Origin of the sequence: Nocardioides rubriscoriae (genome assembly GCF_008087085.1) — a bacterium.
GTDB lineage: Bacteria > Actinomycetota > Actinomycetes > Propionibacteriales > Nocardioidaceae > Nocardioides > Nocardioides rubriscoriae.
Genome location: NZ_VIYJ01000007.1, coordinates 1 through 55,033, shown reverse-complemented (window position 1 = coordinate 55,033; position 55,033 = coordinate 1). Strand labels below are relative to the sequence as shown.

Annotated in this window: 60 protein-coding genes and 1 riboswitch (1 of these 61 cut by a window edge); of the genes, 31 read left to right on the top strand and 29 right to left on the bottom strand. The window is 71.9% G+C overall.

Translation table 11 applies throughout. From position 1 onward, the window contains the following. The 3 genes in view from FZC61_RS13090 to FZC61_RS13080 are tightly spaced (at most 29 nt apart) and all read right to left on the bottom strand, a layout consistent with a single transcriptional unit that may run on beyond the window. Positions 1-38: the 5' portion of a hypothetical protein gene (locus FZC61_RS13090; protein WP_148614638.1), read on the bottom strand. 442 nt of this gene lie to the left of the window's left edge; only the first 38 of its 480 coding nucleotides appear in the window; it begins with the start codon at positions 36-38; its stop codon lies beyond the left edge, outside the window. Beyond that, the gene (locus FZC61_RS13085) at positions 31-1,242 is read right to left on the bottom strand and encodes an ArsA family ATPase (protein WP_148614637.1); all 1,212 of its coding nucleotides are present in this window, start codon (positions 1,240-1,242) and stop codon (positions 31-33) included. Before FZC61_RS13085 ends, FZC61_RS13090 begins: the two co-directional genes overlap by 8 nt. A gap of 29 nt (positions 1,243-1,271) precedes the next feature. After that, complete coding sequence (locus FZC61_RS13080; protein ID WP_148614636.1) at positions 1,272-1,721, bottom strand: SRPBCC family protein; 450 nt, start codon at positions 1,719-1,721, stop codon at positions 1,272-1,274. A 107-nt stretch (positions 1,722-1,828) separates the two neighbouring features. Between FZC61_RS13080 and FZC61_RS13075 the strand changes: the two genes are divergently transcribed. From FZC61_RS13075 to FZC61_RS13030, 10 genes are all read left to right on the top strand, one after another. Next, positions 1,829-3,676: an AMP-dependent synthetase/ligase gene (locus FZC61_RS13075; protein WP_148614635.1), complete on the top strand. Its 1,848-nt coding sequence runs from the start codon at positions 1,829-1,831 to the stop codon at positions 3,674-3,676. 241 nt (positions 3,677-3,917) lie between these two features. Next, complete coding sequence (cpaB, locus tag FZC61_RS13070) at positions 3,918-4,760, top strand: Flp pilus assembly protein CpaB (RefSeq protein ID WP_148614634.1); 843 nt, start codon at positions 3,918-3,920, stop codon at positions 4,758-4,760. Positions 4,761-4,766: 6 nt separating this feature from the next. After that, positions 4,767-5,978, top strand: coding sequence for a CpaE/TadZ family protein (locus FZC61_RS13065; protein WP_148614633.1), 1,212 nt, complete (start codon positions 4,767-4,769; stop codon positions 5,976-5,978). Further along, a complete protein-coding gene (locus tag FZC61_RS13060; RefSeq protein ID WP_246142673.1) occupies positions 5,975-7,624 on the top strand; it encodes a TadA family conjugal transfer-associated ATPase in 1,650 nt (549 codons plus the stop codon). The genes FZC61_RS13065 and FZC61_RS13060 overlap by 4 nt, the downstream gene beginning before the upstream one ends. Before the next feature lie 5 nt (positions 7,625-7,629). Continuing rightward, the gene (locus tag FZC61_RS13055; RefSeq protein WP_148614632.1) at positions 7,630-9,564 is read left to right on the top strand and encodes a type II secretion system F family protein; all 1,935 of its coding nucleotides are present in this window, start codon (positions 7,630-7,632) and stop codon (positions 9,562-9,564) included. Positions 9,565-9,566: 2 nt separating this feature from the next. Next, entirely contained in the window at positions 9,567-10,496 is a 930-nt protein-coding gene (locus FZC61_RS13050; RefSeq protein ID WP_148614631.1) for a type II secretion system F family protein, read from the top strand. Positions 10,497-10,500: 4 nt separating this feature from the next. Further along, a complete protein-coding gene (locus FZC61_RS13045; RefSeq protein ID WP_148614630.1) occupies positions 10,501-12,015 on the top strand; it encodes a sensor histidine kinase in 1,515 nt (504 codons plus the stop codon). 54 nt (positions 12,016-12,069) lie between these two features. Next, positions 12,070-12,723, top strand: a complete 654-nt coding sequence (locus FZC61_RS13040) for a response regulator (protein ID WP_148614629.1) — start codon at positions 12,070-12,072, stop codon at positions 12,721-12,723. Between the two features lie 241 nt (positions 12,724-12,964). Next, positions 12,965-13,171 (top strand): Flp family type IVb pilin, encoded by a 207-nt coding sequence (locus tag FZC61_RS13035; RefSeq protein ID WP_148614628.1) that lies wholly within the window; start codon positions 12,965-12,967, stop codon positions 13,169-13,171. Between the two features lie 191 nt (positions 13,172-13,362). Next, a complete protein-coding gene (locus tag FZC61_RS13030; RefSeq protein ID WP_211357240.1) occupies positions 13,363-13,566 on the top strand; it encodes a Flp family type IVb pilin in 204 nt (67 codons plus the stop codon). Between the two features lie 82 nt (positions 13,567-13,648). On the opposite strand, the gene FZC61_RS13025 is transcribed toward FZC61_RS13030, so the two are convergent. From FZC61_RS13025 to FZC61_RS13010, 4 genes are all read right to left on the bottom strand, one after another. Then, positions 13,649-14,884, bottom strand: a complete 1,236-nt coding sequence (locus tag FZC61_RS13025) for a M48 family metallopeptidase (RefSeq protein WP_148614627.1) — start codon at positions 14,882-14,884, stop codon at positions 13,649-13,651. After that, the gene (locus FZC61_RS13020) at positions 14,881-16,113 is read right to left on the bottom strand and encodes a hypothetical protein (protein WP_148614626.1); all 1,233 of its coding nucleotides are present in this window, start codon (positions 16,111-16,113) and stop codon (positions 14,881-14,883) included. The genes FZC61_RS13025 and FZC61_RS13020 overlap by 4 nt, the downstream gene beginning before the upstream one ends. Before the next feature lie 56 nt (positions 16,114-16,169). Beyond that, on the bottom strand, positions 16,170-17,147 hold the full coding sequence (locus FZC61_RS13015; protein ID WP_246142672.1) for a C40 family peptidase: 978 nt from the start codon (positions 17,145-17,147) through the stop codon (positions 16,170-16,172). Between the two features lie 29 nt (positions 17,148-17,176). Next, positions 17,177-17,338, bottom strand: a riboswitch (cyclic di-AMP (ydaO/yuaA leader). Between the two features lie 150 nt (positions 17,339-17,488). Beyond that, positions 17,489-17,704, bottom strand: coding sequence for a hypothetical protein (locus FZC61_RS13010; RefSeq protein WP_148614624.1), 216 nt, complete (start codon positions 17,702-17,704; stop codon positions 17,489-17,491). Positions 17,705-17,829: 125 nt separating this feature from the next. Between FZC61_RS13010 and FZC61_RS13005 the strand changes: the two genes are divergently transcribed. Next, positions 17,830-19,584, top strand: coding sequence for a DEDD exonuclease domain-containing protein (locus FZC61_RS13005; RefSeq protein WP_148614623.1), 1,755 nt, complete (start codon positions 17,830-17,832; stop codon positions 19,582-19,584). Positions 19,585-19,593: 9 nt separating this feature from the next. Continuing rightward, positions 19,594-19,872 carry an Lrp/AsnC family transcriptional regulator gene (locus FZC61_RS13000; RefSeq protein ID WP_148614622.1) on the top strand — a complete coding sequence of 93 codons (279 nt, stop codon included), beginning with the start codon at positions 19,594-19,596 and terminating at the stop codon, positions 19,870-19,872. 15 nt (positions 19,873-19,887) lie between these two features. Here FZC61_RS13000 and FZC61_RS12995 read toward each other — a convergent pair whose 3' ends face one another. Genes FZC61_RS12995 through FZC61_RS12985 form a run of 3 tightly spaced genes read right to left on the bottom strand, consistent with a single transcriptional unit; the run spans position 19,888 to position 22,897 of the window. Continuing rightward, positions 19,888-20,634: a class I SAM-dependent methyltransferase gene (locus tag FZC61_RS12995; protein WP_148614621.1), complete on the bottom strand. Its 747-nt coding sequence runs from the start codon at positions 20,632-20,634 to the stop codon at positions 19,888-19,890. Then, the gene (locus FZC61_RS12990) at positions 20,631-21,422 is read right to left on the bottom strand and encodes a glycosyltransferase (RefSeq protein WP_148614620.1); all 792 of its coding nucleotides are present in this window, start codon (positions 21,420-21,422) and stop codon (positions 20,631-20,633) included. The genes FZC61_RS12995 and FZC61_RS12990 overlap by 4 nt, the downstream gene beginning before the upstream one ends. Before the next feature lie 29 nt (positions 21,423-21,451). Further along, positions 21,452-22,897 (bottom strand): DUF2142 domain-containing protein, encoded by a 1,446-nt coding sequence (locus FZC61_RS12985; protein WP_170286103.1) that lies wholly within the window; start codon positions 22,895-22,897, stop codon positions 21,452-21,454. 185 nt (positions 22,898-23,082) lie between these two features. Here FZC61_RS12985 and FZC61_RS12980 point away from each other — a divergent pair, with 185 nt between their 5' ends. Genes FZC61_RS12980 through FZC61_RS12970 form a run of 3 tightly spaced genes read left to right on the top strand, consistent with a single transcriptional unit; the run spans position 23,083 to position 24,810 of the window. Next, on the top strand, positions 23,083-23,787 hold the full coding sequence (locus FZC61_RS12980) for a glycosyltransferase family 2 protein (RefSeq protein WP_148614618.1): 705 nt from the start codon (positions 23,083-23,085) through the stop codon (positions 23,785-23,787). Positions 23,788-23,794: 7 nt separating this feature from the next. Further along, positions 23,795-24,148 carry a DUF2304 domain-containing protein gene (locus FZC61_RS12975; protein WP_148614617.1) on the top strand — a complete coding sequence of 118 codons (354 nt, stop codon included), beginning with the start codon at positions 23,795-23,797 and terminating at the stop codon, positions 24,146-24,148. Positions 24,149-24,198: 50 nt separating this feature from the next. Continuing rightward, positions 24,199-24,810, top strand: coding sequence for a YgjV family protein (locus FZC61_RS12970; protein ID WP_148614616.1), 612 nt, complete (start codon positions 24,199-24,201; stop codon positions 24,808-24,810). Positions 24,811-24,831: 21 nt separating this feature from the next. Here the strand turns inward: FZC61_RS12970 and trpD are convergent, their stop codons facing one another. Genes trpD through FZC61_RS12955 form a run of 3 tightly spaced genes read right to left on the bottom strand, consistent with a single transcriptional unit; the run spans position 24,832 to position 27,302 of the window. After that, complete coding sequence (gene trpD, locus FZC61_RS12965; RefSeq protein WP_148614615.1) at positions 24,832-25,857, bottom strand: anthranilate phosphoribosyltransferase; 1,026 nt, start codon at positions 25,855-25,857, stop codon at positions 24,832-24,834. 52 nt (positions 25,858-25,909) lie between these two features. Further along, complete coding sequence (locus FZC61_RS12960) at positions 25,910-26,347, bottom strand: Rv3143 family two-component system response regulator (protein WP_211357239.1); 438 nt, start codon at positions 26,345-26,347, stop codon at positions 25,910-25,912. Position 26,348: 1 nt separating this feature from the next. Beyond that, positions 26,349-27,302: a cytochrome c oxidase assembly protein gene (locus FZC61_RS12955; protein ID WP_246142671.1), complete on the bottom strand. Its 954-nt coding sequence runs from the start codon at positions 27,300-27,302 to the stop codon at positions 26,349-26,351. A gap of 74 nt (positions 27,303-27,376) precedes the next feature. On the opposite strand from FZC61_RS12955, the gene ctaE reads away from it, so the two are divergent. The 5 genes from ctaE (at position 27,377) to FZC61_RS12930 (ending at position 33,188) form a co-directional block, all read left to right on the top strand. After that, a complete protein-coding gene (ctaE, locus tag FZC61_RS12950) occupies positions 27,377-28,015 on the top strand; it encodes an aa3-type cytochrome oxidase subunit III (RefSeq protein ID WP_148614613.1) in 639 nt (212 codons plus the stop codon). A 45-nt stretch (positions 28,016-28,060) separates the two neighbouring features. Continuing rightward, positions 28,061-28,999, top strand: coding sequence for a cytochrome bc1 complex diheme cytochrome c subunit (gene qcrC, locus FZC61_RS12945; protein WP_246142670.1), 939 nt, complete (start codon positions 28,061-28,063; stop codon positions 28,997-28,999). Then, positions 28,996-30,063 carry a cytochrome bc1 complex Rieske iron-sulfur subunit gene (gene qcrA / locus FZC61_RS12940; protein WP_148614612.1) on the top strand — a complete coding sequence of 356 codons (1,068 nt, stop codon included), beginning with the start codon at positions 28,996-28,998 and terminating at the stop codon, positions 30,061-30,063. The genes qcrC and qcrA overlap by 4 nt, the downstream gene beginning before the upstream one ends. Beyond that, positions 30,060-31,811, top strand: a complete 1,752-nt coding sequence (gene qcrB / locus FZC61_RS12935; RefSeq protein ID WP_148614611.1) for a cytochrome bc1 complex cytochrome b subunit — start codon at positions 30,060-30,062, stop codon at positions 31,809-31,811. The genes qcrA and qcrB overlap by 4 nt, the downstream gene beginning before the upstream one ends. Positions 31,812-31,952: 141 nt before the next feature. Next, positions 31,953-33,188 (top strand): outer membrane protein assembly factor BamB family protein, encoded by a 1,236-nt coding sequence (locus FZC61_RS12930; protein ID WP_148614610.1) that lies wholly within the window; start codon positions 31,953-31,955, stop codon positions 33,186-33,188. Between the two features lies 1 nt (position 33,189). On the opposite strand, the gene FZC61_RS12925 is transcribed toward FZC61_RS12930, so the two are convergent. The 4 genes from FZC61_RS12925 to ctaC form a co-directional block, all read right to left on the bottom strand. Beyond that, complete coding sequence (locus FZC61_RS12925; protein ID WP_148614609.1) at positions 33,190-34,446, bottom strand: L,D-transpeptidase; 1,257 nt, start codon at positions 34,444-34,446, stop codon at positions 33,190-33,192. An 83-nt stretch (positions 34,447-34,529) separates the two neighbouring features. Continuing rightward, positions 34,530-34,946, bottom strand: a complete 417-nt coding sequence (locus FZC61_RS12920; protein WP_148614608.1) for a cytochrome c oxidase subunit 4 — start codon at positions 34,944-34,946, stop codon at positions 34,530-34,532. Beyond that, positions 34,943-36,724, bottom strand: a complete 1,782-nt coding sequence (ctaD, locus tag FZC61_RS12915; protein ID WP_148614607.1) for an aa3-type cytochrome oxidase subunit I — start codon at positions 36,722-36,724, stop codon at positions 34,943-34,945. Before ctaD ends, FZC61_RS12920 begins: the two co-directional genes overlap by 4 nt. Next, positions 36,721-37,584, bottom strand: coding sequence for an aa3-type cytochrome oxidase subunit II (gene ctaC, locus FZC61_RS12910; protein WP_484214014.1), 864 nt, complete (start codon positions 37,582-37,584; stop codon positions 36,721-36,723). The genes ctaD and ctaC overlap by 4 nt, the downstream gene beginning before the upstream one ends. 123 nt (positions 37,585-37,707) lie before the next feature. Here ctaC and FZC61_RS12905 point away from each other — a divergent pair, with 123 nt between their 5' ends. After that, on the top strand, positions 37,708-38,826 hold the full coding sequence (locus FZC61_RS12905; RefSeq protein ID WP_246142669.1) for a cysteine desulfurase family protein: 1,119 nt from the start codon (positions 37,708-37,710) through the stop codon (positions 38,824-38,826). Continuing rightward, positions 38,823-39,047, top strand: coding sequence for a sulfurtransferase TusA family protein (locus tag FZC61_RS23690; protein WP_246142668.1), 225 nt, complete (start codon positions 38,823-38,825; stop codon positions 39,045-39,047). The genes FZC61_RS12905 and FZC61_RS23690 overlap by 4 nt, the downstream gene beginning before the upstream one ends. A gap of 31 nt (positions 39,048-39,078) precedes the next feature. On the opposite strand, the gene FZC61_RS12895 is transcribed toward FZC61_RS23690, so the two are convergent. Further along, complete coding sequence (locus FZC61_RS12895) at positions 39,079-40,053, bottom strand: carbohydrate kinase family protein (protein WP_148614605.1); 975 nt, start codon at positions 40,051-40,053, stop codon at positions 39,079-39,081. Between the two features lie 63 nt (positions 40,054-40,116). Between FZC61_RS12895 and FZC61_RS12890 the strand changes: the two genes are divergently transcribed. Next, positions 40,117-40,332 carry a hypothetical protein gene (locus FZC61_RS12890; protein WP_148614604.1) on the top strand — a complete coding sequence of 72 codons (216 nt, stop codon included), beginning with the start codon at positions 40,117-40,119 and terminating at the stop codon, positions 40,330-40,332. Between the two features lie 78 nt (positions 40,333-40,410). On the opposite strand, the gene erpA is transcribed toward FZC61_RS12890, so the two are convergent. After that, the gene (gene erpA / locus FZC61_RS12885) at positions 40,411-40,770 is read right to left on the bottom strand and encodes an iron-sulfur cluster insertion protein ErpA (RefSeq protein ID WP_148614603.1); all 360 of its coding nucleotides are present in this window, start codon (positions 40,768-40,770) and stop codon (positions 40,411-40,413) included. An 83-nt stretch (positions 40,771-40,853) separates the two neighbouring features. Next, positions 40,854-41,939 carry a glycerate kinase family protein gene (locus FZC61_RS12880; RefSeq protein WP_148614602.1) on the bottom strand — a complete coding sequence of 362 codons (1,086 nt, stop codon included), beginning with the start codon at positions 41,937-41,939 and terminating at the stop codon, positions 40,854-40,856. 55 nt (positions 41,940-41,994) lie between these two features. Here FZC61_RS12880 and FZC61_RS12875 point away from each other — a divergent pair, with 55 nt between their 5' ends. Further along, on the top strand, positions 41,995-42,885 hold the full coding sequence (locus tag FZC61_RS12875; protein ID WP_148614601.1) for a GNAT family N-acetyltransferase: 891 nt from the start codon (positions 41,995-41,997) through the stop codon (positions 42,883-42,885). A gap of 29 nt (positions 42,886-42,914) precedes the next feature. Beyond that, entirely contained in the window at positions 42,915-44,090 is a 1,176-nt protein-coding gene (gene nadA / locus FZC61_RS12870; protein WP_148614600.1) for a quinolinate synthase NadA, read from the top strand. Between the two features lie 55 nt (positions 44,091-44,145). Here the strand turns inward: nadA and FZC61_RS12865 are convergent, their stop codons facing one another. Beyond that, complete coding sequence (locus FZC61_RS12865) at positions 44,146-45,120, bottom strand: helix-turn-helix transcriptional regulator (RefSeq protein ID WP_148614599.1); 975 nt, start codon at positions 45,118-45,120, stop codon at positions 44,146-44,148. Between the two features lie 62 nt (positions 45,121-45,182). On the opposite strand from FZC61_RS12865, the gene FZC61_RS12860 reads away from it, so the two are divergent. Together FZC61_RS12860 and FZC61_RS12855 are read left to right on the top strand one after the other, a co-directional pair. Next, the gene (locus FZC61_RS12860; RefSeq protein ID WP_148614598.1) at positions 45,183-45,734 is read left to right on the top strand and encodes a DinB family protein; all 552 of its coding nucleotides are present in this window, start codon (positions 45,183-45,185) and stop codon (positions 45,732-45,734) included. After that, a complete protein-coding gene (locus FZC61_RS12855; RefSeq protein WP_148614597.1) occupies positions 45,731-46,168 on the top strand; it encodes a VOC family protein in 438 nt (145 codons plus the stop codon). Before FZC61_RS12860 ends, FZC61_RS12855 begins: the two co-directional genes overlap by 4 nt. A gap of 20 nt (positions 46,169-46,188) precedes the next feature. On the opposite strand, the gene FZC61_RS12850 is transcribed toward FZC61_RS12855, so the two are convergent. The 7 genes from FZC61_RS12850 to FZC61_RS12820 are packed head-to-tail and all read right to left on the bottom strand — an operon-like array spanning position 46,189 to position 51,367. Continuing rightward, positions 46,189-47,340, bottom strand: coding sequence for a sensor histidine kinase (locus FZC61_RS12850; RefSeq protein WP_148614596.1), 1,152 nt, complete (start codon positions 47,338-47,340; stop codon positions 46,189-46,191). A gap of 38 nt (positions 47,341-47,378) precedes the next feature. Further along, positions 47,379-48,209 carry a hypothetical protein gene (locus tag FZC61_RS12845; RefSeq protein WP_148614595.1) on the bottom strand — a complete coding sequence of 277 codons (831 nt, stop codon included), beginning with the start codon at positions 48,207-48,209 and terminating at the stop codon, positions 47,379-47,381. After that, positions 48,206-48,730, bottom strand: coding sequence for a SigE family RNA polymerase sigma factor (locus FZC61_RS12840; protein ID WP_148614594.1), 525 nt, complete (start codon positions 48,728-48,730; stop codon positions 48,206-48,208). The genes FZC61_RS12845 and FZC61_RS12840 overlap by 4 nt, the downstream gene beginning before the upstream one ends. Before the next feature lie 54 nt (positions 48,731-48,784). After that, the gene (gene pspAB, locus FZC61_RS12835; RefSeq protein ID WP_148614593.1) at positions 48,785-49,378 is read right to left on the bottom strand and encodes a PspA-associated protein PspAB; all 594 of its coding nucleotides are present in this window, start codon (positions 49,376-49,378) and stop codon (positions 48,785-48,787) included. Further along, positions 49,378-50,280 (bottom strand): zinc metalloprotease HtpX, encoded by a 903-nt coding sequence (gene htpX / locus FZC61_RS12830; RefSeq protein ID WP_148614592.1) that lies wholly within the window; start codon positions 50,278-50,280, stop codon positions 49,378-49,380. The genes pspAB and htpX overlap by 1 nt, the downstream gene beginning before the upstream one ends. A 23-nt stretch (positions 50,281-50,303) precedes the next feature. Continuing rightward, a complete protein-coding gene (gene pspAA / locus FZC61_RS12825; protein WP_148614877.1) occupies positions 50,304-50,582 on the bottom strand; it encodes a PspA-associated protein PspAA in 279 nt (92 codons plus the stop codon). A gap of 17 nt (positions 50,583-50,599) precedes the next feature. Beyond that, on the bottom strand, positions 50,600-51,367 hold the full coding sequence (locus FZC61_RS12820) for a PspA/IM30 family protein (protein ID WP_148614591.1): 768 nt from the start codon (positions 51,365-51,367) through the stop codon (positions 50,600-50,602). A gap of 83 nt (positions 51,368-51,450) precedes the next feature. On the opposite strand from FZC61_RS12820, the gene FZC61_RS12815 reads away from it, so the two are divergent. Further along, entirely contained in the window at positions 51,451-51,999 is a 549-nt protein-coding gene (locus FZC61_RS12815) for a DUF3043 domain-containing protein (protein ID WP_148614590.1), read from the top strand. A 58-nt stretch (positions 52,000-52,057) separates the two neighbouring features. On the opposite strand, the gene FZC61_RS12810 is transcribed toward FZC61_RS12815, so the two are convergent. Continuing rightward, complete coding sequence (locus tag FZC61_RS12810) at positions 52,058-53,068, bottom strand: aldo/keto reductase family protein (RefSeq protein WP_148614589.1); 1,011 nt, start codon at positions 53,066-53,068, stop codon at positions 52,058-52,060. Between the two features lie 45 nt (positions 53,069-53,113). Between FZC61_RS12810 and FZC61_RS12805 the strand changes: the two genes are divergently transcribed. The 3 genes from FZC61_RS12805 to FZC61_RS12795 are packed head-to-tail and all read left to right on the top strand — an operon-like array spanning position 53,114 to position 54,648. Next, positions 53,114-53,659, top strand: a complete 546-nt coding sequence (locus tag FZC61_RS12805; protein ID WP_148614588.1) for a GNAT family N-acetyltransferase — start codon at positions 53,114-53,116, stop codon at positions 53,657-53,659. 12 nt (positions 53,660-53,671) lie between these two features. Beyond that, positions 53,672-54,349, top strand: a complete 678-nt coding sequence (locus FZC61_RS12800; RefSeq protein ID WP_148614587.1) for an AzlC family ABC transporter permease — start codon at positions 53,672-53,674, stop codon at positions 54,347-54,349. Then, positions 54,346-54,648, top strand: a complete 303-nt coding sequence (locus tag FZC61_RS12795) for an AzlD domain-containing protein (protein WP_148614586.1) — start codon at positions 54,346-54,348, stop codon at positions 54,646-54,648. The genes FZC61_RS12800 and FZC61_RS12795 overlap by 4 nt, the downstream gene beginning before the upstream one ends. The last annotated feature ends 385 nt before the right edge of the window (positions 54,649-55,033 follow it).

Genomic DNA, 55,033 nt, shown 5'->3' with positions numbered 1-55,033 from the left:
GGCGGGCCGGGCGGGCCGGGATCGTGCGGATCACTCACGTCGTCTCCCCTGTCCGGCGCCTGCGGCGGCCCCGTGGTCGGCCGGCTCGCGGAAGCGCACCCTCAGCTCACCCTCCTCCACCCTCGCACCCGCGACCTGCAGCCGGGCCAGGCCCGCCGGCAGGGTGAGCAGACGCCGGTAGGAGCCGACCGTGACGACGAGCTCGTCGTGGTGGCGGGCGAGGTCGACCTCGTCGCGGCGTACGCCGGGCAGGGCCAGGTGCAGCACGGCCCCCTCGGTGGTGCGGGTGACCCGGAACGGGCCGGTGCCGGTCGGCGCGGCGAGCGGGTCCGCCCCGGCGTACAGGTCGGTGGCCAGCGCGGCCAGGTCCGCGACCCCGACCGGCTCGGTCGCGCGGTACTCGGAGCGCCAGATCGGCAGCCCGGCGAAGGACTCCTCGACCTCGGCGAGCACCGCGTCCTGGGCCATCACCCAGCCCGCACGCCAGTCGTCGGCGTCCTCGGCGGGGAAGACCCGGTTGGCGACGACGCCGTCGACGCGGTAGCCGAAGAGCGACAGGCTGGTGTGGCTGCGACGCGCCTCGGCGAGCACCACCTGCTCGGGGGTCATCACGATCCGGACGCTGGCCGAGGGGCCCGACAGCAGCGTGTGCACCTCGCCGAGCTCGGCGTGGAGCCGCTCGACGGCGTCGAACACGGTGCCGCGGGGCATCGGGACGCCGGCGGCGCGCGACAGCACGGGACGCAGGGCCTTCATGACGCGCTGCTGGGTCGGGAAGACGCGCTGCATGTACCACCCGAGGGCCTCGGGGAGGGCGAGCAGGCGCAGGGTCTCGGCCGTGGGGGCGCAGTCGACGACGATCACGTCCCACTCGTCGCTCAACGCCTGCAGTCGCAGCTCGAGCAGGGCGAGGACCTCCTCGGCGCCCGGGATGACCGTGAGCTCCTCGGCCGCCACGGGGTCGACGCCGGCCACGTCGAGCACCGACAGCAGGTAGCCCTGGACCTCGGCCCACGACTGCTCGAAGCGCAGCTGCGCGTCGACCTGCTGCACGAAGAGCCGCTCGGCGACCTGGGTGGGCTCCGGACCGACCCGGGCCCCGAAGGCGTCGCCGAGCGAGTGGGCCGCGTCGGTGGAGAGCACCAGCGTGCGGTGGCCGGCGGCTGCGGCGAGCGCAGCGGTGCCGGCGGCGACGGTGGACTTGCCGACGCCACCCTTGCCGGTGAACAGGATGATGCGCACGAGTGAGGACCCGATCGGGGACCGGGCGGTCAGCCCAGCGACTCGACGCGCTGCTTGAGGCCCTTCAACGCGGTGTCGATGAGGATCTTCTCGCCCTTGCGCTTGATCATGCCGATCATCGGGATCGACACGTCGAGGGCGAGCCGGTAGGTGACCTCGGTGCGGTCGCCGCCGAGGGGCTTGAGCACGTAGGCGCCGTCGAGGGCCTTGAGCATCTTGCCCTCGACGAGGGTCCAGGTCACCTGGTGGTCGCCGTGCCACACGTAGGCGAGGGTGTACTCGTCCTTGACCGGCGCGACGTCGAGGGTGAAGAACACCTCGCGGGCACGGTCCTGGTGCTCGCCGACGTAGGACGCGCGCACCTCGGCGACCTTCACACCCTTGGCCCACACGGGGTAGGCGGCGAAATCGGCGATCACGGCCATCACGGCGGACGGTGCGGCGTCGACCACGATCGACGAGGTGGTCTGCTCGGGCATGGTGACCTCTCTCGACGTGTGACCTGGGCTCGGTGGAGGCTACCGGATGCGTGCAGTACGGCGACCGGCGCGGCACCGGAGGTGTCGCGGGGTGCACAATCGGCCCCGTGCGTGAGTACTCGACACCCCTGACCGTCGACGTCCCCACCACCGGCAACCTCACCGACGACGTCGTCCGCAACGCCGTGGAGGCCCCCGCCGCCGTCGTGCTGTCGCGCCGCGTCACGGGCCCCGACGGCACGACCACGTGGGACGACGTCACCGCCCAGGAGTTCCTCGACCAGGTGCGCGCGGTCGCCAAGGGCCTCGTGGCCGCCGGCGTCGAGGCCGGCGACCGGGTCGCGCTGATCTCCCGCACCCGCTGGGAGTGGACGCTGCTCGACTACGCCATCTGGTGCGCGGGCGCGGTGACCGTGCCCGTCTACGAGACCTCGTCGGCCGAGCAGCTCGAGTGGATCCTGCGCGACTCCGCGGCGACCGCGGTCCTGGCCGAGGGCCGCGACCACCTGGCCCGGATCACCTCCGTGCGCGCCGGCCTCGACGCGCTGCACCACGTGTGGACCATCGACACCGACGCGGGCCACGGCGCCGTCGACGTGCTCACCCGGCTCGGCGCCGACGTGCCCGACGACGACCTCGAGACCCGTCGCACCGCCGTGGGCCCCGAGGACCTGGCGACCCTCATCTACACGTCGGGCACGACCGGACGCCCCAAGGGCTGCATGCTCACGCACGGCAACTTCCTCACCGAGATCGGGGTCACCGTCCACGAGCTCGACGAGCTCTTCACCCCCGGCGCCGACGGCGAGCAGCCCGCCACGCTGCTGTTCCTGCCCCTGGCCCACGTCTTCGCCCGGGTGATCCAGATCGGCGCCGTCCGCTCCCGGGTCCGGCTGGGCCACAGCAGCGACGTGCGCCACCTGGCGGCCACCCTGCAGGAGTTCCGGCCTACCTTCGTGCTCGCGGTGCCGCGGGTCTTCGAGAAGATCTTCAACACCGCCTCCCAGCGGGCCACGGCCGACGGCCGCGGCAAGATCTTCGACCGCGCCGCCGAGACGGCGATCGCCTGGTCGCGCGGACTCGACGGACCCAAGGGCCGCGCCTCGCTCGCCGTCCGCGCCCGCCACACGGCCTTCGACCGGCTGGTCTACGGCGCGCTGCGCGACGCGCTCGGGGGTGCCTGCACCCACGCCGTGTCCGGCGGCGCTCCCCTGGGGGAGCGGCTCGGCCACTTCTACCGCGGCATCGGGCTGACGGTGCTGGAGGGCTACGGCCTGACCGAGACCACCGCCGCGGTGACCGTCAACCTGCCCGGGGCGCTGCGGGTCGGCACCGTCGGGCGCCCGTTGCCCGGCACCGCGGTCCGCGTCGCCGACGACGGCGAGCTGCTGTTCCGCGGCGGCCAGGTCTTCCACGGCTATTGGAACGACGAGCAGGCCACGGCCGAGGCGCTCGAGGCCGACGGCTGGTTCCACACCGGCGACGTCGGCGAGGTCGACGACGAGGGCTTCGTACGCATCACCGGCCGCAAGAAGGAGATCCTGGTGACCGCCGGCGGCAAGAACGTCGCCCCCGCCGTCCTGGAGGACCGCCTGCGCGCCCACGCCCTGGTCAGCCAGGCCCTGGTGGTCGGCGACCGCCAGCCGTTCATCGCCGCGCTGATCACCCTCGACGCCGACGCGCTGCCGCTGTGGGCCGACGCCCACGGCAAGAGCAGCGGACGCCGGTCGGCGACCCCGGCCGCCCTCGCCGACGACCCCGACCTGCTCGCCGAGATCCAGCGCGCGGTCGACGACGCCAACGCGGCGGTGTCCAAGGCCGAGTCGATCCGCAAGTTCCGGGTGCTGACCACCGACTGGTCCGAGGAGGACGGGCAGCTGACCCCGAGCCTCAAGCTGCGCCGCAACGTCGTCACGCGCGAGCACAAGGACGAGATCGCCGCCCTTTACCTCTGAGCCGTATCTCTGGACCCGCAGTGGGTACGGCGCCCCTCGACGTCGTCAACTCTGGGCAACACCGTGGTGGCGGACGCGGCTGCGAGCGGGCCGGGTCGGCCACGGCTAGGGGTCAGGACCGACTCCGTCGTAATTGTCCCGATTCACCTACGGCGCCGTCATGGAGCCCTAAAGTGACCACACAGAACGAGGGACCTGGCCGCACCTCCGCGCGCCCGGTCGAGGGAAAGGCTCTGGGTCGGTGGACCGTCGCAAGATTCTCCTGGTGGTGGCCGTGCTCGTCGCCGCGCTCGGCGCAGGGCTCGTCTTCGCCTACGCACAGGGCGCCGAGGACCGCGCTGCCGACAAGCAGCGCACCGTCCCGGTCCTGGTGGCCACGCAGGACATCCTTCCCGGGGAGTCCGCCGCCGCCGCGGCCGACGCCGGCAAGCTGCTGTCCGAGCAGGTCCCCGAGAGCCAGGTCCTCGCCGGGTCGACCAACAACGGCCGCGACTTCGCCGACGCGATCGCCTTGACCACCATCTACGCCGGGGAGCAGCTGCTGACCCAGAAGTTCGGGACCATCGACGACATCGAGGGCACCCCGACCCTGCCGCTGCCCGAGGGCAAGACCGCCATCACGCTGCAGCTGACCGACGCCGGCCGCGTCGGGTCGTTCACCCAGCCCGGGTCCCACGTCGCGGTCTACTTCACCCCGGTGATCCCCGAGTCCGCCCAGCCGGACACCCCGGACAACGCGGCCGTGATCGTGCCGGCCTGCGTCATCGAGGACGACCTGCTGGTCCTCGGCGTCGGTTCGCAGACCGTCAGCTCCACCCCGGTCGCCGACGGCGCGACCGCGCCGAGCGACACCGTGCCGGTCACCCTGCTGACGGTCGCCGTCGACTCCGAGCAGGCCTCGACGCTGATCGGCTTCCAGACCGCCGGCGACGGGGGCGACGGCACCGGCCAGAAGGTCACCTTGACCTTCGCCCTGCGCAACGACTCGAGCGACGTGCGCAACACCAAGGTGTGCGCCGCCTACATCAAGTCCTTCCAGCAGCAGCTCGAGCTCGCCGCTCCGGGCCGCAACGCGAACGGCTGACCCCGCGTGCCCGTCCTCGTCGAGCCCGACGCCCCTACTGTGACCTCGCTGCTGAAGGCCATGCCCTCCGGGGCCCACGGGGTCAACACCCCTGACCGGATGATGGCCTGGCTCGACCAGCACCCCGACGAGTACGTCGTCGTGCTCGGACCCGACGTCGCCCTCGACGTGGCCCTCGGCATCTGCGAGGACCTGCGCACGTCCCGTCCCACCGTGAGCGTGGTGCTGGTCGTCCGCACCCTCGACACCCCGACGCTCACCCAGGCGATGAAGTCCGGGGCCCGCGACGTGATCCAGAGCGACGACGTGGCCGCGGTCGGGACCGCCATCCGGCACGCCCACGAGCTCTACGAGGCCCTGCGCGGACCCGCGGGCGCCCTGCACGTCGGTCGGGTGGTCACCGTGTTCTCCCCCAAGGGAGGCGTCGGCAAGACCACGATGGCCGTCAACCTCGCCCTCGCGCTGACCGCCGGGGGCGCCCGCAAGGTCTGCCTGGTCGACCTCGACCTGGCGTTCGGCGACGTGGCCATCACGATGCAGCTCTTCCCGACCCACTCGATCGAGCAGGCCGTCGGCGCCGAGGACTCCCTCGACCTGACGATGCTCGACGGGCTGCTGACCCGCCACCAGGACTCCCTCATGATCCTGGCGGCCCCCCCGCACCCCGACGTCCGCGAACGCATCACCCCGGTCCTGGTCTCACGGATCCTCCGCACGCTCAAGGAGGGCTTCGACTTCGTCGTGGTCGACACCGCACCGAGCTTCGACGACCAGGTCCTGACCGCGCTCGACGAGACCGACGAGTGCGTGGTCGTGGCGACCCTCGACGTCCCCACGCTCAAGAACGTCAAGGTGGCGCTCGAGACCCTCGAGATGCTCGACATCGCCAGCGGCCACCGCCACCTGGTGCTCAACCGGGCCGACGACGCCGTCGGCATCAGCGCCGACAAGGTCGAGGCCATCCTCGGGATGCCGGTGTCCACCCAGATCGCCACGTCCCTCGACATCGCCGCAGCGACCAACGCCGGCAGCCCGATCGTGGTCCACGATCCCCGCCACGCGGGCAGCGAGGCGATCCGGGCCCTCGCGCGGGTCCTGACCGGCGAGCCGGTCGCCGCGCCCACGCCGCTGCACGGCGAGGTCCACCGGGCCGGCGGCTCCGAGGACGCCGCCAAGCAGCGCAGCCTGTTTCGACGTCGGAAGGGAGTCGCGTCGTGAGCACGCTCTCCGAGCGCCTGGCCGCGGCTCGTCGCGCGGCCGACGCGCAGGACGCCGAGAGGCGTGAGACCCAGCAGGCCCAGCAGGACGACCCGGCCCAGCCGGTCCAGCCGGCCCAGCCGGCCCAGCAGGTCCCGACGGCGCCCGACGCGGTGCGGACCGATCCCCTGTCGGACCCCCTGTTCGATCCCCTCGACGCCCCCGGGACCGTGGTGGCGTCCGCCCCCCCGGCCCGTCGTCCGGCGGCCCCGGCGCCGGCGCCGTCCCCCGCGCCCACCGCGGCCACGGCGCCCGGGCTGGTCAAGCCCTCGGCCTCGCGCGCCACCGTCGCACCCCGGACCGAGGCGCGTCGCACCCTGGCGTCGGGCCAGGCCGACCGGCTCGACGAGCTCAAGAGCAGCGTCCACGTCGAGCTGCTGAAGCAGCTGGGTCCCCACCTCTACGACGCCGACATGGACCAGAACGAGCTCGACCAGCGGGTGCGTGCCGTGCTGTCCGACGTGCTCGGGTCGCAGGACCGTCCCCTGAGCACGAGCGACCGCGCGCGGGTCACCCAGGAGATCAGCGACGACATCCTCGGCTACGGCCCGATCGAGCCCTACCTGCGCGACCCCGACGTGTCCGAGGTGATGGTCAACAGCCACGCGCAGATCTACCTCGAGAAGCAGGGCAGGCTCGTGGCGGCCGAGACGTCGTTCACCGACGAGGCCCACCTGCGTCGCATCATCGACAAGATCGTGTCGCGCATCGGTCGCCGCGTCGACGAGGCGAGCCCGATGGTCGACGCCCGGCTCCCCGACGGCAGCCGCGTCAACGCCGTCATCCCGCCGCTGGCGATCGACGGCTCGTCGCTGACCATCCGCAAGTTCTCCGCCGACCCGCTCACGATCAACGACCTGATCAACTTCGGTTCGCTGAGCCCGCAGACCGCCGACTTCCTCGAGGCGTGCGTGCGCGGTCGTCTCAACATCATCGTCGCCGGCGGCACCGGCTCCGGCAAGACCACGACCCTCAACGTGCTGTCGTCGTTCATCCCCTCCGACGAGCGGATCGTGACGATCGAGGACGCCGCCGAGCTGCAGCTCAAGCAGGACCACGTCGTCCGGCTGGAGTCACGGCCCTCCAACATCGAGGGCAAGGGCGCGGTGACGATCCGCGACCTGGTCCGCAACAGCCTGCGGATGCGTCCCGACCGCATCATCGTCGGCGAGGTCCGCGACGCCTCGGCCCTCGACATGCTCCAGGCGATGAACACCGGTCACGACGGCTCGATCTGCACGCTGCACTCCAACAGCCCACGCGACGCCCTGTCGCGCATGGAGACGATGGTGCTGATGGCGGGGATGGACCTCCCGATCCGGGCGATCCGCGAGCAGATCGCCTCCGCGGTCGACCTCGTGGTCCACCAGACCCGTTTCAAGGACGGCAGCCGTCGCATCACCCACATCACCGAGGTCGAGCGGATGGAGGGCGACGTCATCACCATGCAGGACGTGTTCGTCTTCGACACCCGGCCCGGCTTCGACGCCGACGGGCGCACCCTGGGCCGGATGCGCCCGACCGGGCTGCGGCCGAAGTTCCTCGAGAAGATGGCCGAGGTCAACGTGCACGTCGACCCGATCATCTTCGCCTCGGACCGCAGGTGAGCCACGTGGTCGCCCGGACCGCCTGCCGGCGCCTGCTCGCCGCGGCCGCCACCGGTGTCCTGGTCCTGCTGGGCGCCTGCGCGCCGGCGCTCGCCGCCGACGGCGACGGTTCGATCGTCAGCCTCGAGCGCACCGGCTCCGGACTCGAGGTGAGCGTCGACGTCCCGGCCGACGCCGACGTCGACCTCGGCGCGGTCAGCGCGAGCGTCGACGGCACGCCGTACGCCGCCACCGCGGCCCGCATCGCCGACGGCACGAGCCGCGTGCAGCGCACCACGGTGCTGGCCATCGACACCAGCAACTCCATGGCCGGCGCCCGCTTCGCCGCGGCCAAGCTCGCGGCCACGACGTTCCTCGACAACGTGCCCGACGACGTCGCGGTCGGCATCGTCACCTTCGACTCCGACGTGCAGACCGAGCTCGAGCCGACGACCGACCGCGAGGTCGCCCGCTCGGTGGTCGAGGGGCTCACCCTGAGCCGGCAGACCCTGCTCTACGACGGCGTCGTCCAGGCCGTCGACCTCACCGGCACCGAGGGACAACGCACCGTCCTCGTGCTGTCCGACGGGGCCGACACGAGTCGGACCGCCCTCACCGACGTCACGGCGGCCATCGACGACTCGCAGGGCGTCGTGGTCGACGTCGTGGCGCTCGAGCAGTCGGGTCGTGCCCTGCGGGCCCTCGACGAGATCACCGGTGACACCGGTCGGCTGATCCCCTCCGACAGCGCGGCCCTGGCCGCCACGTTCTCCGCCGAGGCCGACGTGCTGGCGCGCCAGGTCGCCGTCAGCATCGACGTGCCGTCCGACGTCGCCGACGGCCAGGTCTCGGTCCGCGTCGTGCTGCCGTCCCCGACAGGAGACGTCGTCGCCGAGTCGACCTTCACCGCGGTCGCCGACGACACCTCGGTCTCCGACGCGCTGACGTCGATCCCCCAGGTCCCCGGCCCGTCGGCCTCCGCCGGCACCCCCGAGTGGCTGGTCTACGTCGGGGTCGGGGTCTTCGGGCTCGGGCTCCTGGTCGCCCTGCTGATGCTCGCGCCGGCCAAGCCCGTGGCGATGAGCGCCGAGGAGCGGGTCTCGTCCTACACCCTGAGCACCTACGGCCCCGGGCCCACCAAGGAGCAGCCCGAGATCGACCTGCGCGAGCAGGCCAGCGACGCGATCGCCGGCCTCCTGGACCGCAACGAGGGACTCGACGCCCGTATCTCCGCGCGCCTCGAGGCCGCCGGCAGCGAGCTGAAGTCCTCCGAGTGGCTCCTGGTGCACGCCGGCGTCTTCGTCATGGTCTCGCTCGTGGGCCTGCTCCTGGGGCGGGCCAACGTCGTCGTCGGCCTGATCTTCATGGGTCTCGGGCTCGTCGGTCCTTGGGTCTACCTCGGGATCCGCGCCACGCGACGCCGCAAGGCCTTCGACGCGCTCCTGCCCGAGACCCTGCAGCTCATGGCCGGCTCGCTGTCGGCCGGCCTGTCGCTGATGCAGTCGGTCGACACGATCGTGCGTGAGGGGTCCGAGCCCATCCAGTCGGCCTTTCGGCGGGTGCTCGTCGAGACCCGGATCGGCGTCCCCCTCGAGGACGCCCTCGACAGCGTCGCCGACCGCTTCGACAGCCGTGACTTCCGTTGGGTCGTCATGGCCATCAAGATCCAGCGCCAGGTCGGCGGCAACCTCGCCGAGCTCCTCAACACCGTCGCCGCCACGATGCGCGAGCGGGAGTACATGCGGCGCCAGGTCGCTGCGCTGTCGGCCGAGGGCAAGCTCTCCGCGATCGTGCTCGGCTCCCTGCCGCCGGTGTTCCTGCTCTACCTGCTCGTCGCGCAGCGCGACTACGTCACGGTCCTGTTCACCGACCCCCGCGGCATCATCATGATCGTCGGGGCCGCGCTGTGGCTCGGGGTCGGGGTCTTCTGGATGAGCAAGCTGGTCAAGGTGGAGGTCTGAGCATGGTGCTCCTCTTCGTGCTGGGTGTCGTCCTGGTGCTCTTCGCGATCGTCCTGGTGTCGATGGCCTTCACCGCCGGGGGCTCCCAGGCCGGCGTCAACCGCTCGCTGGCCGTGCTCGAGGCGATGACGACCGCACCTGTCGAGCTGACCCAGGAGCTGGAGCGACCGTTCGACGAGCGGGTGCTCAAGCCGCTACAGCAGCGCCTGCTCGCGGTGGGTCGCCGGCTGACGGGCGCCGACTCCTCCGATCGGCTGCAGCGCAGGCTCGACTACGCCGGCAACCCGCGCGACTGGAACGCCGACCGGGTCGTGTCGGTGAAGGTCCTCGCCGCGATCGCGCTGACCGCGGTCGGCTTCGCCTTGGGGCTGGTGCTCGGCGCCGACGCGCCGATCCTGGTGCTGATGACCCTCGGAGGGCTCGTGCTCGGGTTCTTCACGCCCGACCTCTACCTCTACCAGACGGCCTACAACCGTTCCGAGAAGCTGTCGCGCGAGCTGCCCGACGCGATCGACCTGCTCACCATCTCCGTCGAGTCGGGGCTGGGTTTCGACGCCGCCTGCCAGCAGGTCTCCCGCAACACCGAGGGCCCGCTGTCGGAGGAGTTCGCCCGGATGCTGGCCGAGATGCAGATCGGCCAGACCCGGTCGGCCGCCCTGCGCGGCATGGCCGACCGCACCAACGTGCCGGACGTGAAGTCGTTCGTCGGCGCGATGGTGCAGGCCGACGCGTTCGGCATCCCGATCGCCGGGGTGCTGCGGGTGCAGTCCAGCGAGATGCGCGTCAAGCGCCGGCAGCGGGCCGAGACCAAGGCCCAGCAGGTCCCGGTCAAGATCACCGTCCCGCTGATCTTCTGCATCCTGCCCTGCCTGTTCGTCGCCGTGATGGGCCCGGCCGCGCTCCAGATCATCGACAACATCGGTGGTCGATAGGTCCATGACCGGTCTGCGGACCCAACGCATCACCGTCGGCGCCAGGCTCTTCGCCCTCGTCGCGCTCAGTGGTCCCATCCTGTGGGACCACAACCGCACCGCGATGGTCGCCCTGGCCGGCGTCGCCGGTGTCTGGCTGGTCGCCAGCCTCGTCGAGCGCCAACAGCTCTTCGTGCGGGAGGCGCCGGTCGTCGAGGCCGCGCTCACCGGCCTCGTGTGCGGGCTGACCCTGGGCGACGACCAGACGGTGTTCCTGGCCCTGTGCGTGCCGCCGTTCGTCGCTGCGGTGACCCGGGGCCTGATGGGCACCCTGCTCGCGATCAGTGCCGAGCTCGTGACCGTCGTCGGTCTGGCGCTGCTGATCGCGGGACGCATCTCCGCCGAGCAGAGCTTCACCATCTTCACCTGGACGATGGCGGGCCTGGGCCTGGGCATGATCGGCAGCTTCGTCCACGCCAACCTCGAGCTGGAGGTCGACGAGCTCGCGCCGTACCTCGACGCCCAGCGCCTCATCCGGCAGCTCCTCGACCTGTCCGACGACCTGAGCTCGGGTCTCGACGTCACCGCCCTGGCCGGGTCCGTGGTCAGCGACGTCGGCGACCAGATCCCCACGGTCGGGCTCGCGGTCTACGTCCCCCGCGGTGAGGTCCTGATGCCGCTGGTGACGCGCAGCGTCGACGGGCAGAGCACCCTCGAGGACGCCGAGGAGCTCGCGGTCGAGTCCTGGGCCCGCTCCGAGCCGATCGTGCACGACCTCGCGTTCGCGTTCCCCGTCGGCGACTCCGTGGTGGTCGCCGGGCGGCTGTCCCCCTCGGCCGACCTCGACGTCATCGAGGTCGAGCGCACCATCCTGCGGCTGCCGGAGGCGCTGCGCGCGAAGTCGGTCCAGCTCGACACCGCGATGCTCTTCTCCGACTTCCGCGACTCCGCGTCCGCCGACGTCCGCAAGCGCCTGGCTCGCGAGATGCACGACGGTGTCGCCCAGGACATCGCCTCGCTGGGCTACCTCGTCGACGCCCTCGCGGCCCGTCCGGCCGACGAGAAGCAGGCCAAGGCGTTCGCCATGCTGCGCGACCGGATCACCAAGATCGTCGCCGAGGTGAGGCAGTCGGTGCTCACGCTGCGCACCAGCATCGGCGAGTCCGAGACGCTGGGGGTCGCGATCGGTGCGGTGGCGCGCCACCTCAGCGAGTCCTCACGCATCCCCATCCAGGTGACCCTCGACGAGCACTCGACCCGGCTGCGTCCCGAGGTGGAGGCCGAGCTCTTCCGGATCACCCAGGAGGCGATCAACAACGCCATCAAGCACGCCCGGTGCTCCAGCATCGAGGTCAACTGCCAGGTGCACGCACCCGCCGCGCTGATCACCATCGCCGACGACGGCCGCGGCCTGCAGGCGGCCCGCAGCGACTCCCACGGCCTGAAGATCATGCGGGAGCGGGCCCGGCTCATCGGCGCCGACCTGTCCATCACCGACAACCCCGGGGCAGGACTCCTGGTCACCGTGCGCATCGCGTGAGCCCGACCGGGCCCAGGCCTTCCCGACACACCTCAACCCTGGAAGAGTTATTCCATGAGCGATCAACCGATCCGCATCCTGCTCGTCGACGACCACGAGCTGATCCGTAGCGGCCTCGGCGCCGTGATCGACCTCGAGGACGACATGGACGTCGTCGGCACGGCCGCCTCGGTGACCGAGGCCGTCGCCAAGTACGAGGCGCTCGCTCCCGACGTCGTCGTGGCCGACCTGCAGCTGCAGGACGGCACCGGCCTCGACATCGTGCGCACCATCCGCAAGACCAGCAACGAGACCGGCATCATCGTGCTGACGATGCACTCCGGTGACGACCAGATCTTCGCCGCGATGCAGGCCGGCGCCTCGGGCTTCGTCGGCAAGGACGCCCCGTCCTCGGAGGTCATCAAGGCCGCCCGGCACGCGCACGTGTCCCCGCGCGCGTTCGTCTGCACCGGCCTGGTCGGCGCGATGATGCGCCGCGCCTCGGGCGAGTCGACCAACCTCACCGAGCGCGAGCACGACGTCCTGATGCTGCTCGCCGACGGCCTCGGCGCCGCCGCCATCGGCGAGAAGCTCTACCTCAGCGAGTCGACGGCCAAGTCGCACATCGCGCGGATCTACCAGAAGCTCGGCGCCGCCAACCGCGCCCAGGCGCTGGTCACCGCGATGCGCATCGGGCTGCTGTCGAGCATCCAGCCGCACGAGCAGTGAGCAGCCCCTGACGACGGGGCGGCTGCGGTCGGTACGCCCGGAGAGCGGGGATCGGGCCACGTCCGGGTGACCGGTGCCCTAGTCACAAGTGACTAGGGCGGGTCGTGCGTTCTGCTGATGGCCACCTGGCCCGCGCGCCGACACGATGATCATTGCGGTGTCCCGCTCCCCGACCGGCCTCGCTGGTACCCCGGATCCCCGCATCCCTCCCGCCTCCCCCGAAGCTCCCCAGGAGATCCACATGCTCAGCTACGGTCGCATCCTCATCAACGCCCGCCTCGCCAAGATGGACGAGCGCGGCGCCTCCGCCGTCGAGTACGGCCTGCTCGTCGCCGGCATCGCCGCCGTCATCGTCGCCGTGGTCTTCCTCCTCGGCACCCAGATCAAGAACGCCTTCGACGGCACCGCCAACTGCGTGTCCACCAAGGGTCAGGCCACCGGCTGCTGAACCGCCCCAGCCGGCCCGTCGACCGGTCGCGCATCGGAGCCTCCGTCTCCCCTGCCTAGTCATTTCGGACTAGGTGGATCCAGACGATGCGCCGATGCGGTCGGACCGGGCGCGTTCAAGACTGGTCGCGCAACCTCCCCAGCGCACTGCTGTTTGCTCCCTCCCACCAACGCACGACCCAGGAGATCCCCATGCTTGAGTACGGCCGCATCATGATCAACGCCCGCCTCGCCAAGATGGACGAGCGCGGCGCCTCTGCCGTCGAGTACGGCCTGCTCGTCGCCGGCATCGCCGCCGTCATTGTCGCCGTGGTCTTCCTCCTCGGCACCCAAATCAAGAACGCCTTCACCAACACCAACACCTGCATCTCCACCAAGGGCACCACCTGCCCCTAGCCGTGACGGCCGAGAGCGTCCCCGACGCCCGAGGGCGTCGGGGGCCCTCTCGCTGCCGGGCCACCTCACGCAGGACGTGCCCTCATCCAGGTACCGCTCGCACACGGTCGGCGATCGCCACCCGCACGAGGACGCCTGGGTGGCTCGCGAACCACAGCTGTGACAGGGCCGGCGGTGTCGGGTCGGCCAACGAGCGCACCGCCAGCCGGCGCTGCAGCGACACGAACGGGGCCGGGTCGCCCGTGGCTCGCACGGCGTCGACGTCCGCACGGGTCTCGAGCTGGCGGCTGACCGCGTTGTCGAGCGGGAGCACCAGGAAGCTCCCGACGGCCACCAGCGCGAGGCCCAACGGCACGATGCCGGGCTCCCCCGGCCCCGGCGCGCCCCTGCGTCGCGCCGCAGCCAGGACCAGCCCGAGCAGGCCTGTGGCCGCCAGCGCCCCGGCCGCGCCGAGCAGCGTGCCGGTCAGCACGTCGCGGTGTCGGGCGTGGGCGAGCTCGTGCGCGACCACCGACAACGTCTCGGCCCGACTGGCCGAGTCGAGCAGGTTGTCGTAGACGACCACCCGGCGGGTGCTGCCCAGACCGGAGACGTAGGCGTTGAGGGTCGTCGTACGACGTGAGGCGTCGGCGACCAGCACGTCGTCGACGTGCACGCCCTCCTCGTCGGCCAGGCGGAGCACCTGGGTGCGCAGCGGACCGTCGGGGAGGGGCTCGAAGTCGTTGAGTGCCGGCTCGACGAGCAGCGGGTAGGCGAAGGATCCGAGCACGACGAGGGCGGCGAGCAGGCTGCCGCTCACCGCCGGCCACGCCCGAGGCCAGCGCCGGGCGCTTCCCACGACGACCAGGACGGCGACCGAGGTGGAGACGATGGCGACGCCCTGCGTGGTGAGCTGGTCGGTGGCGAACCCCGTCCACGCCTGGCGGCTCAGGCCGCTGTCGAGCCGCAGCCGCTGGAGCGCCACCGCGCACGGCAGGGTGACGAGCCGGCCGAGCAGGACCAGGGCGGCGACCGCGAGCGGGACCTGCACCCACCAGGGCCCGGGGACCCTCTCGACCAGCCGACGCCCGCGCGCGGTCAGCCCGAACCAGCAGGCCACGACGATCGACAGGGCCAGCGACGACCAGCTCCACGTGCGGGCCCAGCGGGAGAACGTCTCGGCCCGCTCGACCTCGTCGGCCGACAGCACCGTCGCCACGGGGGCGGGCGTGACCGGGCCGCCCGGCACGACGTCGCGCGGCACGAGGACCACGACGAGCACGGTCAGCGCGAGCAGCCCCACCACGAGCGTGGCGCGGGCGACCTGCCGCTCGCTCACGCAGCCGCGCCGGGGAGCTGCCTCAGGCGTGTGCGCCAGGCGCGGACCAGGTCGGCCCGCGACCAGTCGAAGTCGCGGCGCAGGGCGCGGTCGAGGGGGGTGCCGTCGCTGACGTCGGCGTAGAACGCCGCGAGGTCGGCCGTGCCCCCGCGCTCGGCGAGGGAGACGCACACCAACCAGGCGGCCTCGTAGACAGCGCCGAGGTGGGGCCCGCGGGTGTCGAACTCGGCGGCGCTCGGCAGGGCGCTGGGAGGTCCGTCGGCGCGGACCTGCGCGGCCACCTGGGCGGCCGTCTTGGTGAGCGGCAGCCGGGTCTCGCGCAGGGCGACGTAGTCGGCGAACCCCTCGGTCAGCCACGTCGGGCCCTGGCTGGACGGCGCGTCGGTCGCGACGTGCGTGGCCTCGTGGGCCAGCACCACCTCGCGTCCGGCGCGGCCGAGTCCACCGAACACGTCGGGGTTGACGAAGATGTGGATGGGGGCGCCGTTCCCGACCGGGCCGCCGGCACCCGTCACGGCCGCGATCTGGGCGTAGTAACCGGGGTCGGTGCCCAGCGCCGCCTCGAGGGCCGCGCCGTCGGCCGGCACCTCGACGACCAGCCGCGGCCGCCAGGAGGTGACCACCTCCGACACCGTGGGGACGGCGGTCTCGGCGAGCCTGACGTAGGCCGCCAGGTCGGTCCCGACCGCGGCGACCACGAGCAGGTCGGCCGAGCGGCTGACCTGCATCGGCCCGCTCATCCAGACCGGTGTGCGTACCGAGGTGTCGCCGCCGCCGATCCCGGCGATGGCCACGCCGGCCGGGGTCGAGCGGAAGCGCATGGACACCTCGGTCGAGGTCGGCTCGCGGTCGAACCCGGCGTAGGCCCAACCCACGTCGACGGTGGCCGCCCAGGTGCCGTCGGCGGACAGGCCCCCGTCATCGTCGATGTAGCGCATCGTGACGTCGCTGAGCCGGGCGGCCGCCGCGACGTCGACCAGGTCGCCCAGACGAGCCGCGGTCGCGCCGTCATCGGGCGCGGCGAGCGCGGTGGCCGATGCCCGGTCGCCGTCGGCGAGCGCCGCGACCAGTCGTTGCAGGCTCTCGGCGGCACCCGTCGGGTCGACGGCGACCAGGGTGGCGGTCGGGATCGGAGCGGTATAGGGCGCGTCCTCGCCGTCACCGGGCAGGACCACCGCCCAGGTGATGACGCCGACGAGCACCACCAGGAGCAGCGAAGGACCGGCCACCCACCACGGGGGTCGGCCGGTCCTCGCCTGTCGGACCTCGGTCAGCGCAGCGCCCGTCAGCCCGGGCGGACGGCGCCGGAGAACGGCATCGAGTAGAGCGGGCTGACCTCGACGCCGGAGCTGGGGTTGGCGGCGTGGACGATCATGCCGTTGCCGATGTACATGCCGACGTGGCTGATCGGGCTGTAGTAGAAGACGAGGTCGCCCGGCTGCAGGGCCGAGGGCGAGATGCGGGTGCCGAGGCCCGACTGGGCACTCGAGGAGTGCGGCAGCGACACGCCGGCCTGGGCCCAGGCCATCATCGTGAGCCCGGAGCAGTCGAAGGCGCTCGGGCCGGCCGCACCGTAGACGTAGGCGTCGCCGACCTGGGCCAGGGCGTACTGGACGGCGGCGGCGGCACGACCGCTGGCCGGCACGTCGACCGGGGTCCGCGGGGTGCTGCTGGCGCTGCGCGAGAGGATCGCGCGGCGCTCCTCCTCCTTGAGGCGGGCCAGGAGGTCCTTGGCGTCGGCGAGCCTGGCGTCGATGGTCGCCTTCTCGTCGGCGAGCTGCCGCTCGAGGTCGGCGACCTGGTCGAGGCGCTTCTCGGTCGCGTCGCGGCGGATGGACAGCGCCTTGAGACCGGTCGAGTAGTCGTCGAACAACCCCTGCTGGAGCTCGCGGTAGGTCGCCACCGTCGAGATGTCGGCGAGGAACGACTCAGGATCGCCCGCGGTGACGACCTGGCTGACGGCGCCGAGGTCGCCGTTGCCGTACTGACGCAGCACGGCACGTCGCGCGTCACGTCGTGCGGCGTCGAGCGACGTCTCGGCCCGGGCCTCGTCGGCCTTGACCGAACCGAGGTCGGCCTTGAGGTCGTCGAGCTGGATCTTGGCGTCGTTGTAGCGCTCGGAGGCCTGCTCGGCCTCGTGGTAGAGCCGATCGACGCGGGCCTGCACGTCCTGGATCTCGGGATCGGCCTGAGCCGGCGAGCTGGACACGAGTCCGAGGCTCGCGGCGAGCGCGATCCCCGAGACCGCGGAGGCGATGCGCATCCGGGGGCTGATCACAGCAGTGGTGGTTCCTTCGCGGTGTCGTACGCCTACCAGGTGAGCTGACGGATTCGGACACGACCTGCCCTACCCCCGCTCCTCACCGTCACGATCGGGCTGCGACGGCACCTCGCGGGAGATTCACCCCAGAAGAGTTGGTTCCCCGGCTCCCCCACCGCAGGCGGTGGCGGACTCAGCGCGGCGTTCGCGCGGGTCCGGGTGGACCCAGGTCCGCGAACGCCTGAGCCGACACGGTAGTGGTCTAGCCGGGGGCCCGCCAAACTTCTGGGAGTTTTCGGGCGTGGTTCGTCTCACACGTCACGCCGACCTCACCCGTATCGCGGTCAGGCCGACTCCACCACCGGACCGGTGACCGGACGGACCAGTCGCAGCGGCGGGACCAGCCCGACGTCGGCCAGGACGTCGAGGGCACGCAGCTCCTCGTCGTCGATGGTCAGGGGCGCCAGCTCGGGAGGCGGGCCGAGCAGCACCGTCACCACGCAGTCGTGGCAGGCCAGACCACGCACCACGCAGGTGTCGCAGTCGATGTGTGTCGTCATGTCCCGAAGGCTGGCACCGACCACCGACAATCCCGGACCGGTCCGGCCACGTCGGTCCGGCCGGAGCGGTCCGGCCCGGGTGTCGTCCCCGGGATTGTCGGTGGACGGGCCTACCGTCCTGGGACATGACCACCACGGCCGGTGCACGCGGCCCGGAGCGGACGCTCTGGGAGTCGCAGCGCAGCTTCGACGAGCTGGGGCGCCCCTTGCGCGACCTCACGTTCTGCGTGGTCGACCTCGAGACCACCGGCGGCTCGGCGCAGGCCGGCTCGATGATCACCGAGGTCGGCGCGGTCAAGGTCCGTGGCGGCGAGGTGCTCGGCGAGTTCCAGACCCTCGTCAACCCCCGCACCGACATCCCGGCGTTCATCGCGGTCCTCACCGGCATCAGCAACTCGATGGTGGCCGACGCCCCGCCGATCGAGTCGGTATTGCCGGCGTTCCTCGAGTTCGCGGCCGGCTGCGTGCTCGTCGCCCACAACGCCCCGTTCGACATCGGTTTCCTGCGTCACTTCGCCGAGCAGCAGCAACGCCCCTGGCCGGCCTTCGAGGTCGTCGACACCGCGGTGCTGGCCCGTCGCGTGATCACCCGCGACGACGCACCCAACTGCAAGCTCTCCTCCCTGGCCCGGGTGTTCCGGTCGTCGACCACGCCCAACCACCGCGCGCTCAGCGACGCCCGCGCGACCGTCGACGTGCTGCACGGCCTGATGGAGCGCATCGGCGCCCAGGGCGTCTCCACGCTCGAGGAGCTGCAGACCTTCTCGTCACGGGTCACCCCCGCCCAGCGCAAGAAGCGCCACCTCGCCGACGGGCTGCCGCACGCCCCCGGCGTCTACCTCTTCCGCGACGACGCCCAGCGGGTCCTCTACGTCGGCACCTCCCGCGACGTCCGCAAGCGGGTGCAGTCCTACTTCACCGCGTCGGAGACCCGGTCCCGGATGGGCGAGATGGTGCGGCTGGCCGCCGAGGTGACCGCGGTCGAGTGCGCGACGCCACTGGAGGCCGAGGTCCGCGAGCTGCGGTTGATCGCCCAGCACAAGCCCACCTACAACCGGCGCTCGAAGTTCCCCGAGAAGACCACCTTCGTCAAGCTCACCCGCGAGCCGTGGCCCCGGCTCTCGCTGGTCACCAAGGTGCTCGACGACGAGGCCGACTACCTCGGCCCCTTCTCGTCACGCGGCAGCGCCGAGAAGTGCCTGGCCGCCCTGCACGACACCTTCCCGGTGCGCCAGTGCGCCGACCGGTTCGGCCGACGCCCCTCCCGCACCGCCTGCGTGTTGGCCGAGCTGGGCCGCTGCCTGTCGCCGTGCGACGGCAGCGTCGACGAGCACACCTACGCCGCGGTGGTCCGCCAGCTGCGCGAGACGTTGCTGCACCGTCCCGACGACGTCGTCGACACGGTCAACGCCCGGATGGCGGCGCTGGCCGCCGAGGAGCGCTTCGAGGAGGCCGGTGTGCACCGCGACCGGCTCGCCTCGTTCGTCCGGGCTGCTGCCCGCACCCAGCGGCTCACCTCGCTCACCCACTGTCCCGAGGTCGTCGCCACCCGCCGCGAGGACGATGGTCGCTGGGCCGTCCACGTGGTCCGCTACGGCCGACTCGCCGCTGCCGGCGTGATGCCCCCGGGAGTCGACGCCCACTCGTACGTCGCGGCTCTGCGCGCCACCGCGGAGACGGTGGCGCCCCCGAGCCGCACGCCCGGCCCTACGCCCGCCGCCACGGCCGAGGAGACCGAGAAGGTGCTGCGGTGGCTGGAGGCGCCCGCCGTGCGGTTGGTCGACATCGACGGCGAGTGGACCTGCCCGGTCGCCGGCGCCACCCGTCAGCTCGCGCGGCATGCCGCCGTCGCCGAGCCCGCAGCCTTCGCCGCGCACTAACGTGTCCCCATGATCACCGCCATCGTGTTCGTCAAGGCCGCGGTCGACCAGATCCCCGAGGTCGCCGAGGCGATCGCGGCGATCGACGGCGTCACGGAGGTCTACTCCGTCACCGGCCAGATCGACCTGATCGCCATGGTCCGCGCACGCCACCACGACGACATCGCCGCCGTCGTGGCCGACCGGCTCAACAAGGTCTCGGGAGTCAAGGAGACCGAGACCCACATCGCGTTCCGGGCATACTCGCGCCACGACCTCGAATCGGCGTTCTCGCTCGGGCTCGACTGAGCGGTCGCGCCGGGCCTACCCGGGCTTCCGCGCGACGACGAGGAGGGCCTTGGAGATGGCCCACAGGGCGGGCACCCGGTCGAGCGCCCTCATCCCCGCGCGGTAGTGCCACGGCGCCCCCGCCACCGTCGCACCGGGGTCGGCCGGTAGGACGAAGTCGTAGTCCCAACCACCGGCTTCCAGGCTGCGGCGCAGCGCCCAGTAGGTGGGGGCGTACGACGCGTCCTCGTAGGACTCCCCCCGTCTCGTGGCACGCAGGTAGAGGTCAGCCCACCGCAGCGGGAGCCAGGCCAGACCGGGCAGCCGGTAGTGGGCCTCGACCGGCCAGAGCTTGTTGGGGGTGAGCAGGAACAGCACACCCCCAGGACGCAGGGACCGACGGATCGCCGCGAGGGCCGCCTCGTGCTCGGGGAGGTGCTCGTAGACGTTGTCGAGCAGCACCAGGTCGAAGACCTCCGAGGCGTCGAGGTCCGTGACGTCCCCGTGCACGAACGTCGCGTTCGGCACACTGGCGCCCGCGGTGGACGCGGCGTCGTACAGCCTCCGGGCGGGCTCGACTCCCACGACCGAGCGGCACCGGGTCGCCAGCGCCAGGGCCGTGTGCCCGTACCCGCAGCCGAGGTCGAGCACGTGGAGCTGATCGGTGGGCGTCGATCGCCACGGTGCCGTCGTCGCCAGGGCCTGGTCGGCGAATCGTGCCGCGAGCGGTCCACGCGCCTCGGCCATGTCGACGTAGCGGTCGTACTGCGGTCGGTCGGTCACCGGGCGATCCTCGCTCGGCGGAACAGCAGGGCGTAGACGCGCTCGAGCACCGGCCGGGGGAGCCGGTGGTAGGTCCCCCTGACGACCAGGTTGAGCCTGCCGCGCGCCGGTGAGACGAGCCCGTAGGAGACGAGGCGTCGCTGCAGCTCCACCTCCGAGGTCCGTGCGGTCGAGCCCGTCCGTCGCTCGTGCATCCCGTCGACGCGGTAGCGGACCAGGGCGGCATCGAGCCCGACGAACCGGGCACCACCCACCAGCATGCGCGCCCAGAGGTCGTAGTCCTCGAGGAGCGGCAAGTCGCCGTAGCCTCCTACTGCCTGGGCCGTGGCCCGCCGGAACACCACGGTCGGGTGGTTGACCGGGTTGCGACCCGGCATCAGGCGGGCGAACTCGGCGTGCTCGACGGCCGTTCGCCTGACGCCCCGGACCCGGTAGGGGTCGGACTCGAACTCGACCATGGCCGTGGAGCAGAGGTCGGCGCCGGTGGCTGTCAGGAGGGCGAGCTGACGCGCCAGACGGTCCGGCTCGTTGACGTCGTCGGAGTCCGCGCGCGCGACATAGGTCCCACGACAGGCACTCAGGCCACGGGACAGGGCGGGTCCGGCCCCCTGCTGCGTGGTCGACCTGACGACGACGAGGTCGGCGAAACGGCCGAGCACCGCCTCGTGCTCGTCGGGCACGGGCCCGTCCACCACCACCACCGTCTCGTCGGCGCGACGGGTCTGACCGGCGAGGGAGGTCAACGCCTCCGCGAGGTGCTCGGGTCGGACACCCGCGTGGACCGGCATCAGGACCGAGACGGTCGGACCCGTCGCCCTCACCTCGGCTCCGCGGCAGCGCCGGTCGCGCGGAGGTCCGGCGTCGCCGACGCGCACCACAGGCTCAAGGCTGCGTACGCCGTGACCGTGAGCACGACGAGCAGGGCCGGCGAGTGCACCCACCACTCGGCGTTGCCGGCGGAGGACGGCCGCGCGAGCTCGCCCGCCCGCACCTTGAGCACCGAGGCGGCCGACCCGATCGCGAGCGCGAGCCCGGCCGCGGCGACCGCGGCGCGGCCGAGGTGCCACGCCTGCGCCCGTGCGAGGACAGCGCCACACAGCAGGACCATCCCGACGGCGTAGGGCAGACCGTAACGGCCCTGCCAGATCACCCCTTGGGAGTCCCGGGTGAGCAGGGTCAGCACCAGTGGCCCCAGGAGCACCACCGCGCCGACCGCGACGAGAAGCGCCCGGTCGCGCGCCGTGCCGGTGACCAGTGCGCCGACCCCGAGCGTGACCACCAGGGTCGCGACGACGACGTAGACGACCGCCGGACCGGGCTGGTCACGGAACGGGAAGGCCGCGATGGTCTGAGCGGCCCACACGACCGGGTCCAGGAGGCGGAGGTCGCCCGATCCCGGGCCGCGCTCGGTCGACGCGTCGGTCTGACCGGCCTCGATGATCCACCAGAGGCTGGCCGCGGCCGCGGCCGCCGTCACCGAGACGACAGACACCACGCGCCTCCGGTCGGCGACGAGACGACGGGCGATCGAGCCGGCGCGAGGATGCAGCGCCATGGTCCCGAGGATCAGCAGCACAAACAACGGGCCGAGGAGGCGCACGGTCAACAGGACGCAGGTGGCGAGCGTCGCTCCCCACACGAGCAGCCCGGGTCGTGGTGGTGGGTCGTCGTCAGCGAGGCGGAGCAGTGCCGCCCAGAGGGCCACCCCGGCAGCCATCTCGATCCCGTTGGGGGCCGCGACCGTGGTGGAGAAGACCAGGACGGGACTCAGCGCCACGACGAGCGCCAGCCGGTGCCAGGGACTTCTGGGCAGCGCCCACGCGGCGAATCCCAGGAACGCCGTGCACAGGACCGCGCCGACGATGCGCATCACGTAGAGGACCGTCGTCCCGTGGAACGGCCGGGCGATCGTGCCGAGGACCCCGTAGAACACCGGGTTGTACGTCGACGCCCCTGAACCCACGTAGACGTCGTCCTGTCCGGCACTGCCGGCCGACCGGCAGTTGTCCGGCCCGGTGTAGGCCAGCGACGAGCACTCAGCGGCTGCCGCTGCGACCACGTCGCGCGGCACGACGACGAGACCTCCACGGCCGTCCGAGGCCGCGGTCTCGGAGAGGAGGTGTCCGCGCGCGACCGAGGTCGCTCTGTAGACGTGGTCGAACTCGTCGCTCGCGGCGAAGGGAGGGACCGCGAGGACCCACGCCGACTGGAGGAGCAGCAGCCCCACGACACAGACCAGCGTGGGTCCGACTCGGCGGCGCATCCACGCACAGTAATGGGCCGCGCCGTCCTGGGACGACGGGGTTCGCCGTCGTCCGGACCAGCCGCTCCTGGTCATTTGTGACTAGATCGTCCGACGACCGACCAGTTCTTCCTCGCGCCTATGGCGGGCCCACGGCGGGGGTACCTAGCGTGACCCCGACTGACCTACCGACGTCCGGAGCCGCCATGACCAGTCGCCCCAGCGACCTCGTCGGCGCGTGCGTCGTCATCCCGATGCTCGACGAGTCCGCCGTCATCGCCGACGTGGTCCTCGAGGTGCGGCGCCACTTCGACACCGTGGTCTGCGTCGACGACGGCAGCAGCGACGACTGTGCCGCGATCGCGCGCGGCGCGGGCGCGAGCGTCGTGCGCCACCCGATCAACCTCGGGCAGGGCGCGGCGATCGAGACCGGCATCCGCCACGCCCTGCGCGACCCCCGGGTGACCCATGTCGTCACGTTCGACGCCGACGGCCAGCACGACGTCGCCGACGCCGCGGCCATGGTCGCTTTCGCGCAGCGCACCGCGGTCCAGGTCGTGCTCGGTTCGCGGTTCATCGGGTCCGCCGACGGCGTACCCCTGCGGCGTCGGCTCCTGCTGCGCGCAGCGACCGCGTTCAGCCGCGCCACCACCGGACTGGCCATCACCGACGCCCACAACGGCCTGCGGGTGCTGCGCCGCGACGCCGCGTCCCAGCTGTCGCTACGCATGCACGGCATGTCGCACGCCAGCGAGGTCCTGACCCGGATCGCCACCGAGCGGTGGACCTACGCCGAGCACCCCGTGACCGTCCGCTACACGGCCTACTCCACGGCCAAGGGACAGCGCGCCTACAACGCCTTCAACATCGCCTTCGAGGTCGCCTTCAGCAGGCTCCGCCAGGCGTCATGATGAGCACGTGATCATCAAGATCCTGCTCGTCGCGGCCCTGGCCGGTGCCGCCGCGATGCTGGTCCGCGGACGGCCGTCGGCGCTGAACCTGCTCGTACGCCGCACGCTCACCTTGGCCGTGATCGCTGCCGGCATCGGCGCGGTGGTCTTCCCGGGGACCGTCACTGACCTCGCCCGCTCGGTCGGCGTCGGGCGTGGCACCGACCTGGTGCTCTACGTGCTGTGCGTGACGTTCCTGTTCGTCACCATCGCGCTCTACCTGCGGCTCGGCCAGCTGCACGACCAGATGGTCGAGCTCGCGCGGCGTCACGCCTTGCTCGAGGCGGAGGTCCGGGCCGCCCGCGACGACCACACGACCTGACCACCCTCCGCGATAGCGCGCCGGCCCGTGGCCGTCGTTACCCTGCTGCGATGACCTGGTTGGACCTCGTGGGCTGGGGCGGGAGCGCACTTCTCGTCTTCTCGCTGCTGCAGGCGCGGGTGCTGCGCTTCCGGGCGCTCAACCTGGTGGCGTGCGTGATCCTGCTGGTGTTCAACGCCCTGATCGAGGTCTGGCCGATGGTCGGGATGAACGCCGTCCTGGCCGGCATCAACATCTGGTTCCTGGTCCGGCTGCTGCGCGACCGCCACGACGAGACCGCCTTCGAGGTCGTCGAGGTCGGGCGCGACGACGCCTACCTGCGCCACCTCCTGACCGTCCACGGCGACGACATCCGCCGCTACCAGCCGGCGTCGACCTGGGCACCGGCTACCGACCGCGACCACGCCTTTCTCGTGCTGCGCGGCGACGAGACGGTGGGTGTCGTGCTCCTCGACGCCGAGGACGACGTCGCCCGGGTCCGGCTCGACTACGTGACGCCGCGCTTTCGGGACTTCACCCCCGGTGAGTTCGTCTGGCGTGACAGTGGCGTGCTGGCCAACCTGGGCTTCCGGCACGTCATGACGCCACCCGACATGGTCGACGCCTACTACGGACGGGTCGGTTTCCGGCCCAACGGCCGCGAGTTCGTGCTCGACCTCTGACCCACGGGTGCGCTGCTCTGCCTACCCGGAGGCCGCAGTTACCCATCGCTCGAGCGTCGCCGCCGCCGCGCCGGAGTCGATCGCCGCCGCGGCGCGGGTCATGCCGGCGGCCAGCGCGTCGGGCACCGCCGACCCGTCACAGGCGTGCACCGCCAGCGCCGCCCCCGCGTTGAGGATCACCGCGTCACGGACCGGGCCGGGCTCGCCGGCGAGCAGGCGGCGTACGACGTCGGCGTTGTGGGCCGCGTCGCCGCCCACGAGGTCGGCGGTCGTCGCAGGCGCCAGACCGAGCGCCGTCGGGTCGACGGTGACCGGGCCCGACACCTCTCCCCCGGTCGCGACGTAGACCGTCGAGGTGGTCGTGGTGGTCAGCTCGTCGAGACCGTCGTCGCCGCGGAACACCCACGCGTCGGAGCCGCGGGCCGCGAACACACCGGCCATCACCGGCACCATCCGGGGGTCGGCGCAGCCGATGGCCTGTGCAGCCGGTCGCACCGGATTGGCCAAGGGGCCGAGGAAGTTGAAGGTCGTCCCGATGCCGAGCTCGCGCCGCGGCACGGCGGTGTGGCGCATCGCCGGGTTGAAGGCGGCGGCGAAGCAGAAGGTGATGCCTACCTCGGCGGCCACGGCCGCCACCCGCTCGGGCGGCAGGTCCAGGCGGATGCCGAGCGCCTCGAGCACGTCGGCGCTGCCGGCCATCGAGGAGGCCGACCGGTTGCCGTGCTTGACCACGGTCACCCCGGCACCGGCGGCGACGATGGCCGCCATCGTGGAGATGTTGACCGAGTTGGAGCGGTCGGCGCCGGTGCCCACGACGTCGAGCAGACGCCCCTCGACCGTGATGCGCGTACGCCGGGCGTACATCGCATCGGCCAGGCCGGTCACCTCGGCGACCGTCTCGCCCTTGGCCCGCAGCGCGACCGCGAAGCCCGCGATCTGAGCCGGCGTGGCCTCGCCGGCGAGGATCTCACCCATCGCCCACGAGGCCTGGTCGGCCGAGAGGTCCGTTCCGGCGACCAGGGCCGACAACACCTCCGGCCAGGTCACGGCGCCGCCGCCGAGCCTGCGAGGCGGCGGACCACGCCGGGAGGTGGAGCCATCAGCTCTGGGCGGGGACGCGCGGGCGCAGCAGCCCGACGACCGACTCCGCGAGCTGGATCGGGTCGATCGGGTGCGGCACGGCGGCGTCGGCGCGCGACCAGGTCGCGAGCCACGCGTCCTGCGGCCGTCCGGTGAGCACGAGGACCGGCGGGCAGCGGAAGATCTCGTCCTTGAGCTGCTTGGCGATGCCCATGCCACCGGCGGGCGCGGCCTCGCCGTCGAGGATGGCCAGCGCGACGTGACCGGCGTCCATGTTCTGGATCACGACCGGCTCGGTCGCCACCTCGATGTACTCGACCTCAGGGAGGTCGGGGTGCGGGCGGCGTCCGAGCGCGAGGATCACCTGCTGGCGCACCGACGAGTTGTCGCTGTAGACCAGGATCTTGAGCCGGGGCGCGGGGGCCGCGGAGGACGAGGCGTCGGTCACGTCCGTCATGTTAGTGCGGCTGCTGCTCCGCCTGTCGGGCGGCACGCGCCTCGCGCGCCTCGAGCAGGTCCAGGCGCCGGTCCTCGCGCTTGGCCTCGGCCATCGACTGCCGCACCCACTGCACGAACAGCACCACGAAGAACGACAGCCCGATCAGGTCGCCGGAGGCCCACAGGATGCCGCCGGCGAGGTTCTGGTCGGCGTAGGGGTCGGGCAGCCACGACCCCATCGGCCCCGTGGCCAGCCGGGGGTACCAGTCGCCGCCGAGCAGGGCCGTCTGGTTCATGATCGTGATGCCGAGGAAGGCGTGGAACGGCAGCGTCCCGACGACGAGGGCCACCCGGAACGGGTAGCCGACCCGCCCAGGGATGGGGTCGATGCCCATCAGCGGCCAGAAGAACAGGGCGCCGACCATCATCAGGTGCACGTGCATCATCTCGTGGACCCACACGTGCTCCAGCGAGGCGCGGTACCACCCGGTGAAGTAGAGCGCCCACGGCGAGATCACGTAGAGGCCGAAGGTCAGCGGCGGGAACGACAGCAGCTTGGCCAGGGGCGAGTGCAGCAGGACCAGCAGCCACCGGCGCGGCGCGGGCGGCAGCGTGCGCAACGCCAGCGTCACCGGGGCGCCGAGCGCGAGGAACAGCGGCGCGACCATCGACAGCACCATGTGCTGGACCATGTGGACGCTCACCAGCGTCGTGTCGTACGCCGCCAGGCCCGACGTCGTGGCGAGGAAGAACGCACCCAGCCCGACGCCCACGAACGACACGGTCCGAGCGATCGGCCACCGGTCCCCGCGGCGGTGCAGCTTGGCCACGCCGAGCAGGTACAGACCCCCGGCCCACACGGTGACCACGACCGGGACGAGTGACCAGGACCACTGCGAGAAGAAGCTCCCGGCGGTCAACCGGGGGAGCACGTCTGAGGCGCTCAGGGCGAGCACGGAAGCGGCTGTCGACACGTGGTCGAGAGTACGGGCACGCCTCACCCGGGGGGTGTGGTGGCACCGGTGAACGGGCGCGCCATAATGACTTCGTGGCGACGACTGCAACGATCCCAGCTTCCCGGCTTCACGGGCACCACGACCGCCCCTCGATGGTCGCCGTCGGCACCATCATCTGGCTGTCCAGCGAGCTCATGTTCTTCGCGGCCCTGTTCGCGTCGTACTTCACGATCAGGTCGGTCAGCTCCGACCTGTGGGCCCAGAACACCGAGTCGCTCAACGTGCCGTTCGCCTCGATCAACACCACGATCCTGGTGCTCTCGTCGCTGACCTGCCAGCTGGGCGTCTTCGCCGCCGAGCGCGGCCAGGTCGGCCGCAGCGGCGGCCTTCTCGACTTCCGCAAGTGGGGCCTGCGCGAGTGGTTCATCCTCACCTACCTCATGGGCGCGGTGTTCATCGGCGGCCAGGCCCTCGAGTACGCCGAGCTCATCCACGAGGGGATCACCATCCCCGACTCGGCCTACGGGACGATGTTCTACCTCACCACCGGCTTCCACGGTCTGCACGTGACCGGCGGCCTGATCGCCTTCCTCCTCGTGCTCGGCCGCACCTACCTGGCCCGCAAGTTCACCCACGAGCAGGCCGTCAGCGCGATCGTCGTGTCCTACTACTGGCACTTCGTCGACGTCGTGTGGATCGGGCTGTTCGCCACGATCTACCTGATCAAGTAGCCAGCCCCCACGACTACCCATCTGAGACGACTTAGGGACAACACAGTGCGACTCCTGACCCGCTCCGCCGGCCGACTTTCGCGTCACCGCCGTCGGCCGCTCGCCGGCCTCGCGGTGCTGCTGATGGCGCTGCTGCTCACCGGCGGCGCCTACTCGATGTTCTCCCCCGGCGCGCAGGCCGAGACCACGAGCACCAACGCCGAGGACATCAAGGCCGGCCGCGAGCTCTTCCTGGTGGGTTGCTCGACCTGCCACGGCGCCAACGGCCAGGGCGTGCCCACGGTCAACGGCACCCAGTACGGCCCCGCGCTCACCGACGTCGGTGGCGCCTCGGTCGACTTCCAGGTCGGCACCGGCCGGATGCCCATGGCCCAGCCCGGCCAGCAGGCCGTGCGCAAGCCCCCCGTCTACGACGAGGACGAGATCCGCCAGCTCGCGGCCTACGTCGACAGCCTCGGCACCGGCCCGGCGATCCCCGACCAGTCGGCCTACACGCTCCCCGACGGCCTCAGCGAGGAGGAGCGCGACCAGGCGATCTCCCGCGGCGGCCAGATCTTCCTCACCAACTGCACCGCCTGCCACAACTTCGACGGCGCCGGCGGCGCCATGCCGCGAGGCGGCTACGCCCCGACGCTGCGCGGCGTCGAGTCGCGCTACATCTACGAGGCGCTGCTCACCGGGCCCCAGCAGATGCCGTCGTTCTCCGACGGCAACCTGACGCCCGACGCCAAGCGCGACGTCATCGCCTACCTCAAGGCGACCGAGGAGACCCCCGGCTACGGCGGCTCCGGGCTCGGCAACATCGGCCCGGTCAGCGAGGGCCTGTTCGCGTGGCTCGTCGGCATCGGCGGCCTCGTCGGCTTCGCGATCTGGATCGCGGCCCACACCACCCGGTCGAGCAAGTCCAAGCCGACCGACACCAAGACCCCGGTCCGTCTGCCCTCCGGGGCGGCTGCCACCGCAGAGAGGGGAGCAGGCGCATGAGCGACCTCGAGAAGCACGACGACGCCGACGACCACGACGAGCACCTCCCGGCCCCCATCGAGGAGCCCATCCCCAACCCGGGCCTGCCCGCCCACACCTGGCGTCCGACCGACGTCGACGAGGGATTGGCCAAGCGCGCTGAGCGCCAGGTCTCGCTGATGTTCACGCTGTCTGCCGTGTGCACGGTCATCTTCGTGACGTCGTACTTCGTGTTCGACATCGGCGACAACTGGGAGACCGTGGGCGGCCTGGGCGCGTCCAACATCGCCCTCGGCGTCTCCTTGGGCCTCGCGCTCATGCTCATCGGCGTCGGCGTCATCCAGTGGGCCCGCAAGCTCATGGCCGACCACGAGATGGTCGAGATGCGCCACCCGGCCCGTTCCTCCGACGAGGACCGCGCCGCGACGGTCGAGGCCCTCAACGCCGGCTTCGACGAGTCCGCACTGCGTGAGCGCCCGCTCATCCGCCGCTCCCTGGTCCTCGCCACCGGTGTGCTCCTGGCGCCCGTGGTGGTGCTGCTGCGCGACCTGGGCCCCACGCCGGGCCAGGTCGCCAACGCCGCCGAGGGCAAGGGCCTCAAGAACACCCTGTGGAAGAAGAACGTCCGTGTCGTCCGCGACGTCATCGGCACCCCCATCCGACCCGGTGACCTGCAGATCGGCGACCTGGTCAACGCCGTTCCCGACGGCATCTTCGACCTCGAGGGCGTCGAGCTCCAGGTCGCCAAGGCCAAGGCCGCGGTGATCGTGGTCAAGATGGAGCCCGACGAGATCAAGCCGGGCAAGGGCCGAGAGGACTGGAGCCTCGACGGCGTCATCTGCTACTCCAAGATCTGCAGCCACGTCGGCTGCCCGATCTCGCTCTACGAACGCACCACCCACCATGTCCTTTGCCCGTGCCACCAGTCGACGTTCGACCTGGCCGACTCGGCGAAGGTGGTCTTCGGACCAGCCGGACGGCCGCTCCCACAGCTGCCGCTCACGGTCGATGACGACGGATACCTCGTCGCCCAGAGTGATTTCACCGAACCCGTCGGACCCAGCTACTGGAGCCGCAGCAAATGAGCATTGACACCAGCAAGGTCGCGGACAGCAACTCCACGAGTGCCGCGACTCCCGCCAAGCCTTCCAAGGTAGGCGCGGTTGCCACGTGGGCCGACGACAGGCTCGGCCTCGGGACCGCGATGAAGAAGAACCTGCGCAAGGTCTTCCCCGACCACTGGTCCTTCATGTTGGGCGAGATCGCCCTGTGGAGCTTCGTGGTCCTGCTTCTCAGCGGCGTCTTCCTGACCCTCTGGTACGTCCCCAGCATGGGCGAGGTCGAGTACCAGGGCTCCTACGACCCGCTGCGCGGAGTGCAGATGTCCGAGGCCTACGCCTCGACCCTCAAGCTCTCCTTCGACGTGCGTGGTGGCCTCCTGATGCGCCAGATGCACCACTGGGCCGCGATGCTGTTCGTGGCCTCGATGATGGTGCACCTGCTGCGCGTCTGGTTCACCGGCGCCTTCCGCAAGCCCCGCGAGATCAACTGGGTCATCGGCAGCGTGCTGCTGCTCATGGGCACCCTCGAGGGCTTCACCGGCTACTCGCTGCCCGACGACCTGCTCTCGGGCACCGGCATCCGGGCCGCCGACGGCTTCTTGAAGGCGACCCCGGTGGTCGGCTCCTACATGTCGTTCTTCCTCTTCGGCGGCGAGTTCCCCGGCGACGCGATCATCCCGCGGCTCTACACGATCCACGTGCTGCTGATCCCCGGCCTGCTGCTCGGCCTGATCGCTGCCCACATGCTGCTGCTCGTCTACCACAAGCACACCCAGTGGCCCGGGCCCGGACGCACCAACGACAACGTCGTGGGCTACCCGATGCTCCCGGTCTACGCCGCCAAGGCGGGTGGCTTCTTCTTCATCGTCTTCGGCGTCGCTGCCTTCATGGGCGGTCTGCTGTCGATCAACCCGGTGTGGAAGTTCGGTCCCTACGACCCGACCAAGGTGACGGCCGGTTCGCAGCCTGACTGGTACATGGGCTGGCCCGACGGGCTCCTGCGCATCATGCCCGGCTGGGAGTCGGAGATCTTCGGCTACACGATCTCCTGGAACGTCATGGTCCCGATCCTCATCACCCCGCTGGTGATGTGGGGCCTGCTGACCATGCTGCCCTTCATCGACGGCTGGATCACCAAGGACAAGCGCGACCACCACCTGCTCTACCGTCCGCGCGACGCTCCGACGCGTACGGCGGTCATGGTGGCGCTGATGACCTTCTACGGTCTGGCGTGGGCCGCCGGCGGCAACGACATCATCGCCGTCAAGCTGCACCTGTCGATCAACCAGATCACCTACTTCATGCGGGTGATGGTGTTCCTCGGCCCGGTGATCGCCTTCATGATCACCAAGCGTTGGTGCATCTCGCTGCAGCGTCACGACCGTGACAAGCTGCTGCACGGCTACGAGACCGGCATCATCATGCGGTCCCCCGAGGGTGGCTACAGCGAGCGTCACCTGCCGATCAGCGAGACCGAGGCCTACCGCCTCACCGCGCGCGACCGTGACGAGGTCTTCGTGGCCACGCCGCAGGTCGACGAGAACGGTGTCGCGGCCCCGGGCGGCAAGCTGGACGGCGTGCGCGCCAAGCTGTCGACGCTGATGTTCGCCGACAACATCCAGAAGCCCACCAGGGCCGAGCTCGAGGAGGCGCACCACCACGCCGAGCACGAGCACGCGCTCACGGCGGCGCTGGACGGCCACGCGGCCGACGGCCACCAGTTCGACGGGCACCACGCCGTCGAGGGCGAGACGCTGCGCGGCAGCCACTAGCCCCGCACGCACCGCAGACCGGCCCGTCTCCCCCAGGGGAGGCGGGCCGGGCGCATTTCCGACGGGTGCAAGCACAGAGACGTCACCACGAGGTAAGGCGCCAGGCCCCCGCGCCGGCTTCGCGTCGGCCAGACTCCGAGCATGTCGCGTCTCCGGGTCCTGTCGACGGCGGTCGTGCTCGCCTCGCTGGTCTCGTGCGCCGCGGTGGACGGCCCGCCGGCGGCGAGCGCTCCGGAGCGCTCGGTCGTGGCGCTGCAGGGCCACCTCGGGTCGCCGGCGACCACGAGCTGGACGCCGTGGCCCCAGGCGCTGCACGACGCCCAGCACACCGGCGCAGCCCCGGCCACAGGGCCGACGACCGGGCGCGTGCGGTGGACGCGCACCCTCGAGGGCAACGTGACCGCTGGTCCGGTGGTCGCCGCCGACGGGACCATCTACGCCGCCAGCAACGCCGGCTATCTGCATGCCCTCGACCCTGCCACAGGGCAGGACCGGTGGGTCCTCGACGAGCACGGCGGCTACGGCCTCGACCTGTCCACCAGCCCCGCGGTGCTGCCCGGCGGGCTGGTCCTGTGGCCCGGGCCCGGAGGCAACCTGATCGCCGTCACCGCCGCGGGTCACGTCGTGTGGCGCTACGCGCTCGGCGGGCTGGTGTCCTCCCCCGCGGTCACGCCCGCAGGCGACGTGGTCGTCGGCACCAGTGCGGGGCTCCTGGTCGGGCTGCGACCCGACGGCTCCGGCCCGCACGAGCAGTGGCGGGTCGAGCTCGGGGAGCCGTCCTACGGGTCGCCGGTGCTGTCGGCCGACGGCCGCACGGCGTACCAGTCGACGCTCGCAGGCGTCGCCGCGGTCCGGGGCGGAGCGGTCGTATGGCGCGCGGCCCCCGCCGACGACCTCATCGAGGTCAGTCCGGCCGTGGCCCCGGACGGCACCATCGTGATCGGCTCCAACGACCCCTACGAGTACGGGCTCGACCCCGCGGACGGGGCGGTCCGCTGGCGCCACGACCGAGGGTTCGAGACCTACTCCTCCCCCGGGGTCACCCGCGACGGCGTCGCCTACTTCGGCGACCACGGCAACGTGCTGACCGGCCTGGACGCCGGCACCGGCGAGGTCGTCTTCCGGTTCCCGGGATCGACCGCCCGGCGGCAGCCGCGCACGATCGGGGTCTGGACCTCCGTGCTGGTCGACGCGGCACACTCGGTCTACGCGGGGACTCGTCAGGGCCTCATCTACGCCGCCGACCGCGACGGCAGGCCGCTGTGGTCCTTCGACACCGGGGAGACGGTCGACTCCTACCCGGCGCTCACCGGCGACGGCACTCTCGTGGTCGGCGTCACCGACGGACGCGTGATCGCGTTCGCCGACCAGCAGTGACTCAGAGCGCCGAGCCGCCCTGGTAGTCCTTGAACGACTTGTTCCAGTCGCCGTAGCCGTTGTCGAAGGTCATCGGTCGGTCGGTGCCGGTGTATTCGACGACGTCGCCGCGACGGCTGATGGAGTAGAGCCAGGCCGCGTTGGCGGTGCTCATGCCGGTGCAGCCGTGGGACACGTTGGCGTAGCCCTGGGAGCCCACCGACCACGGGGCGGCGTGGATGAACTCACCGGAGTAGGTCACGCGCATGGCCCACTGGACGTTGTCGATGTCGTAGGCCTCAGAAGAGCCCTGGGGGATGCCAACGGTCTCGGAGTTCATCCGCTTGGAGGCGAACTTCTCGATGATCACCTTGACCCCCGAGCGGGTGGTGAAGCCCGGCTTGCCGGTCGTGATGGGCAGGGTGCGGAGCAGCCTTCCGTTCTCGAAGACCTTCATCTGGTGGGTCTTGGCGTCGACCTGGTAGATGTGCGCCTTGCCGATCTCGAAGTCGAGCCGGCGGTCCTCCTGGCCGTAGATGCCGTTCCCGGCGTCGACCCCGTTGACGTCGATGTCGACGTCGACAGTCGATCCGGGCCGCCAGTAGGTCTTGGGGCGCCAGTGGGCCTCGGTGTCGCTCAACCAGTACCAGGAGCCGGTCTGGGCGGGCTTGGCGGTGACCGTCATGTGCTTCTCGAACTCGGCGCGGTCGGTCACCGGCACGTCGAACGTGACGATCACCGGCATGCCCACGCCGACGGTCTCGCCGGCGAGGGGCGAGACCGAGGGATAGGTCTGCTGGTCGAGCGTCAGGTCTTGGGCGGTGAACCGGCGACGCACCTGCGAGGTGGCGCCGTCGTCGTCGGCGACGGCCTTGACCGTGTAGGTCGTGCCGGGCTCGAGCCGCTCCGTGGCGGTCCACGACGTGCCGTCGTCGCTCATCTCGCCGGGAAGGTCACCGTCAGACGAGCTCACGGCGACCGACGTCAGCGCGCCGGTGCCGGCGGCGACCCGGACCAACGTCGACACCGGGACGTCGGTGCCACCCTTGGGCACGTTGACGTCGATGGTGGGGCCGGGCGCCTCGCCGCTGCCGTCACCCTCGGCGACGCCGGACGCGGTGGACCCGCCGTCGCTCCCACCCGTCGCGTCTCCCCGGCGGCCCTCGAGGGCACCGTCAGGAGTGTTGTTGCACGCGGCGAGCGACAGGCCGAGCACGGCGACCAGACCGGCCGCCGCCACACGGCAAGCACTCGACTGAGCAGTGTGACGCAGGGACATCTAGGGACTCCCGAAGAGCAGGTGGCTGAGGTTCAAGCGTAACTGCCGCCGGGGTGCGAACCGATTCGACGGGGCCGTACGGGTCAGTGGGCGTGCTCACCCCGGTAGTACTCGAACACCAGGCCCGACAGGGCCACCGCGCCGAGGATGCCACCGATGATGAACAGCCACCACGCGCTCGCGGCCACGCCGAAGACCATCACGCCGAGGGTGGAGCCGCACCACAGCGGCCACCACGAGTAGGGCGGGAAGAACCCGAGCTCGCCCGCGCCGTCGGCGATCTCGCCGTCCTTGCGGTCCTCGGGACGCGGGTCCATCTTCTTGGCGTGGAAACCGAGGTAGAGGGTGACCATCAGGGTCAGCAGACCCGTCATGACCAGCGCCGAGGTGCCGGTCCAGTCGCCGCCGCGATCGGTGCTGTCGGTGACCAGCCAGTAGGCCGGCGACACCAGCACCAGGAACACGGTGGTGATCCCGAAGATCCAGGCTTCGATCTTCATCGGGTCGTACCTCCGTCGCCCTCGGTGTCGAGGTCGGTGTCCTTGGCGAGCCGCTCCTTGAGCAGGGTGTCGCGGCCCTCCATGTCGGGTGCGTCGGCGAACCTGCCGTCACGCGCGGCGGCGTTGTCGTCGAGCTCGATGGCCGCGACCTCGGGGTGGTGCAGGTCGAAGGCCGGCGACTCCGAGCGGATCCGCGGGATGGAGTGGAAGTTGTGGCGCGGCGGCGGGCAGGACGTGGCCCACTCGAGCGAGCGGCCCCAGCCCCACGGGTCGTCGACCTCGACCTTGGGTGCGTTGCGCGAGACGTAGAGGTTGTAGAGGAACGGCAGCGTCGAGGCACCGAGCAGGAACGCACCGAGGGTGGAGACCTGGTTGAGCGTCGTCCAGCCGTCGGAGGCCTTGTAGTCGGCGTAGCGGCGCGGCATGCCCTCGACACCCAGCCAGTGCTGCACCAGGAAGGTCGTGTGGAAGCCGACGAACAGCAGCCAGAAGTGGAGCTTGCCGAGACGCTCGTCGAGCATCCGGCCCGTCATCTTGGGCCACCAGTAGTAGAAGCCGGCGAACATCGCGAACACGACGGTGCCGAAGACGACGTAGTGGAAGTGGGCGACGACGAAGTAGGAGTCGGAGACGTGGAAGTCGAGGGGCGGGCTGGCCAGGATGATGCCGGTCAGGCCGCCGAACAGGAACGTCGTGAGGAACCCGACCGACCAGAGCATGGGGGTGTCGAACGAGATCGACCCGCCCCACATCGTGCCGATCCAGTTGAAGAACTTCACTCCTGTGGGCACCGCGATCAGGAACGTCATGCCGGAGAAGAACGGCAGGTTGACCGAGCCGGTCACGAACATGTGGTGGGCCCAGACCGCGACCGAGAGGATCGCGATGCCGAGGGTCGCGCCGACCAGGCCGACGTAGCCGAAGATCGGCTTGCGGCTGAAGACCGGCAGGATCTCGGTGACGATGCCGAAGAACGGCAGCGCGATGATGTAGACCTCGGGGTGACCGAAGAACCAGAACAGGTGCTGCCACAGGATCGCGCCGCCGTGGGCGGTGTCGAAGACGTGGGCGCCGAGCTGGCGGTCGGCCTCGAGCGAGAGCAGCGCTCCGGCGAGGATCGGGAACGCGACCAGGACCAGCAGGCTGGTGACCAGGGTGTTCCACACGAACATCGGCATCCGGAACATCGTCATGCCGGGCGCGCGCATGCAGATGATCGTGGTGATGAAGTTGACCGCGCCGAGGATGGAGCCGAGACCGGCCATCCACAGGCCCATGATCCACAGGTCGCCGCCGACGCCGGGCGAGCGGATCGCGTCGGACAGCGGCGTGTAGGCGAACCAGCCGAAGTCGGCGGCGCCGCCGGGGGTCAGGAAGCCCGAGGCGGCGATGAGGCCGCCGAACAGGAACAGCCAGTAGCTGAACATGTTGAGCCGGGGGAACGCCACGTCGGGCGAGCCGATCTGCAGCGGCATGATCACGTTGGCGAACCCGAAGAACAGCGGGGTCGCGAACAGCAGCAGCATGATCGTGCCGTGCATCGTGAAGAGCTGGTTGTAGAGCTCCTCGTTGACGACCTGGCTGCCCGGGAAGGCCAGCTCGGAGCGGATGATCAGCGCCATCAGGCCGGCGAGCAGGAACCACACGAACGAGGTGACCAGGTACATCTTGCCGATCAGCTTGTGATCGGTGGTGGTCAGGATCTTGACGAGCTCCTGGCCCAGTGGCTTGCGCGCGGGCGCAGCCGCCACCTGGGTCGGGTCGATCGTGGCGGTCATGAGCAGATCCCCTCTTCTGAACGGGTCTCGTCGAGACCGACCTGGGTGCCGGCGAACTTGCCGCCGCAGATCGGCTTGTCGGAGAAGTCGCCGGCGTCGTACAGGCTCTGGAGGTAGGCGTCGTACTCCTCGCGGGTCTCCACCTTGACCTCGAAGATCATGCGCGAGTGGTAGACACCGCAGAGCTCGTAGCACTTGCCCTTGTAGGTGCCCACGGTCTTGGGCGTCACCTGGTAGTGGTTCTTCTGACCGGGAATGACGTCCATCTTGATCAGGAAGCCGGGCACGCCGAAGTCGTGGATGACGTCGGGGCTGCGCAGCTCGAAGCGGGTGGTCTCGTTGACCGGCAGGTGGATCGTGGGGATGTCCGAACCGGTGCCCACCTTGTAGACGTTGACGGGCTTGCCGGCGTCGTCCTCGACCTCGTCGGGGTAGTTGAACGACCACTGCCACTGCTGACCCACGACGTAGATCGTGTTGTCGACCTTGTCGTCGGGGTTGTTGAGCACGGCGTTCTGGGTCGAGATCGTGTGGTCGAAGAACACGATCACCATGATGATCGGGAAGATCGTGTAGAAGATCTCGAGCGGGAGGTTGTAGCGCGTCTGGATCGGCACCTCGTCGTCGTGACGACGGCGGTACTTGACCACGGCGTAGAAGATGAGGCCCCACACGAACACGCCGGTGGCCAGGGCGGCGATCCACGCGCCCTGCCAGAGGTCGAGGGTGTGCTCGCCCTCGACGGTGACGGGCTTCGGCATGCCGAGCCGTTCGCCTTGGGAGTCGGAGCCGCAACCGGCAACAAGGACAAAGGTGAGACCAAGCAGGCCGGCCAGACCGACACGGCTACGCCGCGTCACTGCCGAACGCTTGGGGAGCTGCAGACCCACGAATGAGACTTCCTCTCAGGCGGTCACGAACGACTGAAGACTACCGCGATCAGGTGGCCCGGGCCCCCCCGGGTGGGTGGTTGGATCGGCGATGTGTCCGAGACCTCCTCCGAACCGACGCGCTACCTCGACGCGGCGTCCTCGGAGCCACTGCACCCGGCGGCCCGCGCGAGCCTCCTCGCGGCCCTCGACGTCGGGTACGCCGACCCGCGCAGGCTGCACCACGACGCCCGCAACGCCCGCCTGCTGCTCGACAACGCCCGGGCCGTGGTGGCCGAGTCGCTCGGCGTACGACCCGACGAGGTGACCTTCACCGGCTCGGGCACCGAGGCGGTGCACCGGGGCCTGCTCGGGCTCGTCCGGGGCCGGCCGGGGGGCACCGCGTCGATCGCGCACAGCGACGTCGAGCACTCCGCCGTGCTGCACGCGGCGGCCTGGTCCGGCGTCGCGACGCGGGTGGTCCCGGTCGACCGGTTCGGTCGGGTCGATCCCGAGGCCCTGCACGAGGCGTGCGACGAGACGACGGTGGTGGCGCTGCAGGCCGCCAACCACGAGGTCGGCACCGTCCAGCACCTGCCCGCGCTGACCGGCGCGGCGCAGCAGGCGGCCGTGTTCGTCGACGCCTGCGCCTCGATGGGCCGGCTGCCGCTCCCCCGGACCTGGTCGGCGGCGGCCGGGTCGGCACACAAGTGGGGTGGACCGGCCGGGGTCGGCGTGCTGCTCGTGCGCCACCGCGCGCCGTGGGTCAGCCCGTTCCCCGCCGACGACCGCGTCGACCACCGGGCGACCGGGTTCGAGAACGTCCCCGCCGCGCTGGCCGCCGCCGCGGCACTGCAGGCGGTCGTGGCCGAGCGCGACGAGGCCACCGCCCGCCAGCACGCACTGGTCGACCGGGTCCGGGCCGCTGCCGCCGCGATCGACGACGTCGACGTGCTCGGCGACCCCGTCGACCGCCTCCCCCACCTGGTGACCTTCTCGGTGCTCTACGTCAACGGCGAACGACTGGTCGCCGAGCTGGACCGCCGCGGGTTCGGCGTCGCCAGCGGCTCGGCCTGCACCGCCTCGACGCTCGAGCCGTCGCGGGTGCTGGCCGCCATGGGGGCGCTCACCCACGGCAACGTGCGGGTCTCGCTGACCCGCGACACGACGGCCGACGACGTCGAGCGGTTCTGCCGGGCGCTGCCCGAGGTCGTCGCGGGGCTCCGGTCGTGATCGAGCTCGACTGCCGCGGGCTGCTGTGCCCGGCCCCGGTCATCGAGCTGGCGCGCCGCATCGGCGAGGTCGAGGTCGGCGGCCTGGTGGCCGTGGTCGCCGACGACGTGGCCGCCCGCTACGACGTGCCGGCGTGGTGCCGGATGAAGGAGCACGAGTACGTCGGCGAGGGCGCCGCCCCCGACGGTGTGCCGCGCTACGTCGTCCGACGGCTGGTCTGAGCCGGAAGGGTCTGAGCCGGAACCGCTCGTGTCACTGCAGGTGCTGGGCGACCTCGACGGCGGCGTCGACGCCGTAGGACTCCTCGACGCGGGCCACGAACTGGCCGGGGGTGAAGGAGTACTCCTGGGTGCCGACCGTCTCGACGACGTACGCCGCGAGCACCGAGCCGACCTGCGCGGCCCGCTCGAGCCCGAGGCCCCAGGTCAGCGCGGCCAGGAAGCCCGAGCGGAAGGCGTCACCGACACCGGTGGGCTCGACGGCCGTGACGCCGGCCGCGGCCGGCACCACGATCGGCTCCTCGCCCTCGCGCAGGACGCGGGACCCGTCCTTGCCCAGGGTGGTGACGTGGGTGCCGACCCGGGACAGGACCTCCTCGGGCGACCAGCCGGTCTTCTGGCCGATCATGTGCGACTCGTACTCGTTGGAGAACAGGATCGTGGCGCCGTCGATCAGCCGGCGGATCATGTCGCCGTCGCTGAACGCGAGCTGCTGGCTCGGGTCGGCGATGAACCGGTAGCCGCGCTGGCGGCACTCCTCGGTGTGGCGCAGCATCCCGTCGGGGTCGTCGGCACCGATGAGCACGTAGTCGGGCGCACCGACGCGGGCCACGATCGGGGCGAGCTCGATCATCCGGGCCTCGCTCATCGCGCCGGGGTAGAACGACGCGATCTGCGCGCCGGTCGGGTCGGTGGTGCACACGAACCGCGCGGTGTGCTTGCTCTCGGAGATGTGGACGCTGGCGCAGTCGACGCCGTGGCGCTCCAGCCAGGACCGGTAGTCGGCGAAGTCCTCGCCGGCCGCTCCGACCAGCACGGGGTCGAGCCCGAGGCACCCCAGGCCGAAGACGATGTTGGCGGCCACGCCGCCGCGCCGGATCTCGAGGTCGTCGACCAGGAACGACAAGGAGATCTTGTCGAGCTGCTCGACGACGAGCGAGTCGGAGAACTTGCCACCGAAGCCCATCAGGTGGTCGGTGGCGATGGACCCGGCGATCAGAAGAGGCACGTCGCCGAACACTACCGATCGGTACCGCTGGGACTACCCATCAGTACCCCCTAGCGTCGGTCCATGACCTCCTCGTACGACGACCTGGCCGCCGCCACCGAGATGCACGACGACTGTCGCGCGACGAGTGCCCGGCTGGCCTGGGCGGCCCGCCGGGCGACCCGGCCGGCGCCGAGCATCCACTTCGACGAGCAGCCCGCCGAGCGGGCCAAGGCGCAGGTCGACTACTCCGAGGCGGCCGCGCGGATCGCCGGTGCGCTGCACTTCTACCTGGAGTGAGCAACAGGCTTCGATGCGACGACCCCGCCGGAGAACCGGCGGGGTCGTCGCGTCGCTGCGTCGTTGCGGCGTGTCAGCTCAGTGGAACGAGTCCCCGCAGGCGCACGAACCCGTGGCGTTGGGGTTGTCGATGGTGAAGCCCTGCTTCTCGATGGTGTCGACGAAGTCGATCTCGGCACCGTTGAGGTAGGGGACGCTCATCCGGTCGACCACGACGGACACGCCGTCGAAGTCGGTGACGACGTCACCGTCGAGGGTGCGCTCGTCGAAGAAGAGCTGGTAGCGCAGTCCGCTGCAGCCGCCCGGCTGCACGGAGATGCGCAGCTGGAGGTCGTCGCGGCCCTCCTGCTCGAGGAGGCTCTGCACCTTGGCGGCGGCCACCGAGCTCAGGTTGATCTGGTCGGTACGACGCTCGGTGGTCTCGAGCTGCTCGGTCATGTGTGTGCTCCCGTTGCGAGACGTAGGGGTCTGTCCTCGGCTCAATGGTCGCACACCCGGGGTTATTCCGTCGGGCGGCGCCGTCAGCCCGACCAGGTGCGCGCGACGCGTGCGGCGAGGTCGGACAGGCTGCCGGACGGATCGGCGAACGCCCGCTCCTCGCCCACGAGGTCGACCAGGGAGTAGGCCGACTCGACGCCCAGGGCCCGCATCTCCCGCGAGCCGACCAGCACCTGCCCGGCCAGCGCGATGCAGGGACGCAGCGCCTCGGCGGCGATCGCCGCCACGCCGTAGGGGACCTTGCCCGAGCGGCTGGAGAAGTCGAAGGCCCCCTCCCCCGTCACCACCAGGTCGGCGGTGCGGGCGCGCTCGGCGAGACGGACGGCCCCCGCCACGAGCTCGATGCCGGGCTCGCGGCGCGCCCCGAGGCACAGCAGCGCGTAGCCGAGGCCGCCCGCGGCCCCGGCGCCCTTCTCGAGCGCGGTGCGCCAGTCGGTGGCCCGGGCCAGCTGCTCGAGCCATCCGTCGACCTCGGCGATGCGGTCCTCGGTGATGCCCTTCTGCGGGCCGAAGGTCTTGGTCGCGCCGAACAGCCCGGTCAGCGGGATGTCGACGTCGGAGGCCATCACGAGCTCGACGCCGGCGAGCCGCTCGCGCGCCGGACCGAGGTCGACGGTCGAGAGCCGGTCGAAGCAGACGGGCCCGCAGTCGAGGATGCCGTCGGAGGTCGCCCCGAGCGCGGCCAGGAAGCCGGCCCCGCCGTCGTTGGTGCCGGAGCCGCCCAGCCCGACGACGACGCGGGTGGCGCCCCCATCGACCGCAGCGAGCACGAGCTCGCCGACGCCGCTGGTGGTCGCGAACTCGGCGTGACCGTCGGTCATCAGGTGCAGGCCGCACGACTGCGCGCTCTCGACGTAGGCGGTGTCGCCCACGCGCAGCACGGTCGCGGGGACCTCCTCGCCGTGGACGGCCTCGACGGTCACCACGTGGAGCTCGCCCCCCAGGGCGGCGTGGAGGACGTCGACGAACCCGGGTCCGCCGTCGGCCATCGGCGCCAGGTCGAGCTCGTCGTCGGGCGCCCGGCGGCGCCAGCCCGCCGCGATCGCCTCGGCCGCCTCGACGGCGGTGAGGGTGCCGGCGAACTTGTCGGGCGCCACGAGGATCCGCATGACGAGCATCCTGCCCCGCGCCGCCGACGGTGCCGTGGGCGCCTAGGTTGGGAGGATGGGCGAGGTGCTGTTCCGACCGATGCGACCCGAGGACGTGCCGGTGGCCGAGCGGCTGTCCGACGAGGCCTTCCTCGACCTCGACCGCCGGGTCTTCCGCCGCGACCAGCCCGACCCGCAGCCGCGCACCGACGACCACCGGGCCGGCTGGGTCGAGCGCACCCGCCACTTCCTCGACACCGACGCGGCCGGCTGCTGGGTCGCCACCGACCCCGACGGCACGATGGTGGGCTTCGCCACGAGCATCCGCCGTGAGGGCACCTGGATCCTGGCGACGTACGCCGTGCGCCCCGGCCAGCAGGGCCGCGGGATCGGCAAGCAGGTCCTCGACCTCGCGCTCACCCACAGCCGGGGCTGCCTGCGCGGCATGCTGTCGGCCTCCGACGACCCCAAGGCCGTGCGCCGCTACCTGGTCGCGGGCTTCACCATGCACCCGCAGATGTACCTCACCGGCTCCGTCGACCGGACCGCCATCCCCGCCGGCACGGGCACGCGCGTCCGGGAGGGCTCCGCCGCCGACACCGAGCTCATGGACTCCCTGGACCGGCGGGCACGCGGCGCCGCGCACGGGCCCGACCACCCGCTGATGCAGCGGCTGTTCCGCTGCCTGGTCAGCGACACCGCTGCCGGCTCGGGCTACGCCTACCTCAGCCGCGCCGGGTCGGTGGTGCTGCTCGCCGCCTCCCACCGGCGTACCGCGCAGCAGCTGTTGTGGACCGCGATCGCCGACGGGCCCGCCGAGCAGACGGTCGGCCACGTGACCGCGGCCAACGACTGGGCGGTCGACGTCGGCACCGCGGCCCGGCTCGACCTGCACACCTCGGGCTACCTCGCGCTGCGCGGCATGCGCCCGCCGACGACGTACCTGCACAACGGCGCGCTGCTCTGAGGCCTCGCACCCCGGCCTAGGATCGAGCCATGACGACCGTCGACCTTCCGCTCCTGCCCCTCGGCCGTGGCACCGACCGCGCCTCCGAGCGTGGGGTGGAGTGTCCGGGCGACCTGCCCGCGGCCTCCGACCCCGCCTTGGTGGCACGGGCCCTCGCGGCCAAGGAGGCCCTCGGCGAGCGGCTGTTCGTGCTGGGGCACCACTACCAGCGCGACGAGGTGATCCAGTTCGCCGACGTCACCGGCGACTCCTTCAAGCTCGCCCGGGACGCGGCCGCGCGGCCTGACGCCGAGTTCATCGTCTTCTGCGGCGTGCACTTCATGGCCGAGTCGGCCGACATCCTCACCGGACCCGAGCAGCAGGTGATCCTGCCCGACCTCGCGGCGGGGTGCTCGATGGCCGACATGGCGCGGCTGCCCCAGGTCGAGGCGGCCTGGCGGGCCCTGGCCGACGCCGGCGTCCAGGACCGCGTCGTCCCGGTCACCTACATGAACTCCAGCGCCGACATCAAGGCCTTCTGCGGTCGCAACGGCGGCGTCGTCTGCACCTCCTCCAACGCCGAGACGGCCCTCGACTGGGCCTTCGCCCAGCACGGGGAGGACACCAAGGTGATGTTCTTCCCCGACCAGCACCTCGGCCGCAACACCGCCGTGCTCAAGATGGGCCTCTCGCTCGACGACTGCGTCGTCTGGAACCCCCACCTGCCCGGGGGCGGCCTCACCGCCGACCAGCTGCGCGGGGCCAGGATGATCCTCTGGAAGGGCCACTGCTCCGTGCACGGGCGCTTCTCCACCAAGGTCGTCGACGAGCTGCGGGCGACGATGCCCGACGTGCAGATCCTCGTGCACCCCGAGTGCCCCCACGACGTCGTGCTCAGCGCCGACCTCGTCGGGTCCACGGAGTTCATCATCAAGACCATCGAGGCGGCGCCGGCCGGCTCGGTCTGGGCCATCGGCACCGAGCTCAACCTCGTGCAGCGCCTGGCGCGCGCCCACCCCGACAAGCAGATCGTCTTCCTCGACAAGGACGTCTGCTACTGCTCGACGATGAACCGGATCGACCTGCCCCACTTCGTGTGGGCCCTCGAGTCGCTCGTCGACGGCGTGGTGGTCAACCGGATCGAGGTCGACCCCGACACCGAGCGCGACGCGCTGGTCGCCCTGCAGCGGATGCTCGACCTGCCCGGCACGTCGCACAAGGACTGAACCCTCCCTCGGGGGCGGCGCGCCAGCGGTGCGCGCCGGGCCCCGGGCAGGTAGCTCACCGTTGCATCGGCTCGGCCGCCATCGCCGCCAACCGGTGCGCCATCGCCGCCGCGGCGTCACGCAGCACGTCCGGCTCGAGCACCTCGATGTCGGGGCCGAGCACGGCGAGGTGCAGCACCAGCCAGCCGAGGTCGTCGCCGCCCACCGTGAGCAGGCACCAGCCGGGATCACCGCCCGGGTCCTCGTCGACGACGCCGACACCGGGCGGCACCTTCTCCCGGACCACCGCGACCGTGTCGTGCACCCGGGCCACGGCGACGTGGCGGTAGGGCGAGGCGGTCACCGACCGCTGGACGTAGGCCGCCGCGTCGGGTGCCTCGCGCGGCCGGAACCGCCAGGTCGTCGGGCGCACGTCGTGCATCCGGTCGAGGCGGTAGGTGCGCCAGTCGTCGCGGTCGAGGTCGTGGGCCAGCAGGTACCAGCGGCGCCCGGTGGCGACCAGGCGCACCGGCTCGGCCTGCCGCTCGCTGCGCACGTCGGCGCGGTCGGCGTAGGCGAAGCGCACCCGGACCGTGTCGCGGCACGCCCGGGCCAGGACCATCAGCACCTCCCCCTCGACCGTGGTCGCGCCGCCGGCGAGGGTGTCGGTGGCCTCGTGCAGCGCGCGCACCTCGGCACGCAGCCGTGGGGGCATCACCTGGTCGAGCTTGGCCAGCGTGCGCAGGGCCGCCTCGCCCGCACCGGTCACGGTGCCGCCGGCGGCCAGTCGGAGGGAGACGGCGGTGGCGATCGCCTCGTCGTCGTCGAGCAGCAGCGGCGGCAGCGCCGCCCCCGCGCCCAGCTGGTAGCCACCGCCGACGCCCTGGCTGGCGAGCACCGGGTAGCCGAGGTCACGCAACCGGCCCACGTCGCGGCGTACGCACCGGTCGGTGACCTGGAGCTCGGCGGCCAGCTCGGGGCCGGTCCACACCCGCCGCTGCTGCAGCAGCGAGAGCAGGCGCAGCACGCGCTGGGTGGTCCCGTCGGCCATGGCGACGATGGTGCCACGGATAGCGGACCGGAACGGTCCGCCATTGCTGGCAGGGTCGGAGCATGACCGTCAACGACCTGCTGCGCGAGCAGCTGACCTTCCACTGGGACCACCAGGTACGCCCCCGCCTCGACGGGCTCACCGACGCGGAGTACCTCTGGGAGCCGGTCCCCGGCGCCTGGAACCTGCGGCCCGGCACCGACCCGGACCACCCGACGACCATCGACTTCGTCGATCCCCAGCCGGACCCGCCCCCGGTCACCACCATCGCCTGGCGACTGGCGCACGTGGTCGTGGGGGTGCTGGCGGCGCGCAACGCCTCGCACTTCGGCGGTGCGCCCGCCGACTACCGGACGTTCCCCTACGCCACGACCGCCGCCGGTGCGCTCGACCAGCTCGACCGCGAGTACGCCGCCTGGACGGTCGGCGTCACGGCGCTCGGCGAGGAGGGCCTCGAGCGCCCCGTCGGCGCGGCAGAGGGTCCGTGGTCGGACCGGTCGTACGCCACGCTGGTCCTGCACGTCAACCGCGAGGTCGTCCACCACCTCGCCGAGGTGTGCCTGCTGCGCGACCTCCACGCCCACCAGCCCACGACCGGAAGGACCCGAGGATGACCCGCGAGATCCAGGTGACCGTCGACTGCGCCGACCCGGCCGCCCTGATGGGGTTCTGGTGCGACGTGCTCGGCTACCAGGCCGACCCGCCGCCGCCGGGCTACGACACCTGGGACGCGGCGCTCGACGCGTTCGGCGTGCCGCCCGAGGCGCGCAACACCCGCTCGGCTTGCCACGACCCGGACCGCCGGGGGCCGCGACTGTTCTTCCAGCAGGTGCCGGAGGGCAAGAGCGCCAAGAACCGCCTGCACCTCGATGTGAGGGCCGCGCCCGGCCTCGAGGGCGACGCGCGGATGACGGCGCTCGAGCAGGAGTGCGAGCGGTTGGTCGCACGGGGCGGCACGCGGCTGCAGCGCCACGAGCCCGAGCCGCCGCTCAGCCACGGCTTCATCGTGATGGCCGACCCCGAGGGCAACGAGTTCTGCCTGGACTGAGCCGGACGGCGACCGCCTCGTCAGGTCGGCAGCTCGAGCCAGACGGTGGTGCCGCCCCCCGGGGTGTCGGTGATGCCGACGTTCCCGCCGTGGGCCTGGACCACGCGACGCACCGTGTCGAGACCGATGCCGGAGCCGCGGTCGTCGTCGACCAGGCGCACCCGGGGCGTGAAGACGCGGTCGTGGTCGTCCTCGGGGATGCCGATCCCGTTGTCGGCGATCGAGATCCTGCTGCCCCCGTCGTGCTCCGCGGCGCTGACAGCGATGGTGAGCGGGCGGTCGGGGTGGCGGTACTTGGCGGCGTTGTCGAGGAGGTTCTGCAGCACCGACCGCAGCTGGACGGCGTCACCACGCACCACCGGGAGCGGCCCCGCCACCACCTCGACGCCCTCCAGGGGCTGCGTGAGGTCGTCGAGGACCTCGGCCAGCACGGTGTCGAGCGCGACCGGTGAGTCGCCCATGACCCCCCCGACGCGGGCGTAGGACAGCACCTCGTCGATCAACGCCGCCATCCGCTCCGAGCTGCTCATCGCCCGGTCGAGCAGCCAGTCGGCGTCCTGCGAGAAGCCCACGAGCTCGTCGCGCAGCAGCTCCAGCGACATCGTGACGCCCGAGAGCGGGGTCTTGAGGTCGTGGCTGACGCGTCGGGCGAAGCCGGCCAGCCGCTCGTTGGACGCCGCCAGCTCGCGGCTGCGCAGGGACAGCTCGAGCACGTCGACGACGCGCTCGGCCAGGGTGCGCAGGGCGTCGACCTGCGACTCGTCGAGCTCGCGGGTCTGCTCGTCGAAGACGCAGAGCGTCCCGATGACGACCCCGTCGAGCGCGGTCAGCTTGTGGGAGGCGTAGAAGCGGACGTTGCCGATCACGCCGGTGACGAACGGGTTGTCCTGGAAGCGGGGGTCGAGGCGGGCGTCGGCCACGACGATCGGCGTGTCCTCGTCGAGCACGGCCGCGCACATGGAGTCCTCGCGGCTGCAGATCGCGGCGTCGAAGCCGTAGGCCGCGACCTGGTGCTGCTCGGTGTCGGTGATCAGGTTGATGGTCGCCATGGGGGTGCCGCAGACCTTGGCCGCGAGCTCGACGATCGCCTGGAGATCGGCTCGCGGCGGGTGCGGCAGCACGTCGTAGTGCTCGATGCTGCGGACCCGGCGGCGGTCCTCCGAGGTGCTCATCACACCCGACAATACCGACTGCCGCGGGCTCAGGAGCCCTATCGCAACAGCTCGTTGTAGTCGTAGGTCAGCACCACGGACCCGGAGGCGTCGCGCAGGGTCGCCACCACGGGTGGCGTCGCGCTCGCGACCCCGGCCTCGACGAAGCGGACGACGTACGTCGCGACGCCCACGGCGACCGCGGCCTGCGCGCCTCGCGGCGTCCGGACCGAGACGTCGGCGACGCCGGAGCGCAGCGGGAAGGTCGCGGCGTAGAGTCGGCGGTCGCACGCGGGTGCGACGTCCTTGGGGCACAGCGACGCGAACCCGATGCCGGGGTCGGGGGTCTCCCACGGGTCGGGGGGCGGGCTGGTGTCGAGCGGCCGGGCGTCGCTCACCTCGTTGACCGGCGCGCCCAGGGTGCACGTGCGCCACTGCGTGTGGTCGTCGGACACGAAGGTCGCGGTCGTCCCCCGGTCGTCGGTGAGCTGGGCGTCGAAGCGCCACCCCTGGAGCGCCGGCTCGACGCCCTGGCACAGCGAGGTGATCGCAGCGTCCTGGGCGGTCATCGGCGTGTTGTCCCCCGTCCAGCCGACGCCCGGCGTGGGGGGGACGTAGGTCGGGGACGGGGGGTCAGGGGTGACCGGGTCGGTGACCAGCGGGTCGCGCCCGGCGGGGGCGACGTCGTCGTAGGATCCGCCGGGCGTGACCACCAGCAGCGCGACCGCCGCAGCGGTGGCCAGGGCCGCGGCGACCGCACCGGCCGCCGTACGTCGGCGGCGGCGTACGGCGCGGCCGCGGGCGGTGATGTCGGTGGCGGTGAAGCCGAGCGGGCGACCCGTGTCGTCGCCGAGCTCGTCGAGCAGGTCGGTGATCCGGTCGTTGGTCACAGGTCCTCCATCGCGAGGTCGAGCCCGGTGCCGGCCAGCGACACCCGCAGCTGGTCGAGGGCCCGGGCGGTCTGGCTCTTGACGGTCCCGCCGTCGATGCCGAGGGCCACGGCGGTGTCGGCGACCGAGAGGTCGGCGAAGTAGCGCAGCACCACGCAGGCGCGGCGACGGTCGGGCAGCTCCTCGAGGGCGGCCAGCACGGCCAGGCGTCGCTCGGTGGACGCCACCGGGTCGACCGAGCGCTCGCGCCGGCCCTCGGGGAGGGTCAGTGTCGAGACCTCGCGGCGCCAGGGCCGCCGGGCCTGGTCGACGACGGCGGTCGTCACCGCCCGGTGGGCGTAGGCGGTGGCCGCGCCGCGGCGACGGATGCGGGGCCAGGCGACGTAGAGCTTGACGAGGGCGTCCTGGGTGGCGTCCTCGGCGCGCTGCCAGTCGCCGCACAGCAGGAAGGCCGTGCGTCGCAGGCTGCGGGCCGAGGCGGCCACGAACTCCTCGAAGTCCGCGGTCTGGTCGGGTCTCATGGAGATGACACGTCGTCGGGGGTGCTCGAGGTTGCCCGCGGACGCGAACCCGTCTCAGCCGAGGCCGGGTGCGCCCCAGATCGCCAGCCACCGGGCGGGGTCGTGCTCGACCGGCAGCTCGGCGCCGAGGGCGTCGCGGACCTCGATCTCGAGGAGGTCGTCGCGCCGCTGCTCGCCTCCGGGCAGGGGCGCGAACGGGTAGAAGGTGCCCTGCTTGTAGAGGTAGACCAACCCGACCCGGCGGCCGCTGGAATCGACGAACGGGACCAGCGAGCACAGCAGCGCCGGGCCGAAGCCGGCGCCCTCGAGCGTGGTGTTGACCGCGTGCAGGTCGGTGCACAGGCTGCCGAGGTCGCCGCCCGCGGCGTCGTACGGCGGGTGGTCGATCTCGAGCCAGGTGAAGCCGAAGCCGTCGGTGGTGACCCGGACCCCCGCGTCGGTGGCGGCCGCCAGCAGGTCCAGGACGCCCTGCTGGGCGTCGGCGAACGCAGGACCGGCCGCCCCGCGGTAGCAGACCGCGCCGTCGCCGGTGGGGACCAGGCCGAGCGAGGCCTGCAGGGTGATCGCCGCCGAGGGCACCTGGAAGAGCGCGTCGAGGTCGGCCTGCGGCGGCTTGGTGCGTCCGAGGATCGAGTCGAGGAAGCCCATCAGCGCGGCCGGTCGAGCTCGGTCTGGATCCGGGCGAGCTGCTCGAGGCGCTGCTGCAGCGGCGGGTGGGTCGAGGACAGGCCCTTCAGGCTGATCGGGCTGATGCACAGGGCGCTGCCGGCGCTGACCTGGCGCAGGTCGCGCTGGGGAGTGGCCTGCACCCCGGCGTCGATCTTGCGCAGGGCCGAGGCCAGCGCGGCGGGCTTGAGGGTCAGGTAGGCACCGGCCCGGTCGGCCGACAGCTCGCGGTAGCGCGACAGCAGGCGCAGCAGCACGAAGCTGACGGCGTAGACGACCAGGCTGACGACCAGCACGACGATCCAGGTCGGCGGGCCGTTGCTGTCGCGACGGCTCCCCCCGAAGAACCCGAGGCCGCCGTACTGCGCGCCCTGGGTGAGCGTGCCGGCGGCGATGCCGGCCGACGAGGCGACCGTCATCACCAGCACGTCGCGGTGGGCGACGTGGGAGAGCTCGTGGGCCAGCACGGCCTCGAGCTCCTCGGCGCTGAGCAGCTGCAGAATGCCGGTGGTGACGCACACGACGGCCCGGTCGGGCGAGCGCCCGGTCGCGAACGCGTTGGGCACCGGGGTGTCGGCGACGCCGACGCGCGGCTTGGGCATGTCGGCCAGGGCGCACAACCGGTCGACCATGCCGTGCAGCTCGGGGGCCTCCTGCGAGGTGACCTCACGGGCCCGCATCGCGCGCATCGCGATCTTGTCGCTGCTGGACCACTGGTAGACGGCGTAGCCGATGGCGCCGACCCCGACCAGGGTGCCGATCGTCCCGCCGATCACGCCGGCGAGCACCACGACCAGCCCGACGAACAGGGCGCCGAGCAGGAACATGACCAGGGTCATCCGGGCGGTCAGCCCGGCGTCACCGATGAACCTCGTCCTCGCCATGGTCCGAGTCTGTCCCACGGGACCTAGCCGGGGATCAGCCCGTCGTCGGCGAGCAGGTCGCGGACCTCCTCGAGGGTGGCGTCACCGTCGGGCAGGATCAGGTCGGACTCGTCGATGGCGTCGATCGCGTGCGGGACGCCGATGGTGCGCACGCCCTCGAGCAGCGCGTGCAGGGCGGGGCGGAACGCCGCCTCGTCGTCGGCCGCGATGGCCGCCTCGACGGCCGCGTCGAGCTCGTTGAGCCGGTCGATCGCCGACCCGGCGACGTCGTACTGACCCTCGCCGAGGATGCGGACGATCAGGGTGTGGTCGTCGTGCGTCATCGCGCGTCTCCCTCGGCCTGCTTCGACAGCGGGTCGGCGGTACCGAGCTGGCCGGGCGCCTGGGGGGCGGACAGGCCCTTGAGGCGGGCGAGCTCGAGCTCGACGTCGGACTGGTGGCTCAGCGAGTCGAGCTCGCGCGAGATGTCGTCGCTGCCGCCGGGGTTGGTCACGTCGTCGAGGGCTCCCGACGAGATCAGCTCGTCGATGGCGCCCGCGCGGGCCTGCATGGTCGCGGTCTTGTCCTCGGCGCGCTGGATGGCCAGGCCGACGTCGCCCATCTCCTCGCCGATGCCGGAGACGGCCTCGTTGATGCGGGTCTGGGCCTCGGCGGCGGTGTAGGTCGCCTTGATCGTCTCCTTGCGGGTGCGGAAGGCCTCGACCTTGGCCTGCAGCCGCTGCTGGGCCAGGACGAGCTTCTCCTCCTCGCCCTGGAGCTGGGCGTGCTGGGCCTGCAGGTCGGCAATCTGCTGGGAGAGCCCCGACTTGCGGGTCAGCGCCTCGCGGGCGAGGTCCTCACGGTCCATCTGCAGGGCCTTCTCGGCCTGGGTCTGCAGCTTGGCGGCCTGCTGCTCGAGCTGGGTGACCTGGAGCTCGACGCGCTTGCGGCTGGTGGCCACGTCGGCGACGCCGCGGCGGACCTTCGAGAGCAGCTCGAGCTGTCGCTGGTAGCTGTAGTCGAGCGTCTCGCGGGGGTCCTCGGCGGCGTCGAGCGCCTTGTTGGCCTTGGCCCGGAAGATCATGCTCATCCGCTTCATCATGCTCATGGGTGCACCCTATGCCGCGATCACAAGATCGGCACGGGCCGCGGCGGGCTCGCGCCTCGGCCGCCGGGTAGGCTGAGAGAGCCATGAAGCTGCGTCGTGCCAAGTCCCCGGAGTCCGAGCCCGTCACCCTCGCCAAGCCTGACGGGAAGGGTCGCCCGACCCCCACCCGCAAGGAGGCCGAGGCCGCGGCCCGCGAGCGCGCCAAGGTGCCGCGCACCCGCAAGGAGCAGCTGGCGCGTCAGCGCCAGGCCAAGGGCGAGTCCAGCCAGCGCATCCGGCAGGGCATGAAGGACGGCGACGAGCGCTACATGCTCGCCCGCGACAAGGGCCCCGTACGCCGCTTCATCCGCGACTTCGTCGACGCCCGGTTCGGGTTCTCCGAGATCGTCATCCCGCTGATGTTCGTGGCGATCCTCTACTCCCCGCTGGTCGTCCCGCTGTTCCTGGTGCTCATCATCGACCTGGTGATCCTGCGGTTCCGCCTGCGCAAGCAGCTGGCCGAGCGGTTCCCCGACGAGCCGCTCAAGGGCACCACCTACTACGCGCTGACGCGGGCGATGCAGATGAAGTTCATGCGGGTGCCCAAGGCCAAGGTCAAGATCGGCGAGGAGCTGCCCGCTCACTACCGCTGAGCGGCGGCGGGAGCCTCACCGCTGACGCGGTGGGACTCCCGCAACGTCGAGCACCGGCTCAGCCGAACATCTCCGAGCGCCGCGGCGACTGCGTCTTGGCCGCGTCGCGCTCGACGACGTCACCGACGACCTCGTCGATGGCGGTGAGCACGTCGGCGTCGAGCGTGATGCCGGCGGCCTTGACGTTGTCGGTGACCTGCTCGGGGCGCGAGGCTCCGACGATGGCCGAGGACACGTTGGGGTTGTTGAGGGTCCAGGCCACGGCGAGCTGGGCCATCGACAGGCCGGCGTCGTCGGCGATCGGCTGCAGGCGCTGGACGCGCTCGAGCACGTCGTCCTTGAGCCAGCGCGAGATCATGTCGGCGCCGCCCTTCTCGTCGGTCGCCCGCGAGCCCGCGGGCAGCTCGGCGCCCGGCTTGTACTTGCCGGTGAGCACGCCCTGCGCGATCGGCGACCAGACGACCTGGCCGATGCCGAGCTCCTCGCAGGTCGCGACGACCTCGGACTCGATGACGCGCCACAACATGTTGTACTGCGGCTGGTTGGACACCAGCGGCACGTGCAGCTCGCGCGCGAGCTCGGCAGCAGCGCGGATCTCCTCGGCACGCCACTCGGAGACGCCGATGTAGAGGGCCTTTCCGGCGCGCACCACGTCGGCGAAGGCCAGCATCGTCTCCTCGAGCGGGGTCTCGTGGTCGTAGCGGTGGGCCTGGTAGAGGTCGACGTAGTCGGTCTGCAGCCGCTGCAGCGAGCCGTCGATCGACTCCATGATGTGCTTGCGCGACAGGCCGTGGTCGTTGTGGGCGCCGGGGCCGGTCGGCCAGAAGACCTTGGTGAAGATCTCCAGGCCCGCGCGACGCTCGCCCTTCAGGGCGGTGCCGAGGACCGTCTCGGCCGCGGTGTTGGCGTAGACGTCGGCGGTGTCGAAGGTGGTGATGCCCTCCTCCAGCGCCTGGCGCACGCATGCGAGGGCGGCGTCCTCCTCGACCTGAGAGCCGTGGGTGAGCCAGTTGCCGTACGAGATGGCCGAGACGCGCAGGCCACTTGCGCCGAGGTTGCGGAACTCCATGGCACCCAACATAGGCGGCGCCCCCACGGCTGCGATGATCGGGCCATGAGCAACGGACCCACCGCCGACGTCTCCGTGCGCGTGGCCTGGGCCGACGACGCCGAGGCCGTCGCCGCCGTCCAGGTGGCGGCCTGGGGCGCGCAGTACGCCGACGTGCTGCCGGCCGGTGCGCTGCCCGACGACCCGGCCCCGATCGCCGAGGCGTGGCGGGCCTCGCTGGCCCGCTCCAACGACGCGCGCAACCGGGTCCTGGTGGCCCTCGAGCGCAACCGGGTGGTGGGCTTCGCGGTCACCACCCCGGCCACCGACCCCGACTGCGACCCCGTCGCCGACGGCGAGCTGGCCGATCTGGTCGTCTCCCCCGGCGAGCAGGGCAAGGGTCACGGCAGCCGGCTGCTGCAGGCCGCGGCCGAGACCCTGCAGGCCGACCGGTTCACCCGCGCCGTGACCTGGGCGATCGCCACCGACGACACCCGGCGCGCGTTCCTCGTCGGCGCCGGCTGGGCCGCCGACTCGGCCCACCGCGAGCTCGACCTCGACGGCAGCGGCGCCACCGTCAAGCAGGTGCGCCTCCACACCGCGCTCGTCTAGCGCGGCCCCGCGGTGAGCGACGACCGGCGCGCGATCGTTCGCGACAGCCTCGGCGTCGGGGTCGCGACCGGTGCCTACGGGCTGTCCTTCGGCGCGGTGAGCACGACCTCCGGTCTCGACGTGCTGCAGACCTGCGCCCTGTCCCTGCTGATGTTCACCGGCGCCTCGCAGTTCGCCCTGGTGGGCGTCCTGGCCTCCGGCGGCACTCCGTGGGCGGGCGCTGCGACCGCGCTGCTCCTCGGCACCCGCAACACCCTCTACGGGCTGCGCCTGGCTCCCCTGCTGGCGTGGCGGGGCCGCCGGCGGGCCGCGGCCGCGCACCTGCTCATCGACGAGTCGACCGCGATGGCCGTGACCCGCGACTCGACGGCGGCGGCCCGGGTCGGGTTCCTCGTGACCGGTGGGTCGATCTTCGCGCTCTGGAACCTCGCCACCCTCGCGGGCGCCGTCGCCGGCCGGAGCATCGGCGACCCCCGCGCCCTCGGCCTCGACGCCGCCGTGGGCGCGGCGTTCCTCGCGCTGCTGTGGCCGCGCCTGGACCGTCCGCTGCACCGGTGGGTCGCGGTCGCGGCGGCGGGGGTCGCGCTCGGCGCGGTGCCGCTGACCGCCGCCGGGGTCCCGGTGCTGGCCGCCGCGGGCGTGGCGCTGCTGGCCGGCGTGCTGGCGGGCGCCGGGGAGCCCACGACGTGACCTGGGTCGCGATCCTCGCCGCCGGTGCGGGGTGCTACCTGCTCAAGCTGGCCGGGCTGTCGGTCCCCGCCCGGGTGCTCGACCGTCCCCTGGTCGCCCGGGTCGCCGACCTGGTCCCGGTGGCCCTGCTGGCGGCCCTGGTCGCGGTGCAGGTCGTCGCGACCGACGACGGCCGACTGGTGCTTGACGCGCGCGCCCTGGGTCTCGCGGTCGCGGTGGTGCTGCTGCTGGCGCGCACGCCGTTCCTGGTCGTGGTCTTCGGCGCCGCCCTGTGCGCGGCGCTGGTCAGGCTGCTCTGACCTGACCCGACCACGGGACGACCTGACCCTGCGGTCGGAGGGTCTCGAGACGGTTGCCAGGCCAACCTCCTCGACCACCGTGGGGGCGGGAGGCTGCCGCGAGGCCGATCCGTCCGGGACCCGACCACACCGAGGCGCCCGGGCCACACCACGAGGCGACCACACGGCGCACGTCACGGCGGATCGGCCGCCGAGCCGGTCAGGCACGCCGCACCAGACCGGCGGCAGCAGGCAGAAGCGACGCGGGCCGCGGCTCGAGCCGATCCGTCCGGGACCCGACCACACCGAGGCGCCCGGGCCACACCACGAGGCGACCACACGGCGCACGTCACGGCGGATCGGCCGCCGAGCCGGTCAGGCACGCCGCACCAGACCGGCGGCAGCA

Bases quoted from the DNA above. Each gene is read 5' to 3' on its own strand.
- FZC61_RS13080 (WP_148614636.1), bottom strand. From the start codon at position 1,721: ATGCCCGAGCAGACCACCTCGTCGATCGTGGTCGACGCCGCACCGTCC.
- FZC61_RS13050 (WP_148614631.1), top strand. From the start codon at position 9,567: ATGGTGCTCCTCTTCGTGCTGGGTGTCGTCCTGGTGCTCTTCGCGATC.
- FZC61_RS13045 (WP_148614630.1), top strand. From the start codon at position 10,501: ATGACCGGTCTGCGGACCCAACGCATCACCGTCGGCGCCAGGCTCTTC.
- FZC61_RS13040 (WP_148614629.1), top strand. From the start codon at position 12,070: ATGAGCGATCAACCGATCCGCATCCTGCTCGTCGACGACCACGAGCTG.
- FZC61_RS13035 (WP_148614628.1), top strand. From the start codon at position 12,965: ATGCTCAGCTACGGTCGCATCCTCATCAACGCCCGCCTCGCCAAGATG.
- FZC61_RS13030 (WP_211357240.1), top strand. From the start codon at position 13,363: ATGCTTGAGTACGGCCGCATCATGATCAACGCCCGCCTCGCCAAGATG.
- FZC61_RS13015 (WP_246142672.1), bottom strand. From the start codon at position 17,147: ATGCGCATCGCCTCCGCGGTCTCGGGGATCGCGCTCGCCGCGAGCCTC.
- FZC61_RS13010 (WP_148614624.1), bottom strand. From the start codon at position 17,704: ATGACGACACACATCGACTGCGACACCTGCGTGGTGCGTGGTCTGGCC.
- FZC61_RS13005 (WP_148614623.1), top strand. From the start codon at position 17,830: ATGACCACCACGGCCGGTGCACGCGGCCCGGAGCGGACGCTCTGGGAG.
- FZC61_RS13000 (WP_148614622.1), top strand. From the start codon at position 19,594: ATGATCACCGCCATCGTGTTCGTCAAGGCCGCGGTCGACCAGATCCCC.
- FZC61_RS12990 (WP_148614620.1), bottom strand. From the start codon at position 21,422: ATGCCGGTCCACGCGGGTGTCCGACCCGAGCACCTCGCGGAGGCGTTG.
- FZC61_RS12985 (WP_170286103.1), bottom strand. From the start codon at position 22,897: ATGCGCCGCCGAGTCGGACCCACGCTGGTCTGTGTCGTGGGGCTGCTG.
- FZC61_RS12980 (WP_148614618.1), top strand. From the start codon at position 23,083: ATGACCAGTCGCCCCAGCGACCTCGTCGGCGCGTGCGTCGTCATCCCG.
- FZC61_RS12970 (WP_148614616.1), top strand. From the start codon at position 24,199: ATGACCTGGTTGGACCTCGTGGGCTGGGGCGGGAGCGCACTTCTCGTC.
- FZC61_RS12960 (WP_211357239.1), bottom strand. From the start codon at position 26,347: ATGACGGACGTGACCGACGCCTCGTCCTCCGCGGCCCCCGCGCCCCGG.
- qcrA (WP_148614612.1), top strand. From the start codon at position 28,996: ATGAGCGACCTCGAGAAGCACGACGACGCCGACGACCACGACGAGCAC.
- qcrB (WP_148614611.1), top strand. From the start codon at position 30,060: ATGAGCATTGACACCAGCAAGGTCGCGGACAGCAACTCCACGAGTGCC.
- FZC61_RS12930 (WP_148614610.1), top strand. From the start codon at position 31,953: ATGTCGCGTCTCCGGGTCCTGTCGACGGCGGTCGTGCTCGCCTCGCTG.
- FZC61_RS12925 (WP_148614609.1), bottom strand. From the start codon at position 34,446: ATGTCCCTGCGTCACACTGCTCAGTCGAGTGCTTGCCGTGTGGCGGCG.
- FZC61_RS12920 (WP_148614608.1), bottom strand. From the start codon at position 34,946: ATGAAGATCGAAGCCTGGATCTTCGGGATCACCACCGTGTTCCTGGTG.
- ctaD (WP_148614607.1), bottom strand. From the start codon at position 36,724: ATGACCGCCACGATCGACCCGACCCAGGTGGCGGCTGCGCCCGCGCGC.
- FZC61_RS12890 (WP_148614604.1), top strand. From the start codon at position 40,117: ATGACCTCCTCGTACGACGACCTGGCCGCCGCCACCGAGATGCACGAC.
- erpA (WP_148614603.1), bottom strand. From the start codon at position 40,770: ATGACCGAGCAGCTCGAGACCACCGAGCGTCGTACCGACCAGATCAAC.
- FZC61_RS12880 (WP_148614602.1), bottom strand. From the start codon at position 41,939: ATGCGGATCCTCGTGGCGCCCGACAAGTTCGCCGGCACCCTCACCGCC.
- FZC61_RS12875 (WP_148614601.1), top strand. From the start codon at position 41,995: ATGGGCGAGGTGCTGTTCCGACCGATGCGACCCGAGGACGTGCCGGTG.
- nadA (WP_148614600.1), top strand. From the start codon at position 42,915: ATGACGACCGTCGACCTTCCGCTCCTGCCCCTCGGCCGTGGCACCGAC.
- FZC61_RS12865 (WP_148614599.1), bottom strand. From the start codon at position 45,120: ATGGCCGACGGGACCACCCAGCGCGTGCTGCGCCTGCTCTCGCTGCTG.
- FZC61_RS12860 (WP_148614598.1), top strand. From the start codon at position 45,183: ATGACCGTCAACGACCTGCTGCGCGAGCAGCTGACCTTCCACTGGGAC.
- FZC61_RS12855 (WP_148614597.1), top strand. From the start codon at position 45,731: ATGACCCGCGAGATCCAGGTGACCGTCGACTGCGCCGACCCGGCCGCC.
- FZC61_RS12850 (WP_148614596.1), bottom strand. From the start codon at position 47,340: ATGAGCACCTCGGAGGACCGCCGCCGGGTCCGCAGCATCGAGCACTAC.
- FZC61_RS12840 (WP_148614594.1), bottom strand. From the start codon at position 48,730: ATGAGACCCGACCAGACCGCGGACTTCGAGGAGTTCGTGGCCGCCTCG.
- pspAB (WP_148614593.1), bottom strand. From the start codon at position 49,378: ATGGGCTTCCTCGACTCGATCCTCGGACGCACCAAGCCGCCGCAGGCC.
- htpX (WP_148614592.1), bottom strand. From the start codon at position 50,280: ATGGCGAGGACGAGGTTCATCGGTGACGCCGGGCTGACCGCCCGGATG.
- FZC61_RS12820 (WP_148614591.1), bottom strand. From the start codon at position 51,367: ATGAGCATGATGAAGCGGATGAGCATGATCTTCCGGGCCAAGGCCAAC.
- FZC61_RS12815 (WP_148614590.1), top strand. From the start codon at position 51,451: ATGAAGCTGCGTCGTGCCAAGTCCCCGGAGTCCGAGCCCGTCACCCTC.
- FZC61_RS12810 (WP_148614589.1), bottom strand. From the start codon at position 53,068: ATGGAGTTCCGCAACCTCGGCGCAAGTGGCCTGCGCGTCTCGGCCATC.
- FZC61_RS12805 (WP_148614588.1), top strand. From the start codon at position 53,114: ATGAGCAACGGACCCACCGCCGACGTCTCCGTGCGCGTGGCCTGGGCC.